The sequence below is a fragment of the Varibaculum cambriense genome, from assembly GCF_022133705.1.
GTDB lineage: Bacteria > Actinomycetota > Actinomycetes > Actinomycetales > Actinomycetaceae > Varibaculum > Varibaculum cambriense_A.
The window spans coordinates 1-43615 of sequence record NZ_JAKNHJ010000020.1; the positions used below are offsets into that span (position 1 = coordinate 1).

The following is a 43615-nucleotide window of genomic DNA, read 5'->3' on the forward strand; positions in this document are numbered from 1 at the left end:
CCCGGGCTTGCCTGCTGAGTTTCTTGCCAGTAACTTGCGTCAATTCCCGCTATTTCCTGCTCTCAGACAATTGACTGCCCACTCTGGCGGCGGAAACTATTCCGTCGCGACGTAGCTGTATATGCGGGTTGTCAGTGTTAGTTCTTGAAGGAATGTACCGGGGCGGGGATACGTCCTCCCCGAGCCGCAAACTTTTCTGAAGAGAGCGAGGCTACTTCCATAATCGGTGCCCAGCCCAACAGTCCTCCAAAATTCGCTTTGTCGCCTACCCCTTTACCCGGTACTGGAATCACCCGCACCGCGGTGGTTTTCCCATTCGCAACCCCAATAGCGGCTTCATCGGCAATCACACCGGTAATAGTAGCGGCAGGGGTGTCACCGGGAATCGCAATCATATCCAGTCCTACCGAACAAATAGCGGTCATGGCTTCTAGTTTCGCCAGGCTCAAGGAGCCGCGCTGGACTGCTTGAATCATATTTGCGTCCTCGGAAACCGGGATAAAGGAGCCGGAAAGTCCCCCTACCAGGGAACAAGCCATCAGGCCGCCCTTTTTAACCGCATCGTTGAGCAGAGCTAAAGCCGCAGTCGTACCGGGAGCTCCGACCGCTTCTACTCCCAGCTCTTCTATAATCGCGGCCACCGAATCGCCTACTGCCGGGGTGGGAGCTAGCGATAAATCCACGATTCCGAAACTGACGCCCAAACGCTTCGCTACGGTTTGCCCCACCAGCTGTCCCATGCGGGTAATCTTGAAAGCTGACTTTTTAATGGCCTCCGCGCATTCTTCAAAAGGACGCCCGCGCACCCCCTTAAGCGCCCGCTCGATTACTCCCGGGCCCGAAATGCCTACCGATACCACCGCATCGGGTTGGCTCACGCCATGGAAAGCACCCGCCATAAAGGGGTTATCTTCTACCGCGTTGGCAAACACTACCAGTTTTGCGGCTCCGATTCCGTCTTTATCGGCAGTTTTATGGGCGGCGGCGAGTATCTGCTGACCCATTTTTGCGGTCGCACTCATATTGATTCCGCTGCGGGTAGAACCGATATTTACCGAGGAACACACGATATCGGTAGAGGCTAAGGCCTCGGGAATGGACTCTATCAACGCTAAGTCACTGCGGGTGGCACCGGCTTGCACTAGCGCGGAATATCCACCTACAAAATCTACGCCCACGGCCTTACCGGCGCGATCGAGCACCTGAGCGAAGGGGAGGAGGTCGTCGGTACGACAAGCCGCTGCCACCAGAGAAATTGGGGTTACTGAGAGGCGTTTATTAATGATGGGTACCCCGAATTCACCCGCGACTTCCTCGGCGGTGGCAACCAGGCGGGAGGCGGCGCCCATAATCCGTTCTTCAATCCGTTCGCAGGCGCGCTCGATATCCGCATCGGCACAGTCCAGTAGGGAAAGCCCCAAAGTAACCGTGCGTACATCCAGGTTGTCCTCGGCAATCATCTGTATGGTTTCCAGGATTTCCCCGGTGGTATCCAGTCCCATTATTCTCCCTTGCGTTTAAGGCTCCCTGCGTAGTTTTACGGTAAGTAGTTTAGAGTTTGTGCATGGCGTTGAACAGGGATTCCGCCTGCACTTTAATAACCAGCCCTTGCGTTTTCTCTACTGTTGCCATCGCCTGCTGCACCTGCGCTAAGGCGATTTGAGTCTCCTCAAATTCTAGCTGCATAATCATGGTGAAATATTCATCCATCAAGGTCTGCGACACATTGATGATGTTCACCTGGTTTTGAGCGAGCGCTTGAGAAACCGCCGCGATAATCCCGGTGTGATCAATCCCGGTAACCGTCATAATTGCTTTCACGTGCTTCAGCTTACGTTCTTCTGCAGCTTTTTTGCGATTTCTCGCCCCGGTTTCTTCACTTCTGCACTCTTAGGTAATAATGGCGGAGTGACTTCTAGTTTGATTTTTTCGACCCTCGTGCAAGCGCTAGTGCTATTTGTAGCCACCAATATTGACCACTTGGCGTTACTGGCTTTGTGGTTTGTACACGGCCAGAATCGTCCGGGAACCACTGCGCGCATCTGTGCCGGTCAATATGTAGGTTTCGGGGTGATCCTGGCAGTAACCGTAGTCTTAAGCGCAATTTCTGGTTTGGTAATCCCGCAGGAGTACCTGCGTTTCTTGGGGCTGATACCCCTGGCACTGGGGATAAAAGCGGCGATCGGAGAAATCCGCGAGCGCTTGTCTGCAGAAGAGGATGACGACGAGGACGAGGGCGAGGCGCAACTAAAGGGGAAAAAGGTCAGTGTGGGTGCAGTTGCCCTGGTGACTATGGCTAATGGGGGCGATGAAGTAGCCGCCTATCTACCAGTTTTTGCCCTCTCTACCTGGTGGCAAATCGCCCTGTTTTGTGCAGTGTTCTTAGCGCTTGCTGGGGTGCTGCTTGCTCTTGCCCGTTTCATCACTGGACGTATGGGGCTGGCAGAGGTATTGGAACGTTTTGAAGCGATTATTTTCCCCAGCGTACTTATCCTGCTAGGAGTACTAATCCTCGTGGATCTGCTTTAGGTGGATTACCTAGCTGGGGGAGATAGCAAACACGAGCTGACGCTAAGAAAGAAGCGATTACCAATAGCGTGGGAGTAGGTTTTATCCGAGTAGGCGCGGTGGGCATAAGAATTTGGAAAATGTCGCTACGTTTTCCAAATTCTTGGGCAGGAGGAAAAACCTACTCCCGCGCGAACAGACGCCGCTTTCTTTTAGGCACGTCTCCGCAGGCGCGTGATTAGCATGGCGATGCCCCATAGCGCCAGCGTGAAAACTACCTGCACTCCGATATTTACCCAGAACTGTGAGGCGGCGGCGCCGCTAAAGCTGGTCATTTCGGCTAACGCATTGTTATTGTCGATGTAGTAAAAGCTGGGTAGCGCTCTCCCGATGGCTACCACCGCATCTGGCATTAGTTCCCGAGGAATAAACGCCCCGCACAGGAAAGCACTGGCTAGGGCCACCACGTTTACGATGGCGCTGAGGGCTTCCTTGTTATTGGTAATTTTTGTCATTAAGAAGCCTAAGGCTAGTACCGGCAGCCCAAAAGCCACAATGTTAAGCGCATAGAGTCCCTGTCGTCCGGTATCGGCGATGCCGGGCAGTAGCAGTCGCACTAAGAGCACATTGAGTGCCACGAGGAACGCTACGATTAGGGCGCAGCCGGCTATTAGGCTTAGGTCAATCCGGAAGGGATGGGCGGGGGAAACCAGGGTACGTTTACGTACGTTTATTACCGAAAAGGCCGCTAGCACCATAGTGATTACATAAGTGGCGCCGGCCATTAGGGTGTAGCTGCCAAAGTTATACAGGGCGGTCACGTTGTGGAGTGTTTTTTGATCTAAATGGGAAGTGAGACTGACTTTACTATCCAGTTTCAGGCTAGAGTTTACCGCTTTGACCAGCTCGTCCTCGTCCGTTAAATATTGCCCATATCCGGTAGCCAGCCGCAGGAAACGACTTACTAATACCTCGGCCGAGGCGCTCTCGGAGCTGGGGCGAGATTTTACGTCTACCACCGGTTTTTCGCCTTTGAGGATGGTGGTGGTGAAGTCGTGGGGCAGGTAAACGACGTAGGACAAAGTTTGGTAATAGAGGGCGTCGTCGATTTCGCGTTCGCTAGTGCCGGTGTCTGCTTTCTTGGTTTGTCCGGCCAAGTAGGAGTTAAAAGACCGGGTGAGGGCAGTATCGTTGCCGCGGTTGATAACTAAAACTGTAGGTTTGGAAGCGGTGAAATCACCGGAGGAGCCAGGGCTGGTGTGGAAAGCAGTCAGTCCCATAACCACCATGATGGTGGTAAAGAGAATAACGAAAGCAATATTGCGGAGCAGTACCTGCAGGAAACCTTTAAAGACTGTCATAGCGTTGCTTCCTTAGGACGAACAGGGAGGCACCCAGGAGCACTGCTGAAATAATCAGCAGCAAGGTGACGTCTTGCCAAAAACCATCGAATCCGGGGTGATAGTAGAGGTTATAGAAACCGTCCGTGATTAGGGCAGTGGGATTTAGTTTATTTACCAGGGGCGCTTTTTGGTCTACTACGTAGCGCATGGTTCCGCCCATCATGCCGGCCAGTACTGCCCCCAACATGGTGACTGAAATCAAGACTCCAATTTTCATGTTTTCCCCGCCGGGCACGAGCGCGGAAATCGCTACCCCGAAGGACAATCCGACCAGGGCTCCGAGGGAAGTTAGCAGGAAGGTTAATGCCCAATTGGGGCCAAAATCGATATTGAACAGGACGTGGCACACTGCCACCAGTAAAATCAGTCCCACCAATTGCAGTAGGTAACTGGAAATAATCCCGGAAATAATCAGTTTGGTTTTGCTGGTCGGTGCCACCGCTACTCGTCTGCCGATTACCCCCAGGGGTGGCTGGGCATTATTCATCACTGTCATGGAGAACATCCCCCCATACAGGGCAGCCATAGCTAGCAGCGAGAAGAACTCTGCCATCAGCAAGTCCATAGATTTGGGGCTGCGGTCACGCAAAGTAAAGTCGCTCTTAGCGAGTTTGTCTTGAACCGAGGCCGCTACCTGGGAAGGATCAAAGGCAGGAGGCTGGCCGGGCGGAATATTTTGAAAATCCGGCGGAGAGTGGGCGCGAACTTTTGCTGCCATCTCTCGCTGCGTCAGTTGGCTGATCATATCGGTGCGTTGGGTGATCTCGTCAAGAATCGCTTTCAAGATAGTTTGCTCCACCCCGTTGGAAGCCAGCGTCAAATGAGCTTTGGCATCCCTGCTGATACCTGCTTGCGAGGAGCCGGTAATCTCGACTACTCCGGAAACTTCCTCGTCCTCTAAAAGCCATTTTCCTTCCTCTAAGGTCTTGACCATACGCAGTTTCAACAGGGGTTGGGTTTCCGAGCTGACGGGGGAGGAGTCCTTCTTGCTTAAATCATCGAAAGCGATTTTGAAGGTGCTGTCTTGGTAGACCTGGGAGTTTACTACCGCTACCGGGACGGTATCGAAGGCTTCTTTATTGACAATGTCACTGAGTGCCCCTTTGAACAGCAAGCCCAGCAGGAGGGGAAAGGCGAGCGTCCAAAAAACCAAGGTGCGGTTGGAAAGCAGTAGCTTTAGGTTGTATCCGATTAGGTGCCCCATAGCTAGTCTCGCAATTCCTTGCCGGTTAGCTGCAAGAAAACGTCATTTAGGGTGGGACGCTCCGAGTAAATCGACTCATAAGCTATGCCGGCCTGGCTCAACTGGGCGATGAGAGTGGAAACGTGGTTTTGTCCGTGCCGGTAAACTAGCTGGACTGTGCGATTTCTGGTGGTAACTGACTCAATTTGGGGATCGGATTCCAGCTTTTCTTTAAGTTCTGGAGGCAGCTCCACCCCCTGCAAAGTAACTTTTTCTTCTATATCAGATAACTGTTTCAACTCATTAATGGTGCCTTGCGCAATGATTTCACCCTTGTCAAGAATGATGATGCGGTCGCAAATCTGCTCTACTTCTTCCATATAGTGAGTGGTGTAAACCACCGTGGCTCCGCGGTCACGCAAAGTGACGATACCGTCCAGGATATTGTTGCGGCTTTGGGGATCGACTGCCACGGTCGGCTCATCCAGGAAAATCAGCTCTGGTTGATGGGCGATACCGCACGCTAGGTTTAAGCGGCGCAACAGGCCTCCGGAGAGCTGCTTAGGGCGAAACTTTAGGTACTCCTGCAAGCCCACCAACTTTACTGCCGCTTCAATTTTTTTCGCGCGTTCGGATTTGTCGGAAATATAGAGCCCGCAAAAATAGTCCAGATTTTGCGCCACGGTTAGCTCATCGAATACTGCTACATCTTGGAAGACCACCCCTAGGCGCCGTTTAATGTCAAAAGCATCGGGACGCATTTCTTTCCCGAAAATCTTCACGCTCCCGCTGCCAAAACGCAGCAGGGACAGCATGCAGTTGATAGCGGTTGATTTACCGGAGCCATTGGGGCCGAGCAGCCCCAGAATTTCGCCTTGACGCACCTGGAAAGTTAACTTATTGAGGGCGCGCAACTGCTGGTAGTCCTTAGATAGACCCTCTACTTCGATTACGTTGGTCACGACGGTTCTCGCGTTCTTAAAGTGGCTATAGATGTAGCAATTTTAACAAGGCTAATCCCTTAGGTACCAGTAAACAGGGGTGTTAATCAAGAATTACCCTAACTTTACAGCAGCTTTTAGATAGATTTTCGAGATAGAGGAAAGAAGAATTTTTCCATCGTAAATTTATGGAGTCGGTTAAGCTGGCAGACAAAGCAGATATCAAAGGATGGGTGAGCTTATGGGGAAGAAACATGTGAAAACTAACGCCATGCGCGCCCTCGAAAATGCGGGTATTGCAGCGCAAATGACTCAGGTTTCTTCCAAGGGGGAGTTTTTAGATGCGCTCACGGTTGCCCAGGCGCTGGGGGTGGATCCGAATCTGGTGTATAAAACCCTAGTTTTAGAGGGCGGCCCCGGAGAACATTTCGTGGCGGTAGTACCGGCTACGCACGAGTTAGATTTGAAGGCTGCCGCCAGGTGCTTTGGGGTAAAGCATTTGACAATGTTGCCCTTAAAACAGTTAACCCCGCTTACCGGTTACCGGAAAGGGGCCTGTTCGCCCCTGGGAATGAAGAAAGATTTTCCAACGGTAATCGATGAATCTGCTTTTTCGCAAGAAAAAATCTATGTTTCTGCAGGTAAGCGCGGCTATCAGATTCTGGTGGCGGCAGCAGATTTACAGAGGGTGATTAGCGCAAAGCGAGGGGAGATTTCGCGCCCCCTAAATCATGGCACTCGAACGCCCTAACGGCATTGTTGCGTGGTTTTTATCTTCCGAAAAATCAAGGTAAAGTTTCGGGTATACGAAACTTATCTAAGGGATACCCGAAAAACGGCTAAGGGAAAGTATAAGTCTAGCTAGATGAAGTAGTTTCCCCGATACAGAAAGGTGAAGCTGCGCAGATGGAAAAGCATCCGACTCCAGATTCTCAGAATGCTCCCGACGCTAAATCAGCAGCCAAGAAAGGGCTGGTTCCGTTACTAGGACCAGCCTTCGTAGCGGCAGTAGCCTATGTTGATCCCGGGAACGTAGCCGCCAATATCACTGCTGGAGCCCGCTATGGCTACCTGCTGGTGTGGGTATTGGTGCTTGCCAACCTGATGGCGGTAATCATTCAATATCAAAGCGCCAAACTGGGGCTAGTAACCGGGAAATCTCTACCGGAGATTTTGGGGGATCGGCTTCCCAAAGGTAAACGCATCGCGTTTTGGATCCAAGCGGAGATTATCGCCGCCGCCACCGACCTCGCCGAAATCGTGGGGGGCGCAATCGCTCTGCAGCTACTGTTTGGGCTGCCGCTGTTGGCAGGGGGCTTTATCGTAGGCTGTGTGTCGTTAGCGCTGCTAGTTTTTCAGAATGAACGCCGGCAAAAACAGTTCGAAACTATCGTGGTCGGTTTGCTAGTAATCATTACCGTAGGCTTCTTGTCGGGGCTGGTGATTAGCCCGCCTGATCCTGCGGGAATGTTGGGGGGATTACTGCCCCGTTTTGCCGGCACCGACACCGTGCTGATCGCGGCCTCCATGCTGGGGGCAACGGTTATGCCGCACGCTATTTACCTGCATTCTTCGCTGGTAAATCACCGTTTCCCGGAGCGAGGCTCTCGCGATATTCCCCACCTGTTACGTGCCTCCAAACATGACGTGGCCTATGCGCTATTTGTCGCGGGAGCGGTCAATATTGCGCTGTTATTGCTGGCCGCCTCGGCGCTCGCTGGAAAGAGCGGCACCGATACTATCGAGGGCGCACATGCCGCTATCGAAAATGCTCTGGGCAGTGGAATCGGAGTAATTTTTGCGATTGGCCTGCTAGCTTCCGGTCTCGCTTCCACTTCGGTAGGTGCTTATGCGGGTTCGGAAATCATGGGCGGGCTACTGCATGTGCGGGTACCACTTTTCTTGCGCCGTCTAATCACCCTGATTCCCGCGCTGCTGATTCTGTGGCTCTACCCCAACCCCACCTGGGCATTAGTTGTTTCCCAGGTAGCGCTGTCTTTCGGGATTCCCCTGGCGGTAGTGCCGCTTGCTGTCTATACCCGTAAGAAAGAACTGATGGGCAGCTACACCGATAGCCAGGCAATGCGTTGGACGATGGGCGCCATCGCGGGCTTGATAATCGCCCTGAATCTGCTGCTGGTGGTGCTCACTTTCGTGGGAGTTGACGTATAAACCGGTGTCTGTAAAGAGCTAGGTTATCTCGGGAAAGCAGCCTGCGTCCTCGCGATTGGTTTTGGTATCCGGGAGAGTAGATCTAAAAGTATTAAGGGTGCGTCCTCGAGAACGAACCATTCTCGAGGACGCACCCTATTAAGCCATTAAAGTGGCTAAGCTAGTGATCTAGTCTTCTTTAGGACGCAACCAGAGGCACCCCAAGGGCGGTACCCTTAGCTCTACCGAATAGGGGCGGCCATTCCACTCCATATCTTCGGCAGATACCTGACCTAAGTTGGTGACCCCGGAGCCGCCATACTTGGCGTCATCGGTGTTAATAATTTCTTCCCACTCCCCGCCGTCGGGTAGTCCTACTCGGTAGCCTTCGTGGGGATTACCTGCGAAGTTACAGATACACACCATCTTGTGTTCGCGTCCGCGATCATCACGGGACTTGCGTACATAAGAGATCACGTTGTGTTCGGAATCGTTGGATTCGATCCATTCAAACCCGGTGTGTTCGTCATCCCACAATGCCGGATCGGTGGTGTAGATCTGGTTCAAGTCCCGTACCAGTGCTTGCACCCCTTGGTTGCGCTCGTCATCTAGCAAGAACCAATCTAGGGAACGATTCGCATCCCACTCGGCGCCTTGGGCGAACTCGCCGCCCATGAACAGCAGCTGCTTACCTGGGTGTGACCATTGATAGGCGTAAAGGGAACGTACCCCCGCCAGTTGCCGCCAGTAGTCACCTGGCTGCTTGGCCAGAATCGAACCCTTGCCGTAGACGACCTCGTCATGAGACAGCGGTAAAATATAGTGCTCCGAGAACGCATACACCAGGGAGAACGTGAGTTCGCCGTGGTGCCAAGACCGGTTTACTGGGTCTTCACGCAGGTAACGCAAAGTATCGTTCATCCAACCCATATTCCACTTCAAACCGAAGCCCAAGCCCCCGGCATCGGTAGGAGCAGTTACCCCTGGCCAAGCTGTAGACTCTTCTGCAATCATGCAGATGCCCGGATATAGGCGGTAGCAGGTGGCATTGGTTTCCTGGAGGAAAGAAATCGCTTCCAGGTTTTCGCGTCCGCCATACTGGTTTGGATGCCACTGGCCTTCTTCGCGGGAATAATCCAGGTAAAGCATGGAGGCCACCGCGTCGACCCGCAAACCATCGATATGGAATTCATCCAACCAGTAAAGAGCGTTGGCCACCAGGAAGTTTCGTACCTCGTTGCGACCAAAGTTGAAAATCAAGGTCCCCCAATCGGGTTGTTCCCCGCGGGTGGGATCCGGATGTTCATAGAGTTTGGTGCCATCAAAGTCGGCGAGCGCAAACTGGTCTTTGGGGAAATGGCCGGGAACCCAGTCCATGATCACCCCGATTCCCGCCTGGTGCAGTTTATCTACCAGGTAGCGGAAATCATCGGGAGTACCATAGCGGGACGAGGGCGCATAGTAGCCGCTCTGCTGGTAACCCCAGGAACCATAGAAGGGATGCTCGGAAACTGGCATCATTTCTACGTGAGTAAAGCCCATATCTTTGACGTAGGTAACCAGATCGTCAGCCAAATCCCGATAGTGGGTGTCATAAGACCAGGATCCGATATGCATCTCATAGACCGACATGGGGGAGTTATGGGGATTAGTTTTTGCCCGCTTGTCCATCCACTCTTGGTCTTCCCACTGGTGGTGTTTATCGGTAACTACCGAGGCCGTCAAGGGAGGAATCTCGCAGGCGCGCGCCATCGGGTCGGCTTTTTGTTGCCAGGTGCCATCCGGTCTTAAAATCTCGAACTTGTAGCGAGCCCCAATTTCTACGTCCGGGATAAACAATTCCCAGACCCCGGAAGAACCGAGGGAACGCATCGAGGAGGTCTCCCCGTCCCAATAGTTAAAGTCACCCACTACCCGCACCGCTTGGGCGTTCGGTGCCCAGACTGCGAAGGATGCCCCCTTGGTTTGCCCCATCTCGGTTTCATAGGTGCGCAGGTGAGCTCCCAGCACTTCCCAAAGTCGCTCGTGACGCCCCTCAGAAATCAGGTAAAGGTCGAATTCGCCAACGGTGGGCAGGTAACGGTAACCGTCATCTAGCTCTGTGGTTTCTTCCCCATAGGTGGTGCGCACCCGGTAATCAGGGATTTCGGTGCCGTCAAGGACTGTCACCCAAATGCCATCTTGCTCATGGGTGGCGGGGAATGTGCCCTTGGGAGTGATGATCTCTACCGCATCTGCCAGGTGGGCAACGGTGCGGATAGTTACGGAATCTTCCCCCACGTGGGTGCCGAGCACCGAATGGGGGTCAAAATAGCGTCCGTGGGCAACGTTAGCAAGGACGTCTGGATCTACAGGTACAGGTTTTGCGTTCATGCCTCTAGCGTGTCACGAATCGCCCAATAATTCTTTAGAATAACGCCCCGATTTCCAATTATTTTTTCACCCCGAGTTCCAGCAGCGTGCATAGCTTAATGTCATCTGGTTTTATTATTCGGGGCTGGCTCGGTAAAAGCACTCCGGCTAAAGCGCGGGGGAGAAGTTTTTCCTCCTGCCCAAAATCTAAAAAGCTGTGGCTTTTTAGATTTGCTTATTAAGCCCGGGAAAAGTTCTGATTTATAACCAGGTATCCGAAAATTAGTCTTGCGATTACTAAGCTGTCTAGCCTGCTCGGATAAAACTTCTCCCCCACGCAAGGGGCACAGCTTGTGCGGGATTTTCGCAAGGTACGTACTGAGCGTGCAGGGGCGGATTTATGCCGCAGGGTAGGCTCCGGGCACTAAATCCGTGAAAATGCCAGAGCATTTTCCGGATTTCGGGGCGAGAGGCAAAATCCGCCCCTGCGGTCGGAATCTAGTGGTGACGTAGGTGGGGAAAGGTTACCAATCGAGGCTGAAGTATTGCACCTCTTGGAACTCCCTAATCCCTTCGCGGGCGCCCTCGCGACCAATCCCGGATTGCTTTACTCCCCCAAAGGGGGCGGCGGGATCGGAAACCAGGCCGCGGTTTACTCCGATCATTCCGGCTTCGATTCTTTCCGCTAAATGCAGCGCCCAGTTCAGGTCGCCGTAAACGTAGGAGGCCAGTCCCATTTCGGTGCCATTTACCATTTTGAGGAGTTCATCCTCGTCTGCATATTCCTTAATGGGGGCGAGGGGCCCGAAGATTTCGTTTTGTAGTAGGGGAGAGTCGGCGCGGGGTACTTCGATCACTGTGGGTGCCACGAAGTATCCGGCTAGATCCTGGGGGAGGGGTGCTTGCGCCAGGACTTTTGCTCCTTGGTCTTGGGCGGACGAGAGTAGCTCGTTCATCCTTTGCTTTGCTTTTTCGTTAACTACCGTGCCGATTTCGGTTTCTGGATCTAGTCCCGCGCCTACTTTCAGAGCTTCTACCCGCTGGCATAGCTTTTTCGTGAACTCTTCTTTAATGTCTTTGTGCAGGTAGATCCGGTTAGCGGCGGTGCAGGCTTGACCGCCGTTGCGGAACTTGGCAACCATCAGCCCTTCGATAGCGGCGTCTACATCGGCGGTAGCGCCTACTACGAAGGCCGCGTTTCCGCCTAGTTCCATAGCGGTGTTCACTACCCGGGGAGCGGCCAGCCCCAGCAGGGTGCGTCCTACCGGGGTAGAGCCGGTGAAGGACACTAGGCGTACTCGAGGATCGGCTAGCCAGGTATTGGATATTTCGGCAGAGTGGCGCGAAGGCACCAGGTTTACTACCCCGTCTGGCACGCCGGCCTCTTTTAGGATGCGCATAATGGCCAGGGCGGTTAAGGGGGTTTCGGAGGCTGGTTTCAGCACTACCGCGTTGCCGGCGGCGAGGGCGGGCGCGATTTTCCGGGTCGCCATGGCGGCCGGGAAATTCCAGGGCGTGATCAGTGCGCATACCCCGACCGGGCGGGCAGTGACCAGGGTGCGCGAGCCGCCTGCGGGCGGAATCGCATAATCTCCGTCAGAGCGTACAGCTTCTTCGGAGAACCAGCGGAAGAATTCGGCGGCATAGGAGGCTTCGCCCAGAGAATCGGTGTAGGCTTTACCGTTTTCCCAGCTCATTAAGCTAGCGAGTTCCTTGGAGCAAGCAATCATTAGCTCCCAGGCGCGGCGCAGGATCTCGGCGCGTTCGCGGGGGGCGCGGGCAGCCCACCCGGGTTGAGCGCTGGCTGCAGCATCGAGAGCAGCACTGGCATCGGCGGCGGTACCCGAGCTTACTTCAGTAATCGCGCGAGTGGTGGCGGGATCTATTACCGGGAAGGTTTCCCCGCTCGCGGCTGGCCGGGTCGAGTTGTTAATCCAAATTGCTCTTTGCGGTTCCAAGTCTGCTACGTACTGCGTTAATTTCTTGCTATCCATAATCTCTTCTTCTCTTTTCGTTCAGATACCGCTTTTTCTGCGCCCTCGCGCATATTCTATATTCCTATTATCAGAGGTGGCAGGAAAAGTATCTCCCCCGAGCGGCCGGCCCGCTCGGGGGAGATATGGTTTCACCTCAACGGGCAGATTTTCTGCCTAAGCGTCGATCACGGGTAGAGACCGCGCCGTTTGTGCGCCTGCAAGACGCGCTCCACCGCCAATACGGTAGCTGCAACCCGCAAGGTCACGCCCTTTTCTTCGGCGTAGGCTTCAACGTCTTTCCAGGCGGCGGTGATCCGCTGTTCTTCTTCTTTTTGTACCCGCTCTAGCGGCCAGAAGAAGTTGTCGCGTCCTTGTACCCATTCGTAGTAGGACACGATTACACCACCGGAGTTCGCCAGAATGTCGGGAACTACCATGACGCCTTTTTCGTTTAGGATCTTGTCGGCGGCGGAATCAGTCGGGCCATTGGCGCCCTCGACAATAATCTTGGCTTTCACATCGGGAGCATTGTCCTTGGTGAGCACGCCCTCAATGGCGGCCGGTACCACTACGTCGACGTCCAGCAGTAGCAGCTGGGAGGCATCCATGGGTTCGGCACCGGGGAAGCCTACGACTTTGCCCTTTTCGTCAACGTATTCGCCCAGAGCCTTGGTGTCGATACCGTCGGCGTTGTAGATGGCGCCGAAGATATCGGAGATGGCGACTACTTTGCCGCCGCGACGCTGCGCGATTTCGGCAGCTCCGCGCCCAACTTTACCGAAGCCTTGGATCGCCAGGGAGGCGTCCGCGAATTTAATGCCCTTTTTCTTCAGAGCGGCTTCTACCATGATTACTACGCCCAGGGAGGTCGCTTCTGCGCGCCCCAAAGATCCGCCGAGAGAAACCGGTTTACCAGTACAAATCCCGGGGACGGTGTAGCCTTGGAACTGCGAATAGGTGTCCATGATCCAGGCCATGGTCTGTTCGTTAGTGCCTACGTCCGGGGCGGGAACGTCCTTTTCTGGGCCGATAATCGGCAGAATCTCGGAAATATAGCGGCGAGTTACCCGCTCTAGTTCGGCCTGGGAATACTTGCTGGGGTCAATAGTGACCCCGCCTTTAGCTCCGCCATAGGGCAAATTCACTAGGGCGCATTTCCAGGTCATCCACATGGATAGGGCGCGAACTTCGTCAATATCGACGTGTTCGTTGTAGCGGATGCCGCCTTTGGCTGGTCCGCGCGTCAAGTTGTGTTGTACCCGGTAGCCGTGCAGTACCTCATGGGTGCCGTCATCGCGACGAATCGGAATCGAAACGCTCATTTCACGGCGCGGCGAAGCAAGCATCTCGTAGTCGCCCTCGGAAAATCCCAGGATTTTCTGGGCTTCCCGCAGCTGATTCTTCGCGTCCTCATAGGGATTCGGTTTGTAATCCTCGGACATATGTTTTGATCTCCTTTAAGGTTTTCAATTGGGGACTGACCTTAGATTTTCCTGACTGACAGGAATCATATAGGACGATTGTCGTCATTGCTAAGGTAGTCAGCGCCCCATCACCTCCGTTTTGAGCGGCGGTAACTGCAGTCTATCTAGGACGAAAGTCAGGGGTAAATATGCAATATGCATAAATTGTGGAGGCATAATGTGCATAATGTATATATGATTACCGTGCAGGCGCTCTTGGGGCGGCCGCATTTACACATTCAATCCCTGTGGTGTCCGAATCCCTCGGCGAAGCTGCGCTGGGTGGCGACCTCGGAACAGATAAATCCCGCTACTTTCTTAGAGGGAAACGAGTTGTTGCTGACCACTTCCGCGGGGAATCCGAAAGGGGCATCGGGCTGGTTGGAGTATGCCCAGCGCCTGGTGACTGGGGGGATTACTACCCTAGGATTTGGCCTGGGGGTCAGCCACGATACCGTTCCTCCGCTACTGGTACAGGCAGCCCGAAAAACTGGTCTTAATCTGATTGAGGTTGCCCCCGATCAATCTTTTGTCGCACTTTCGCAAGAAGTCGCGCAGATGATCGAGGTCGAAGCCACCTCGGGGAAATATAAACTGACGGCTTTGCAGCAGCGCCTGATCCAAGCATCTGCGCAGCCGCGCAGTATAGACACGATTACCAGGGAGCTAGCGCGGGGGATTGGCGCGCGGGTAATTATCAGAGATAAGGTGGGCAGGGTAGTAGCCCAAGCGGCCGCACCCACGTTGCCTGCCGATTTAGGGGAGTTTTCAGAACAGTCTTGGGAGAGATTTTCCGCCAATACGGCGCAGCTTTCCTTTGAAACTGAGGAAGGCTACTGTCTTTTCACTCCGATAAATGCCCTCGGGCAGGAAACCGCTTGGCTACAAGCCTGTTGGAGCGTGTTTCCCCAGCCGTGGCAGCAGCAGGCCCTTTCGCAGGCGGGGCTGTTAGTCGCCTCGGCGTTAGCTAATTTCCGCTTTGTTGCCTCCTATCATGGGCGCCTATTGCAACGGGCATTTGAACTGTTACTTTCTGGGGAGCTGGGGGCGGCGCAGATTCTAACCGAGATGGCGTTTCCGCTCTCTCGCCCGCTGAGCGGACGCTATGTGCCGGTAGTAGTGGCCGGGGAGGAGGGAGCCCTGCGGGCTTTAGCTGCCAGAGTGGAGCGGGCAGTCACTAAAACTATGCCTCCGCCGCTGTGGCGTTTTGGCGCCGAAAATCTGGAAATGGCGATTCCGGTAGCGGCACTGCCGCTAACTTTGTCGAACTTCTCTCGCAAAGAATTTTCGGCTCTGCGGGCGGGGGTGGGGCAGGATTACCCGATCTCGCGGTTTAATGCCGGCCTAGCGGGGGCACGGCAAGCCTTGCGGCACACCGGAAATACCCAGCCGGTAGCCCGGTGGGAGGAGATTTCCCGTTCCGGACTATTGCAGGTAATGGGGAGAGAAACGGTAGCGGCGTTTTCTCAGCAGTTCCTGCTGCCCTTACGGGGAGAAGCAGACCTGCTGGCGCTGCTGGAACAGTATGTTGCCACTAAAGGTAACCGGCAGCAGATGGCCAAGACCCTGGGACTACACCGCAACACCGTGGCTAAGCGGCTAGAAAAACTGCAAAGCAAACTAGGCGTTAACCTGGCAGAAGCCGGTGCCCAAGCCTCCGCCTGGGTAGCCCTCCAAGGACGCAATTCCTAGCGGTCTTGGCGCAGTTTGCGAGCCGTGAGCACTCCGGCTCCAGCCAGTGCCAGGATCGCGGAGATCAAAGCCAAGGTGGCTCCGTTCGCACCGGTAATTCTCAGTGACGAGGGCGCCGGTCCCGCGCTAGTGCCAGAGGCATTCGAACCACCGGTCATATACGCACCGGCAGGTGCCTCGACAGCTCCACCGTTTTGGTCAGCTGACGGTGGCGTAGTGCTTGCTCCACCGTTGTCACCCGGATGGGGTTCAGAGGTAGGGTCAGTACTGGGCGCAGTCGGCTGGGAAGTAGGTTCGTCGCTAGGCTTGGTGCTCGGCTCATCCGTGGGATCGGGAGTCGGTTTATCTTCCGATCCCGCCAGGTTAACGAAGGGTTTCGCAGCGTTTTGTGACCATTTGCCATCCGTTCCCTTACTGAAAGAAAGCGTTTGCTCCGCTGCCAGTTCCAGACCCTTGGCAGTGGTTAGCTGCTTTAGCTGGTACTGCAAGCTTACGTCGTCAACCTTTACTTTATAGGCACCGGTCGCAGCATCTTGGTCAGTGCGTACCGCGAAGGTGGTGGTGCCACTGACAAAATCAGCGACTTCAAAGGCAGCCGCGGTATTGGGCTTACCATCTTTGCCCAGGGGAGTGACCTGGAAAGAAGTTCCGGCTACTGGCTGATCTTTACCATCAACCACCTTCCAGGTGAGTTCCCCGCTGACCGGTTTGGGATCAGGGGTCGGCTCGTCTGTGGGATCCGGTTTGGGATCCGGGGTGGGATCGGTGGCCTGCTTGTTATTGCTGATCACCAGCGTCCCCTCAGTAAGGTCAACCCCGGTGTCATCTACTGAAACCTGAACTTTTCCACCCTCAAAACTGATGGTGTAAATCTTGGTGTCTTTGTCGTAACCTTCCGGGGCAGCGGTCTGCTGCAACTTATAGGTCTTAGCTTGATTCAAAGTGGCCTGGAAAGAGGCATCCGCCTTATTCTCCGTGACCGGAACGGTTTCGCTACCATCTTTCAGGGCGAAACTGCCGCCCGCTAGGGGCTTAGAATCCTTATCTACCAGTTTCCAAGTAAACTGCGCGGTCTTAATCACTGGAGTGTTTTCAAACTTGAGTCCGCCCAGATCAACGATTTGGCTGTAGCGTCCATCAGTTTGCAGCTTGAAGGTGACCACCTGGGCGCCGGTCTTGGGAACGAAATCAGCGCCAGCGGTTAGCTGTTCCACCTGGTATTTAAGAGAACCATCTGGAACTTCTACCCGGTATTGCCCCAGATTTGGATTCAGATCCCGATCCCCGGCGATTGCGGTGGCATCAGATACGATGAAAGACTTCGTGGTATCCAAGTTCTGCCCATCAGCTTTAAAGGCAGTCACCTTAAAGGAAGTGCCGGGCACATACTGCTTAGCATCCGCGCTGGATACTACTTCCCAACGAATCTCTGCCTTGGTGGGAAGTTTAACGTTCTTAATAACCAGACCCTGATCTGCCAAAGGCTTACCATTTATCTGCGGCTGGTAGGTGTCACCCTTGGCAACGAAAGTGAGCGTATAGCTGGCGGTATCGGCTTTATAACCACTGGGAGCAGTAGTTTCGGTCAAAGTGTAGGTCTTGGCGGGATCCAGATTCGAAGCGCTATATACCCCGGGATCGGCTGCGTCCTGGGAGGTAACCGTCAACGGGGCTTCCCCACCGCTCAGGGTGAAGGTAGCTCCATTAAGGTTCTTGCCGGCAGTGTCCGTCAGCTTCCAAGAGAAGGAAGTAGTAGCCGGAGGCTTCGGTAGAGCCACGTTGGTGAAGGTAACTTCACTGGTTTCCTTACCGGCAACCACCGCAGCCCAAATCCCATTGGCGTTATCTTTTTCTACGAAACTTATTTGATAGGAGGTAGCGTCACCCAGCTTGTAGCCTTCGGGGGCGGCAGTCTGGGTGAGGGTGCAGGAGTCCTTAGTGGGATCCAAAGAAACGCTATAGGTACCGGAGGCGCTACCTGCAGCAGGAAGTGCTACCTCCTCAGAGCCGCAAACCAGTTTGAAGCTGCCACCAGGCAGCAGATTATTGGCGGTATCTTGTAGTTTCCAGTTGAAAACTACCGGCTGAGGAGGCAGCGGAGTCTTGGTGTTAGTAATTACAAACGCTTCCCCGCTTGCTGCCTTGCCGTCTACTTTTGCCTGGTAGCCCTGGGAGGTCTTTTCAAAAGTAACGGTATGACTGGTTTGCTGCGGCAAGTCGTAGCCTTTTGGAGCAGCGGTTTGGGTGAGCACATAGCTCTTTGCCGGATCTAAGTCACTGGCGGTGAAAGTACCGGAAGCAGAATCCGGGATGGTAACTGCCGCACCGTCTTTTTCAGTCAAAGTAAACTGTCCGCCAGTTAATGGCTGGCCCTTATCATCCTGCAGCTGCCAGGTGAATGCAGTTGTTTCCGGCTTCGGATCCGGGGGAGTAACCGTGTCCTCACACTTAGTTACCGCTTTCACCACCGTATCGGCACTCAGCTTCGTCTGCATTAACTGATCCTCCGCTACCGGGGCATCGTTGAGTTCCCAATGATCCACCGCGCAGGTCTTACCCGAAACCGAGGGTAAAGTTACTGCCGGTAGCGATCCGATAACAGTATTCGGGGGTAGATAACGCGCAGTGGTATACGCCTGGGGGAGGGAACCGCCCTCGCCAGCTACCTGGTACTTCAACGAGTAACCCTGCGCCCACAGCAACCCGTCCTGGGTGTAAATCTGGCCGTTAACTGGGAAGATAAAGGCATCCGCCGCGTTCTTATCGCCGTGATAGGCGAACAGTGAGGGGGTCACTCGCGATTGCAGGTAATAGTTACCGGCCTTGGGAACCGACAGTGCCAGATTATTGTAAAGAGTGCTGGTCAGAGCGGAGGAAAGCACAGTTTCGCCCTCGGCAGTGACCAGGGAGAAAGGTACTGACTGTTTCTTTTGGGTGAGCTTAGCTACCGCGGTACTCAAACCCAAAGTTTGCGGATTGCCGGCGCCGTCAGCTTTTCCATCAGCAAAACGCAAGTTTAGTACCTGCCCCTTGCCGGAGCTGGTGTCTAGGGGCATATTTTCCTTGTCGGCAAGCGGGTAGGTACGCTGCGCGCTGCCATCAGTACGGGGAGCACCCTCAGGCGAGGTGACCTGGAGCTTAGCGCCGGCGTCCAAGTTTGCGGTAACGGTGTTGCCGCCACCGGTACTTTGGTAGCCGAGTCCTACCCCAGAGCTGGCCTGTCCGCCAATCAAATCCAGATTGGGGCTGCCGGAAAGAGTGATTTTAGCGGGAACTTTAGTCTGATACCCGGAGCCAATTGCTGCTCCGAAACCGTAACCTAATTTTTGAGTTTGCTGCGATACTGGCTGCACGGAGGCTTGCACTGTGGGAGAGTCAGAAATAGTGACCTGGAAGGGGTCGGATACGTAGGTATCTATAAACCCGGCACTGCCGATTACTGCTCCATCGCGGCGTCCAAAGACTTTCGCAGTCACATTTGCCTGGTCAGTGAGGCTTACCCGCCCGGAACGGTTAGCGGCAGCGCCAATAGCTCCGTTAACCGCAGTGTACTTTTCGGCAGAATCCCGGGCAGTCTCCGCATTCACTCGCGCATTTCCCGAAATAACCACCTGGTTTTGCTCGGCCCCGCGAATCGTGTCTTCGTTCAAACGGGAGTTGCCCGCAAAGATTTGTTCTGGGGGGAGACCGCCAGCCCCAATAGCGGGGGATTCTCGAACTACCCCGAGGGCATCAACCTGGGCGCTATCAGTAATGGTGACCTTAGTAGCTCCCGAGGCGTAACCCCCACCAATCGCGGCGCCGCGACCGTTAGAATAGGCGGTTACCTGGGCATTACCAGAGATTTTTACGTCTAGGTTGGCGCTGTCAGGGCCAGACCCAATAGCCGCGATATCCCCGGCCTGATCGAGGTTAGAGTCCGCGGAGCCCACTGCGACTTCGCCGCCGCTAATAGCTACTTCACAGCCAGGAGCCTTTGGCCAGCCGAGATTAGCGAAGTTTTCGTTCCAGTTGCCCACCCCACGGCAACCAATATTCATCGCGCTATTGCCGGTGTCGCCACTAGCCGGGCTGACCTGGACAAGGCCACCGGAAATATTTACCCGTGGGTACGGCTGGGTGAAAGCATTCTTTATGTGTCCCTCAGAATCTTGCATGGGGGTAGTGAAACTACCTGCCCCCAGGGCGGTGTGGTTCCCGGTAGCGTTAATCTGTCCGCCGCTAACGTTGATAGTGACCGCCGCGTTTTTCTGTGCCCAATCGGCTTGTGCACCTGCCGGAAGTTTAACCGCGCCGCGACCAGTACCGATGAAAGCCCCTCCGTACGACCCGTTGCCTACTTTTGCCAGGTTGACAGACCCGCCTTTGACATTGATAGTGCCCCCAGCGCTCCAGGGGGTTTGATCGTAGTTGTTGAGCCAGCTGGGATTAGTATTCGGGTTCACCTCGTAGTAAGCACCACCGGAACCAATCAGGGCAGCACTTTCGGAAGACCCCTTGAGGTTTAAGGTGCCGCCAGCAATGTTAATGGTGCCGAAAGTTGAAAAGTATTGGGTTCCAATCAGGGCTGCTTGAGAGCGGGGAGAGCCGGGATTGTTCAGGTTCAAGACACCCGATCCCGCCTGGCCGACATTCAAAGTAGTATCTGCCTTTACCTGCACCAAGGGGAGTGGAACCGGGTATTCCTTGGTGGCATTTTCCGAGGAGGCGTCCTGGCGGGTGAAAGTGTTTGTCCCGCTAAAAGCCAGGCGGTTATGGGCATTGTTGTCCCCAGCGGTAACCATCGCCAAGTCTGGGTGGGAGGAGTTATCGATATTGAGGTTGTTTACCGTCAGGGTATGACCTGCGGTGACCAGGAAAGACAGTCCCTTAAAAGTCTTATTAGTCGCGCCGGTTACGGTGACGTTGCCCCCAACAGTGATGGTGCGCTTTGAGGCGTCGGCAGGCAAAGCAGAATCGCTGAGGTCGATGTCCTCGGTGAGGACGGTACCCAGCTGGTTCCAGGATTTGATGACCTTACCGTTGGCGGCGTTAGCGACACCTACCGCTAAAGCCGGACCGATCAGGGCGATCATGTATCCGATTAGGGAGAGGGTGAGGACTAGCGCCGTGGGGCGCTTAGCTAAGGGATTGCGCATCAGGACTCCTGCTGGTTTCCTCAAAGTTACAAAGATTACAATTCTGTAACAAGTCTACCAGAATTTGAGGTTGATCCGCTAGTGAGTTCGCCCTTAAAAACTTATTGTTTATGCTGGTTAGGCCGATTGTGGTAGAAGTAGCATCAACGCTTCTAAGGGGATGGTTACCCAGTCGGGACGTTGCTCGGCTTCGTAGCGCACTTCATAGAGAGCTTTTTCCACTTCAAAGGCTCTTAAAACCACTAGCGCGGGGCCGGGAAGTTGTTCTTCTCCAAAGTATCCGGACAGGAAGGCTAGGCGGGCACGGTTAAGCCAGTCTCCATCCGCCCCGCCCTCTACGCGGGCATAGTCGAATGAACGCAGCATCCCGGCAATATCCCGCTCTACCTGATCAGGAGCGGTACGTTCTTCTAGGGGGCGTAAAGGTTCGCCCTCGAAATCGATCGCATACCAACTCTTCGAGCTATACAGGCACTGACCTAGGTGATAGTCTCCGTGTACTCGCTGCGTAGGTGGCAATCCTCCCAGGCCAGTAAGTGCCTGAGCGAGGCGAGCGACTTCCTCCCCGATTAAATGGTCTCGCAGTTGCGGATAAGCGGCCTCCGCCTGCTGATACTGGTTGCGCAAACGGGTAGCGAGCATAGTTCCTGAGGCCGGATCCTCGCCCTGCCCAAAGGCCTCCAAAAGGTGGCGGTGCATATCGGCGGTAAACGCTCCTAGCTGGTGAGCTAGCTCCGTGGGGTCTTCGCCGCTCGCGGCCAGGGAACAAATCAGCTTGAAACCATCTTGAGCCTGATCTAGGCAGATCGCCGCACTTGCGGTAGTGACCTCTTGGGGTTGGCCCTCTTGATCCCAAAGACTAAGCTGCGAGTAACCGCGGGGCTGTGGCACTCCCTGCCAGCCGGTACGCGCCAACGCCAAGGGTACGGTCACCTCCGGGTTCGACCCGGTTACGAGCACCCGGAAAAACTTAATAATCGTGGGGTATTTTCCGCCCAACAGCACCGAAGTATTAGATTGTTCCCCAGATAAAACTTTGCTTTCCAAACTGGCAGCTAGCAGGTTAGACAACAGATCGTCAGCTTCTGGCAATAGGGGCAAAGTGCCCGCCTGGTGGGTAGAGCGGATCCAATGCTGTACGTATGCCGGGCAGTAGGGGCCGTCTACCAGGTATCCGGGATTTTCCTTGGGGTAGGAAGTACGTCCGGCTATCCCTGCTCCGTTCCAATCTGCCACCAACGCCAAGGGTAGGTGATACCAGATGCCCTGCGCTTCCAAAATCAAGAGCCGGAAATTCGGATCTTCAAGTTCCCGATAATCTAAAACCCGCACCTGGGAGCGCTCCAGGTTAGAGGGAAACCAACGCCGCTGGATCAGATACTCCCAGATAGTGTCGATAATAGCGTCTCTGCCAGGCCATTTAAGCTGGCTATTGGGGGACTCAGCGGTCATCTTGGTTCTCCTTTAACACCGAGAAATCTAGCGCCGGGTAAGGATAGGCGGTAGTTTCGGCATCTGTGTCGGGTTGTGGGGCAGCTGCCGAGGTGGCGCTATGGGCGATCACCGGAACAGAGGTAGTAGTGGTTGGGGGCTCATTTTCTTTATCTTGCAGGTCTTGTGCCTGGTCAGGAGCAAAAAGTTCTAGCCAATAAAAACCGTGGCGGTTCAGAGTTACGGTGACGGTTTCATCCGCGCCCACTGCTGGGAACCAGCCGCCATCGAAAGCTTCCCGCAAACACCAAGTGGCCATCCCGGGCAAGGTTAGCCGCGCCGCTACCGCGCCCTCGCCCAGATTGTAGATGCAAAGCACTGTGGAGTTTTGGTCCCGGCGAATAAAGGCCAATACCGAGTCCTGATCTGAGCCTACCTGTGACAATGACCCTTGCCCGAAGCAGGTCAGGCGGCGGCGCAAATGGATAGCATCGCGCAACCAGTGCAGCAACGACGTGGGACGCCCCAGAGATTCTTGCACGTTAATGGTGCGGTTATCCCAACCGGGAGAGTCAATCAGGGGAACCAGGAAAGACTCCGGGTCGGCGGAAGAAAAGCCAGCGGTCGCCGAAGTATCCCATTGCATGGGAGTGCGCACTCCGAACCGGTCAGGGAGCCAAATATTGTCGCCCATGCCGATTTCGTCCCCGTAATAGAGGAAGGGCGAACCAGGCATAGAAAGCAAGAGGGCGTGGGCGAGTTCTATTTTGCGGCGAGAACCCCCTAAAAGCGGCGCGAGGCGGCGGCGAATCCCCACGTTCGCCCGCATCCGCGATTCCGGTGCATACCAGGAATACATGTTTTCACGTTCCTGGTCAGTCACCATTTCCAGGGTGAGTTCATCGTGGTTACGCAAGAAAGTTCCCCATTGGGCACCCGCCGGCAGCTCCGGTAGCTCCGCTAGGATTTGCCGCAGCCCCTTGGAAGAGCCGGTGCGCAGCGCCGCAAACAGCCGAGGCATTAGGGGGAAGTGGAAACAAATATGGCATTCGGGTTCGGTTTCGCTGCCGAAATAGTCAATCACATCCAAGGGGGGCTGATTGGCTTCGGCCACCATTAACGTTCCCGGGAACTCTGCGTCCACCATTTTGCGCAGTTCGCTCACAAACCAGTGAGTTTTCGGGAGGTTTTCGCAGTTGGTGTCGTTTTCTTCAAATAGGTAGGGGATCGCGTCCAGGCGGAAACCATCCACCCCGGTGCGGCACCAGTAGCGCACCACGTTCATTACTGCCGCTTGCACCGCCGGATTTTCAAAGTTCAAATCCGGTTGGTGCGAAAAGAAACGATGCCAATAGTACTGTCCGCGTACCTCGTCATAGGTCCAGTTAGAGGTTTCGGTGTCGATAAAAATAATGCGGGCATCTTGGTAGTCCTGGTCGCTGTCTCGCCAAACGTAAAAATCCCCGTATTCGCCCTCGGGATCCTTCCGGGAAGCTTCGAACCAAGGATGCTGGTCAGAGGTGTGGTTGACTACAATATCGACCAGGATGCGGATGCCGCGCTCGTGAGCGGCCTCCACTAAGGCAGTGAAGTCTTCCATCGAACCGAAAGCCGGGTTCACATCGGTGTAGGCGCTAATGTCGTAGCCACCATCGCGCATCGGCGAAGGATAAAAGGGAGGCAGCCACAGGCAATCCACTCCCAGCCAGGCCAGGTAATCCAGACGGGAAATCAGCCCCTGGAAATCCCCCACGCCGTCCCCATTAGAATCCGAAAACGCCTGGATCAGTACTTCGTAGAAAACGGCGCTGCGATACCAGTTCGGGGTTTCCGCAGGGGAGGGAACCGCCTGGCAATCCCGGCGCGGCAGCAATAGTTTGCCCAGGTTGTCGTATTCCTCAGTTATGGCTTCGCTCAACAAATACTCCTCTTACATGATGCAGTCTAGGAAGCTTCGATAGACATAATATGGGCAGGACGATCGTAGGGGTTGAGCTCGAAATAGTTAGCCGAGCCCCAATCGTAGACTTTCCCATCTAGCTCGTCGCGTACTTTAAAGCAGGACGAGGAAGATCCACTGATCTTTAGCGCCGACAGATCCAGGTGAATGGCGCCAATCGCGGTATCGTGCGGATCCAGATTGACTACCACAATCACCGTGTCAGCCACCCCGGTAGGAGATTCCCAAGCATCTAGGTGTCGGGAGAAACAGACCACCCCCGGATGGGTAGTTTCATGAATCTTCAAATTCCGCAGACGCTGCAAAGCCGGGTGACGGCGGCGAATCCCATTCAAAGTAGTTAGCAAGCCCATCATTTCTTGCGCGGTTTCCCCGGAGTAATCACGTGGCTTGTACTCGTACTTTTCGTTATCGATTTGCTCCTCAAAGCCGGGACGCTGCACATTTTCAATCAGTTCATAGCCGGAATAAATACCCCAGTTAGGGGAACCAGTAGCTGCCAAAACTGCCCGCATTTTGAAAGCCTGGATCCCGCCATCTACCATGACCTGGGTCAAAATATCGTGGGTAGTCGGCCAGAAAGAAGGCCGCATATAGGGGCTGGATTCCCAAGCCACCTCGTCGAAGTATTCTTCAATCTCTTTACGGGTGTTGCGCCAAGTGAAATAGGTATAGGACTGGTGGAAACCTACCTGCGCCAAAGTGCGCATCATAGCGGGGCGAGTAAACGCCTCCGCCAGGAACAACACTTCGGGATGCTTGTTGCGGAACTCCGCTAAGATTTCTTGCCAGAACTGTACCGGCTTGGTGTGGGGATTATCCACCCGGAAAATCGTTACCCCATGATCAATCCATTTTTGAATCACGTCGCGTACCGCGTTATATAAGCCGCGATAGTCTTGATCAAAAACTAGGGGATAAATATCTTGATATTTCTTGGGAGGATTCTCCGCATAGGCAATCGTGCCATCCGGGCGGTGCTTAAACCACTCGGGATGATTCTTTACCCAGGGATGATCCGGGGAGCATTGCAGCGCCAAATCCAGCGCTACCTCTAGACCTAGACCTTTCGCTTTCTTAACGAAGTAATCAAAATCGTCAAAATCGCCCAGATCAGGGTGAATAGCGTCATGTCCCCCCTCGGGGCTGCCGATGCCGTAGGGTGAGCCGGGATCTTCCGGGGTAGCCTCCAAAGAATTATTACGTCCCTTACGGAAAGTAGTTCCGATGGGGTGAACCGGAGTTAAATAGGCGACGTCGAACCCCATAGCGGCAATGCGCGGCAAATCAGCGGCGGCAGTGCGCAAGGTTCCCGTATGCCAATGCCCTTCCTGATCTTTATAGGCGCCGATAGAACGGGGGAAGATCTCGTACCAGGAACCGTAAAGGGCGCGTTCGCGGTCAACCCGCAAAGGATAGGTGCGGGAAGACTCCAGCAGATCCCGGAGGGGATGAGTCCGGAAGATTCCTCGAATCGAAGAATGAAGCCCCACCGACAGACGCTCTTGCACCGGACGCGACTGATCCCGCATAGCTTTGGCGGCATCCAAGAGGCGAGCGGCGCTCTTGGCATCCGGTGCCTGCTGGGTGGGATTATTTACGGCTTCCCCGCCGGCGGCACGTTCAAAAAGCCTGGCGCCTAGCTCAAACTCCATCTCCACATCTTGATCTGCCTGCACCTTAATGGAGGCTTCCTTTGCCCAGGTCTGATAGGGGTCGCAGAAAGTGTCGACCCTAAAACTCCAGTCCCCAACGCCGGTGGGCTTAATCCAGGCTTCCAGACGATCCAAACCGGGAGCGACATCGTACATCCGGGAGCGCATAGTTTCTTTGCCTTGCGGATCGATCAATACCACTTCTGCCCCTAAAGCATCGTGGCCTTCCCGGAACACCGTGGCGCGCACGGGGAAAGATTCGTTCTCGACTGCTTTGGCGGGCCACAGCCCGTCCTCGAAAACCGGTTCAACTTCGGTGACCGGGATTCGTGCCAGGCGAGCCTCGGGAGAAATAAGGTTTAAAGGCTTTGCGGCAGCTGCTTTGGGGGAGGCTGCTTTCGCCCGGCTAGCGCGCCGGGGAGGAGCGCTGGTAGTAGTTTTAGCTTTACTAGCGGAGGCCGTCTTGGCTTTCGCGGTGGTACTCGCCGGGGGAGTAGTGGTGGCGGCCTTGGCGTGAACCGCGGTTTTACGGGAACTGGTGGCGCTCACCTTAGAAGATTTTGCCCCCTGACCAGCTGACCTAGTAGTTGAGCGAGTTTTGCGAGAACGAGGCGTATCGCCGGCCATGGTGTCTCCTTATTAGACGGACTGCTTCCCCTCCAGCCTAACAAGAGGTAGTGCGCCTCGCGTCCTTTCCGCTGTCAGCAAGCAATAAAAGTGAGCGTAAAGTACGGCTTCTTTGGAAAAAAACGGTTTTAACCATCGGTATCCGAGGCCGGGCCGTCTAAGGAAATCTTCGGACCGAGATAGGTGGGTTTTTGCTCGGTAAGCACCCAAGCAACATCCTTGGTGCGCGCCAAATATTCGCGGAGGTTACGTTCTACTTGCCCCCGATACGCATTACCGGCCGCACCTACTCCCCAAACCTCGATACCGCGGCTTTGACAATCGTAGAGGGCGCGGGGCAGATGATAGGGCTGAGTCACTACGATCGCGCGTTGTACCGAAAAAATCGCTTCCGCGCGATAAGCCGATTCATAGGTAGAAAAACCGGCATGATCAGCATAAATCACCTGGGGGCTAATCCCATGCTTAATCAGCCACTGGCGCATCGCCTTGATCTCGTCATAGTGAACCTGTCCGTGATCACCGCTAATCAAGATTGTCTTCGCCGCTCCGGCCTGATACAGATTCAAAGCAGTTTGCAGACGGTGGGTAAGCATCGGCGAGGGCGAGCCATTAGGCTTTACCCCCGCCCCCAAAACCAAGATCACCTGGGCATCCTGATCTTTAGCGTCAGATAACGAAACAATCTGATCTTTGGTTTTCTGCCAAACATAAATATTGGTTCCCGCCACCACAATAGCGGCAATCACCACCAGGGTAATCACTAGCCGGATCAGGCCACGTAAAGCACGCATGAGGCTAGTAAACCATGTTCATCGCCTGGCGAACCTCTGACAAGGTCTGGTCAGCTACCTCATTGGCGCGTTGATTTCCGCGCTCTAGTACCTGCCACAAATAACCAGGGTCAGCCAAGAGTTCCGCGCGCCGCGCCCTAATCGGGGACAGAGCGCCATCTAAAGCCTCGGTGAGCACCTGTTTTAGCTTTCCTGCCCCCTGATCTCCGATTTCCTCGGCCAACGCGTGCGGATCCTGTCCACTAGCCAGGCCGGCCAGCCGTAACAGGTTCGAAACCTCGGGGCGATTCTCCGGATCATAAGTAATCTGGCGCTGCGCATCCGTCTTCGCGCGTTTAATCAACTTCGCAGTTTCGTCACTGGTCATTCCCAGTTCCACCGTGTTACCGCGCGACTTCGACATTTTTTCGCCATCGAGTCCCAAAATCAGGGCGCCATCACCAGAAAGCAGTCCTTCCGGACGGGGGAACACCCGATGTTCCAAGGAAGACTTACGCCGGAAAACCCGCTCGAAACGATCCGAAATCACCCGCGCCTGCTCCAAGTGAGGAAGTTGATCTTTACCCACTGGCACCAGGTTCGCTTTACAGAACAAAATATCGGCCGCCTGATGTACCGGGTAAGTCAGCAATAATCCCGACATGGGACGCTGCGAAGCCTCCAACTCTGCCTTCACCGTGGGGTTGCGGTGTAGCTCCGCCTCAGTCACCAACGACAGGAACGGCAACATTAACTGGTTAGCTGCCGGCACCGATGAGTGCGTGAAAATCGTGGTGTTTTCCGGATCTAGGCCGCAAGCAATATAGTCTGCCAGCATATTCAGGACGCGCTCACGGATCGGGCCAGTGCCCTCCCGATCGGTAATCACCTGGTAGTCCGCGATCAGAATCCAGGTTTCCACCCCGCGCTGCTGGATCGTGACTCGGTTCTTAATTGTCCCGAAATAATGCCCCAAATGGAGGGCGCCCGTGGGGCGATCCCCGGTAAGTACCCGGAACTTGGACGGATCCTTATCAATCGCTGCCTCAATCTCTTGAGATTTCAGCTCTGCCCGCTTCAAAGAAGCCGCATCAGTGGAATTTTCTAGTTTCTCGCCGCTATCGCTCATGGTTCCCAGTCTACGGTGCCAAGGATATTCCCGGAAAACCGGGTGCAACTGATAAGTCTCTTTCTTGTTGTTAGGTGTGCGCGGGGTAAAAGTTTTTCCTCCTGCTAATCACCCGGGGGCGAGATTTTTCCTCCTGCCCAAGAATTTGGAAAACATAGCCACGTTTTCCAAATTCTTATGCCCACCGCACCTGCTCGGATAAAATCTCGCCCCCGGGTTTACTCGGAAAACTTTTTCCCCACGCTTAGCCAATACATGTAAGCTGCTAGGTCTGGTTGGACCCGGGTTTTCGGGAATGGAGGTAAGTAAGAGGAGCGTGTCCCTGTTAAGTTGCGCGTGCAGTTGATTATCAGGTGCCTTGAAAATTGGTGGTAGTTCCGCGCGTGTGGATTGTAATTATTGCTCTTGGTATTCTTCGACCGGTATTGCCGGAATCATTATTTGACATTTGAGTTATATGAAGGGGATCTTTTTCGTTTTCAGGTGGTCTGTTAACGCAGAGGTTGTCATTGACGAACCCAACAATAACGGCACCACGGCTGCAGACATCTGCTCCCTAATGCATGAGCTACCAGCCTGGACTAACTGTTTACCGATTGATGCTGTCGGATGCGAGTGCGGTTTTTATCAGCAGGATTGAGTGCATGGCTCGCGGTCTAGTAGCAGGTGGCGTAGTTGCCGAGGAATTTCGGGTAGAGGTCTTTCGTGGTGCTGCTTGCGGCGCGTATTTTGGAGTGTTCGCTCGTGATCCCACTGAGCCGGTTACCAAAATACTTGAGTGCCCACTTATATTCAGCAAAATCCGAATCATATTTGTATGCAGCAATACGGCCAAGGATTGCACATATCCAGTCCGCGCATTGAACCGTTTGATACAGATGACTCTCCACCTCCATCGGCGGCTCCACAAGTTTCGTAGCATCTTCACTGCTGAACATGAACGCTGCTGCGCCAGCGAAAATCTCCAGTCGTTCCTTCTCGCCCTGTTTGTCGAGCACCATCAACAGATTCTCAGCATCAGGCAAATCCCAATTCACTCGTTGAATCAGCTGCTTCATCGCATGGTCGTAACGCTCAGCGTTCGTCTCAGGGGCCTCACTCGGAGTACCGCGCAGTTTCTCCTGCCCATAAAACACCACGCGAGCATCCAATGATTCCAGCGTGTCTAAAACCCTGAAAATGAGGCGGCGAGTTTCCCGATACTTCTCGATATTCTTCGTGGTGAGCAACGCTGAGCCTTTCTTTTCCCAATGCTCCACGCGTTTACCTGCCGAGATTACTTTCGCCTCAATTTCTTCACGTAGCCCATGCTCCTTAACGAAACGGAAAATACCAGACAGCTTGCGAATGTTCTGGGCTGGGATCACAAAACCGCCGAGTCCGAATACCGGGTGAGTCTTGTAGGACGGGTCGAATCGGCTCACGTATGCGCCGTTATGCCCAAACTCATCGAAATACCCGACGTACACGTCACCTCCCGCTACGAACACGAAAGCCCGCGAAATCGCGGGCTTCGGAAGTGGAGCACCGAAATGCGTCCACAGGTAAATATACCAGAGCCCTACCGCAACCAGCAATAGCGGATACTAGGGTCAAGGGTTAATGGCTAAACCACCCCGACACGCCCGGGAAAAGACACACATTTGGGCATTAGCCCAAAATCTTCTGGTCTTTTGCCGTTGGCAGTGCTGTGTTTCGTCAATGTTTGCGCGAATCCTTGGGGTGAACGAAAGCCGCTGTCATCGGCACTCTCCTGATAAGTGGAGGGTCAACGGCAGGAGTCCTTTGCCATTAGATACTCCTATTTTCGTTATGACGCAGCAGTGCTGGACAGGTTTTACCGGCGCTAATTGCTGGGGGTGAAAATCAGAAGTCGGTCGCGGTAATACTCGTACTGTTTACGCCGAGCTTCGATTTCTGCCGGTAAACCAGAAGAAAGATCATTTACCAAAGCATCGAACTTATCCAGAATCGCAACAATCCGTTCCTGCTCCGACAAAGGCGGCACTTTAATAACCATCTTTTTTAGATCACCACCAGTTACCAAAGGTTGTCCCCCTCCTTTAGCTAGATTGCGTAAATTAATTGCAGTAAGTTGGTGAAAAGCATAACGCAGATTCCAACTGGGATTTGGATGCATTATCAACGCATTGTCGCTAACTCCGTAATCACCATCTACTACATAAACCTTCCCTGCATATGCGCCCACACGAGCGATTAGTATTGCCGACCCTGAATAAAGAGACCGATTCGTTGTAGCGATTTTTCCGGTTGACCCAAATAAAGGAAATAATCCATCCTCTGCCCAGTCTGATTTTTTACTTTTCCCAGATTTAACATCAATAATGAGATCCGCAATGGATTTTTCCTCCGAATTGCGAACGTTCTTCAAAAGCGAGTCGCGGTAGTACTCGTACTGCTTGCGACGAGCTTCTAGCCCCGCTTCTAGCTCCGCTTCTAGCTCCGTAAAAGAATCTAAAATCCGTACGATCTCATTTTGCACTTCCAGTGGCGGCACCGGAAATTTTATTTTTGCAAGAGCTTTTTTAGAAATATTGTATCTAGTTACACCATTCGCACATTTTATTATCTGTTTTCGCATGCCTGTAGAACGGAATAAATACTTAGCAAATTCCGGTTTAATGCTCTCTGGGAGATGCACAAAAAGCAGAAGCTATTTAGAAAAATGTCTTCCTTTAAATCTGTGGTCACAACCGAGGTCATCCCGGACTCATCTAAATTTTCTGAGGAGGATGTAAAAATTAAATCCCCTCTTCGTAGACTCGTCTGGCGTTCTCCAACATTGATTCTTACAGATTTAAGATCTGAAAAATCGACTTCGATATTATCGAAAACATTTTTATATGAAACGAATTTCGCATTACCATCTGCAAAGTCTGCTTTGGTCTTGCCCTTCAAACCTGAAATAAAGTCACCCAGGTCGGATATACGCAAGTAATCCACGCCGTTGGGGCAGTGGTGGGAGATTAGGTCTGCTATGCGGCTCATGCGGTTACCTCGTTTTTGGGGGTGCTGCTGGCGCTTTCGGGGATTGGTGTTTGCGCTGTTGCAGCTTGCAAGATGGACCTCCCGATAATCGCAGCCTCGCCCTCTATAGTACAAAGTTAGTAACCGCCTAGCGATAAACTTGCCGCCGGTGATCTACTTCAAGACAGATATTTATACGTTCGCGCGGGGGAGAGATTTTATCCGAGTGGGTGCGGTGGGCATAAGAATTTGGAAAACGCCGCGACGTTTTCCAAATTCTTGGGCAGGAGGAAAAATCTCGCCCCCGCGATATACACACCGGCAGAAATTTGCCTATTGTGCAGGGATTCTTCCGATTTGATCAGCAACTTATTCTCACAAGCAAAGGTGATCTTGTAGCTGGTCAATCGATATAGTGTCCAGTTGTCCTGCTCGGTACTCGTCAACTTTTTTGAGGAGCCCATACTGGTATTCGAGATTCGGTATTGATTCCTCGAGTGCTTTCGTGAAGTAATAGTTGCGGCTGTGTCCAGTATTCTTAGCCAGATCGTCATAACGCTTCACTAAATCTACCGGTAACCGAACCACTGTTGGCACAGAATTCACTGCTTTACCCATATTCATCCTCCCTGGTTCGGCACTTGTAAACCTTGCTAACAATGTACTACGAAAATACTTCTAGTTACGCGGGGGAGAGATTTTATCCGAGCAGGCGCGGTGGGCATAAGAAATAAGATATGAGAAGTATCAGCATCGGCTAGACAGTGGGTTTCCGATATTCTAAGTCAAGGATTGAAAAGCGTGCCTCGCCCCCGCGTTCCATATGCGAAAGCTACAAGATGTGGGCTAATCCCCGCTGGAGTCGGCTAGGAACAGTTTGATGGATAACGGCTCCAGGAAGACATCGTCACCGGCAAGGTTGAAGGGGGGAGCTTCCTCTTCCGGTTCAGAAACCGCAGAATCCCAGATTTCGTGATAGGCGGTTCCTCGTCCCGGAGCTAGGCGCACATGCTTAGGGTCGAGTGTTCCATTGAAAACCGCTAGCAAATCCTGATCCCCGTAGGGGCGTCCCGAACGCAGCATTTGGAAAACTCGGCTGGCCGGATCATGCCAGGCCCGATCGCCCATTAACAGTCCCACCTGGTTATACCAGGAAAGATCAGGGATGCTATCACCCGGATGACGCTGGCCGGTCAGGTAGTTCTTAGGCCGGAAAACTGGATGTTCGCGCCGCAGGGTAATCAGCTTTCGTACTGCCACATAAAAATCTTTTTGCCAATCCACCAGTTCCCAGTTCAGCCAGGTAGTTTCATTGTCTTGGCAATAGGCGTTATTGTTACCCCCTTGCGTGCGGGCAAACTCGTCACCAGCCAAAATCATCGGGGTACCCGCAGAAATAAATATGGTGGTAAACAGGTTAAGCGCAGACCGTACCCGGGCGTTTAGCAGTTCTGCCAGTGGAGAGTCACCATCTAAAGCCAGTTCCTTTTCAATACCAAGTTGGAAGGCGCGCCCTTCACTACCGTGATTCCAAGACAAGTTATTGGGGGATCCGTCCCGGTTATTCTCCAGGTTCTCCTCGTTATGTTTATGGTCGAAGCTAACCAAATCCCCCAAGGTGAAGCCGTCGTGAGCGGTTACGAAGTTAATCGAGCAGCGGGGAGGGCGCACAGCCGGGACATCCCCAACCCCATACATGTCTTGGGAACCAGAAAGCCGGGAAGCTAGTTCAAAGGGGGGAGCACCTCGAGATTCTCCCCGCGACTGGGCGCGCCCATCAGCAATCCAAAAACCGCGGACGCTGTCGCGATAGCGATCATTCCAAGTAGAGAACGGTAACGGAAAATCACTGGTACGCCAACCGTCAGGACCGACATCCCAAGGCTCGGCGATCATTTTCTTGGTTCGCAACACCGGATCATCTAGGCAGGCCTGGAAGAAAGGATGGAAACGAGTGAAATGTTCCTCGCCCCGCCCGCAGGTAACACCCAGGTCAAAACGGAAGCCGTCGACTCCCACATCGCCTGCCCAATACCGCAAAGAATCCATGATCATTTGGATCACTCGCGGATGCGAAGTATCTAAAGTATTGCCGCAACCAGAATAGTCGATACTGCCACCTTGGGAATCCAGGCGATAATACATAGCATTATCGAGGGCGCGCCAAGACAGTGCCTGACCGTCGCCTCCGCCCTCGCAAGTATGGTTATAAACCACGTCGAGCAGCAGTTCGATTCCGTTTTGGTGCAGGATCGAAACCATGCCTCGGAACTCATCTAATACTGCCGTTGGCCCGAGCATACGGGCATTCTTAGTAGCATAGGAAGGCTCGGGCGCGAAATAGGACAGGGTGGAGTACCCCCAATAGTTACTTAAGCCTCGCTCGTTTAGGAACGCTTCCGATAGTTTCGCGTGTACCGGCAATAGTTCGACTGCGGTGATCCCTAAATCTTTTAAGTAGGCGATAGTGGCCGGGTGTGCCAGTCCCGCATAGGTGCCTCGTAGCTCTTCGGGTACTCCCGGAAGTTGTTTGGTAAGCCCTTTGACATGCGCCTCATAAATAACGGTGTTTTCCCAAGGGGTGGCCGGGCCAGGCGCTACGTCAAACTCTTTACCGGTGACCACTCCGCGCACGGTATAGGGAGCCGAGTTGGTGGGGTCTAGCTCGAAAGGATGCAGCGGGTAGAGCTGATCATCGGTTTTATGGGCGTACGTTTGACTGCAAAGCTGTACGTTTCCACTGATAGCGCGAGCATAGGGGTCGAGGGCGAGTTTATAGGGATTAAAAACGTGTCCGCGTTCCGGATTCCAAGCGCCCCAGGTGCGAAGACCATAGTAGGTGCCGGCTAATACCCCGGAAACATGGCCATGCCAGATACCATCCACCGGACCTAAGAGACGATAACGAGTTTCGGGAGCGGTTGGTTCCGCAGAAGTAAAAAAACAGATCTCCACTGCCGAGGCATTCGGGGCTACCACCGCGATATCCACCCCGTTGCCTTCTAGGTGCACCCCCAGGCGGGTCGTATCAGCGGCACCGTCATGTACATAGGGGCTGGACGGCCTAAAAAAGTCGTCTATTACTCGTCTTGACACGTAGCCAATCCTATCGGCTGGGGTTCGATAGAGCTATTCCGCTAGTTAGCTGGGGCTTAGACAGATGGTTATTTTACTCCCTTAGCTAAGGGGTAGGGCTTCTCACTTTTTCACTGGGAAAGCTTGTGGCAAGGTAGAAGTATGAGGATTGTCGTAACTGTAAAACATGTACCCAACCCGCAATCTGAGCGGCGAATCGAAAACGGTCACGTGGTGCGCGGAGAAGAAGATACTCTGAACGACCTGGACGAAAACGCCATTGAGGCGGCGCTCAGCGCGAAAGTGGCAGTACCGGAAGCCGAGATTATTGCCCTTACTATGGGGCCGGAAGGGGCAAAGAAAGCCCTGCTGCGCGCCCTCCAAATGGGGGCAGACCGGGCATATCACCTGTGCGACCCGGCCTTAGCGGGCTCGGATGTAACGGTGACTGCCCGGGTGCTAGCGCGGGCAATCCAAAAAATCGGGGACGTGGATTTAGTGGTTTGCGGAACCTCCTCCCTCGATGGGATGACTTCTATGCTGCCGGGAGCGCTAGCAGCTACCCTGCAGTTACCGGTGATCACCGATGCTTCCGAAGTTAGCTTCAGCGCCGAGGCGGCGGCAGCCACCTGTTATCAGGTGAGCACGGCTTTGACCTTGCGTGCAGAATATCCCCTGGTGCTTTCGGTAAATGATGAAGCCAACCGGCCACACTATCCCGGGTTTAAAGAAATGTTGGCGGCAAAGAAGAAACCGGTAGAGCAATGGGACTTGGCGCAGCTAGAGCTTAGCCCTAAAGAAGTAGGGGCAGCTGATTCTGGCACCGAAGTGCTGGATGCCCAGCTCTATAGCCAAGAAAAGAACCAGGGAACGATTGTTACCGACTCGGCAAACGCTGGCGAAGCATTAGCGAACTACCTGGTTGAATCCGGTTTCGCACAGAAGAAGTAGGAGGAAATCGTGAGCGAAAAAATAGCAAAAGACGTCCTGGTTTTTGCCCACCCAGATGCGGCTCGGCCACAACATTTATCGGTAGCGGCCGCGCGCCTAATTACCCTGGCACGCGAAATTACGGACGGCAAGGTAGTCGCGCTCGCGCCCTCTTCTATTGCCCCGCACCATTTTTCCCAGGTCGGGGTGGCGCAAGTACGCTATTTTGATCCGGAAGAACCCGAAACCTGGCAGGTAGGAGCCATCTTGGCTGACCTGGTGGTTTCGGCGGTTCGTACCGGAGACTTCGGGGCGGTACTCTTGCCGTCCACCGCCTGGGGACGTGACGGAGCTGCCCAGAGCGCGATTGTTTTAGGTTCCGGAGCCAGCGTAGACGTGACCAGTCTGAAAGTAGCTGACGGGAAATTGGTTGCCGGTAAATCGGTACTCGATGGCACCTGGGAAACCAGCTATTACATTCGCCGCGGCATCCCCATAGTCGCCATGCGAACTACGGCGCTCTCTGCGGTACCGGTAGCTGAAGCCGGCGAAGTAGAGACCGAGAGTCTGCCGGTTCAGCTACGCGAATCCACAAAACGGATCCAAGTAGTCTCTAGGGAAGATACCGGATCTTCACACGCGGGACTAACCGAAGCGCCAGTAGTAGTATGTGCTGGTCGCGGCGTTAATGGCGATTTTGAGCCAGCCGAACAGTTAGCCGAGGTGCTGGGAGGCTCCGTCGGCGCCACCCGCGTGGCCTGCGAGCAAGGCTGGATTGACCGTGCCGCCCAAATCGGACAATCCGGGATTAGCGTTGCCCCCAACCTTTATATCGGGATGGGGATTTCCGGGGATCATCACCATGTGTGCGGGATTCGCGGCGCCAAGAAAATCGTGGCCATCTGTGATGATCCCGAGGCACGCATTTTTGAAATGGCAGACTTTGGGGTAGTTGGCGACCTGTTCACCGTGGTTCCAGATGCCCTATCTAGAATCAAACCGCTGGACGCATAGTGCAGCTAACCTACCTCGATAACGCGGCCTCCGAGCCGCTACGCCCCGAAGCGTTAGCGGCGATGAATGAGGCAGCGGCTACGCTTTCCGGGATCGGGGCTAACCCGTCTTCTGCGCATGCGGCGGGACGTAAAGCGGCCGCGCTCCTAGAAACTGCGCGCGCCCAGGTAGCGAGGGCGCTGGGAGCCGAACCAGCAGAAGTTATTTTCACCGGGGGCGGCACTGATTCTTGCGCCCTTGCCTTGCGCGGCCTGGCGAGGGCAGCGCGCCGCCAAGATCCCCGCCGCACCAAAATAGTAGTTAGCCAGGTAGAACATGATGCGGTTGGGCTTAATGCCCGTGATTTACAGGATGCCGGCTTCCAGGTGCAAGTGCTGCCGGTAGATGGCGGCGGGGTAGTCGAGCTAGCAGCCGTATCCGCCCTGGACACCACCCAAATAGCGGCGGTATCCGTGATGAGTGTGTGTAACGAAAACGGAGTAGTGCAGCCTCTTGCCGAGCTGTGCCACTTGCTGCGCGAAAAAGCAACAGATACGCGGGTGCGGCAAGGCGATAGTACGGCATCTGCTCAAGGTGCCGGAAGCGGTCAGACTAGCCAGTTTGCTATTCACACTGACGCGATTGCCGCTGCCGGGCGCCAAGAAATAAACTTTGCCGACTCTCCGGTAGATGCCATTTCGCTAGCCTGCCACAAAGTGGGCGGGCCAGCAGCACTGGGGGTATTGTTGGCGCGCCGGGAAGTAAATATCGCGAGTGACCGGCGCGGAGGCGGCCAAGAACGGGCGCTGCGGGCTGGCACTCAAGACGTGATCGCCGCCGTAGGGGCAGCAGCCGCCTTCACAGCCGCTCAGCAGGAACTAGCAGAAACTACCCGGCGCCACCAACACTTACGGGAAAAACTATTACAAGGAGCGCTAGCAATACCGGGAGTAAAACTGACCAGCGAAGCCCTGGCAGTACCCGGCATCGTCCAGTTTGCGCTTGAGGGCGCAGAAGCAGAAGGGCTGCTATTTGCCCTGGATCAGGCGGGAATCTGCGCTTCTGCCGGGTCGGCTTGTCACACCGGGGTAGCCCGCCCCTCCCCGGTACTCTTGGCGCAAGGCTACAGCGAAAAGGACGCCCTCGGATCTTTACGGATATCTTTCGGCTGGTCTACGCGCCGCGAGGACGTAGACCGGTTATTGCAGGCACTACCGGGCGCCCTAAGTGCCTCCCGGAAACTAGCAGAGCGGGAGAGGAAATAAATGAAAGTATTAGCAGCCCTGTCTGGAGGGGTAGACTCCGCGGTCGCCGCCGCCCTCGCTAAAGAGGCCGGACATGACGTAACTGCCGTACATATGGCGCTAAGCGCTAACCAAGCCCAAAACCGTTGCGGCTCGCGCGGATGCTGCACGGTAGAAGATGCCTCCGATGCCCGTCTCGCCGCCTCCATGCTGGACATACCCTTCTACGTGTGGGATATGGCGGAAACCTTCGAAGAAACCGTAGTAGAAGATTTCCTGAATGAATACCGCCAGGGACGCACCCCCAACCCGTGCGTGCGCTGTAACGAGTTCGTAAAGTTTAGGGAACTGGCTACCCGCGCCGATGCCCTGGGATTCGATGCGGTGTGTACCGGGCATTACGCTCGCGTATTGAACGGACCGGGCGGAGTGGAGCTACACCGCGCTAAATGCATCGAAAAAGACCAATCCTACGTATTGGCGGTAATGGGCCGGGAAGCTCTCGAGAAAGTGATATTCCCGCTAGGGGAGTATGAATCGAAAAGCCAAGTGCGCGCAGAAGCCGAACGGCGCGGCCTGCCCATGTCCGCCAAACCAGATTCCTACGATATTTGCTTTATCGCTGATGGGGACACTCGCGGATTTTTGAGTTCCCACCTGGGCAGCAAAGCCGGAAAAATCGTAGACACAGAGGGTAAGGAAGTGGGAACCCACTCCGGCGCCTACCAGTACACTATCGGGCAACGCAAAGGACTAAACCTGGGGCGGCCAGCTGCCGATGGACGTCCCCGCTACGTGCTCGGTACCGATATGAAAACCAATACGGTAGTCGTCGGTGCCAGCGAGCTACTGAGCGTAGATGCAATCACCGCGACCGACGCGGTGCTACTGACTGAGCCAGATGATCCGACACTATCCGGGCAGGCAGAAGTAACTTTGCAGTATCGCGCGCACGGACAACAAGTCCCGGCGAAAGTTTATTTAGAGGCAGACGGTACCTTGCGAGCGGAGCTGCTAGAGCCCACCCGCGCGGTCGCCTCCGGACAATCCCTGGTGGTCTATGCCGGAGATCGCGCAATCTGTGAGGCAACTATCGAAGAGGCGTTTCGGCAGGAAAAGGGGCAGTAGCCAATTCTGGGACTGGAAAGGGCGGTGCTCCTTAGGTTAATATATTCAAGCCAGCGCGAGTGGCGGAATTGGTAGACGCGCTAGATTTAGGTTCTAGTGTCTTACGACGTGCGGGTTCAAGTCCCGCCTCGCGTACCAGCTATATCGGCTCTGACCAGCTTAAATAAAATGGTAGAGTTTAAAACAAAACTGCGCTTCGGCGCTAGTATCTCTACGTTTAACTATTTAAGAGGGAGTGTCCATGTCAGAGTTAACCGCAGGTCAAAAGGCTCCAGATTTCACCTTGCCTACTGATCAAGGCTCGGAAGTCAGTTTGCAAGGACTCTTAGAAGAATCCGAAAAAGGGGTAGTTATTTATTTCTATCCCAAGGCTTCCACCCCGGGCTGTACCACTGAGGCTTGTGATTTCCGGGACTCATTAAACTCCTTAAAATCAGCCGGATACGCAGTCGTGGGGATCAGCCCCGATAAAATGCCAGCCCTAGAAAAGTTCCGGGACAAGCAAGAACTAAACTTTCCCTTAGCCTCCGATCCAGAACGCGAAGTAATGAGCGCCTGGGGAGCCTACGGGGAAAAGAACTCCTACGGGCGCCTGGTAAAAGGGGTAATCCGTACCACCGTAGTAGTAGGCAAAGACGGAAAAGTGGTGTTAGCGAAATATCGGGTACGCGCCAAAGGCCATGTGGCGCGGTTGCGCAAAGAACTGGGAATCGATTAGCTCTCGGTAGAAGGCGAGGGGGAACTTTAGGGTTAATACCTGATTGAGGCGCGGATCTCTACGAAGGTCTTGCTCCTCAGCGAGCAGGGTCAACCGTACGTAAAAAGACCGAATCAAACAGGGTGTTAACCCGCAAGCCTTCCATCACCGGGCTAACCGCCTGGAAGGAGGCGAGATTTCATGGCGAAAGACGGAACCAATCGTGGTGGGTGCCAGGTGCGGGCTGGTGCGAAACCAGGCTCGCTGAGTGAGAAACTCGCTAAGGGTTTGATTGCTACTCGCTTGGAAGATTGGCTAGCGAGCCCTTTCGATTTCGAGGGCGCAGATGTTGGCGCGGGCGCGGTGCTTGCTGGTGAGGTGATGCCCGAACCCTCTGAATACTTAAGCGATATTCAGCGCGATTCCAACTCCTGTGCCGATAGCTAACCCCAAGGCAATATTGTTCATAATGAACCTGAAGAACGCGCGCAGCGTTACCGCTATACCCGCTACCAAAAACCAGGCCACAACGTTACCGCCTGTAACCCATTGTTCAAACGGAAAGTCGCAGCTTACGCTCGGGTCTCTACAGACCTGGAAGAACAAGTCACCAGCTTGAGTTGAAAACCCAGTACTCGCATGGAGCGGTTAATATCCGTGATCGCGCGCTTAAACTCCCGCTCGCCCTCCAGGCCAATACGCAGGCCAAGCGAGCTATCAGACACGTGCTTTCACCTCCTTACAACGTGGGCTAAAATCCCTTGACGCAACTGCAGGTGTAAAAGTAAATTCTGAAATGAAAATGGGTTTGGTCACTTTTTGACCCATTACAACGACGTAAAAAGAGTAACACAGATGAACACGATGATTTCTTGCTCTGAGGTTTCGTTTAAGTTTCCAGGAGCTAGGGTTGATCGGGTCATTTTCGACGAGATGACTGCGTCTTTTGATACGGGAATGTTTCATGCGGTGATGGGACCGTCTGGCTCGGGTAAAACCACTCTGTTGAGTTTGCTAGATGGTTCCCTTGCTCCCGATTACGGAACGATTATGCTAGCTGGGCGTCCCGTCGAATCGTATTCACGACGCGAGCTACGTTCACGCTTGTTGGCTCGGATTTATCAAGATTATCGACTGGTGTCCTTTTTGAGTGCGGTGGATAACGTGCGCCTAGCACAGCAGGCAGCCGGTAGCTTACGTAGCCATCCGCTTTTAGCTTTGGAGTATTTAGAGCGTCTTGGGGTTAAAGACTTAGCGGAGTATCCGGTGGATAATCTATCGGGAGGCGAAGCACAGCGAGTAGCAATTGCGCGGGCTTTGATTAATTCTCCACAAGTCTTGCTCGCAGACGAACCTACCGGGGCTTTGGATGAGAAAAACTCTCATGAAATCGGTATTCTACTGCGTGAATTGTCGCATGAGTTAAACGTTTGTTTAGTCGTAGTCACGCATGATCCTGCTTTAGCCGCGCTTGCTGACCGGGTAGTGGAAGTGAACGATTATCGCTTGCGTGAAAAACAGCTCGCGCCTGCGACAGCCTACTGAGGTGAGATTATGGGATGGCGTCTAACCTGGGGCTGCGTAAAAGCGAACCTCAAGCTAGTGGGAGGCTTTTTTGTTTGTCTGCTTGCGCTGTCTTTCACCGCGATTTTTTTGAATAATATCGCCACTGTTTATCGTCAAACGGTAGCCGAGGATACGCGAGTCACATATGGAGGGTTTGCCTACCGTATCGGGGCTACCACCCAAAATGCCAAACAACTGTTACACTCCGCGACCTCTGCTCAAAATCTGGTGCCGGTTATCACCACCACCTGTAAGCTTGACTACGGTGAGAGTAGGGCAGATGCGGAGTGGAAGCGTTCCGGAGCCGGCTTTGATTATGGACGCTTACTGACAGGAAAACGCGCCACCACTAATAATGAAGTAGAAATTTCCCAGTCCCTTGCCGCGCGCAGCCATATTGGGCTGGGAGGTGAGATTAACTGTGATGGTAGGCGCTTTGAGGTAGTGGGCATTAGTGTTTTACCAGCGCGCCGGTCAGAAGTCTATTTATCAACCCGCCTGGATTCCTCAACCGACTCGGCTAACGTCACCAACTGGGTAACTAATACCGATATAGCTAATTCAAATTATCGTCCACTTTTTGATCGCGGAGAATTGCGTAAAGTCTCGCTAGATTACGCGATTCGCTATGCACAGGAATCAGCAGAGCAAGGATTTGTTGCTAACGCTCTGATTATCTCCCATCTATTGCTCGCAACTGTCGGGATTGTGCTACTGCTAGGATTTTTAGCATTTCGACGGTCTACTGCAAAATTGCGGCAGGCACTCCTGGCAGCCGGTTTTAGCAGCCTGAAAACAAGCTTGCATAGTCTCGTGCCTCTTTTCCTGTCCCTGTTTAGCGGGGTTCTTCTTGGAGCTTTAGGCGGTTATTTGGCGCTATTTACCTGGCGAGATCAGATTGCGCTTCGTTTTGAACAAGTTTGGGATGCGCTATCGCTAAGCGGCGATTATCGGGCTTTACTCGAACTAGTCACTTATTTCGTGAGCGCACTAGCGGTATATGTGCTTGCACTTTATTTAAGCGCTTATCGTTCAATTAAAACTAGGGCATCTAAATCTAGTAATCGCGAGTTAAAAGCCGAGCTTATCGCAGGTCTCGCCTTGCTAGGTGTGGGAGTTTTATGCAGCTTCTTAGCTAGTTCAAATGTCGCTGTCTTGTATTACATTGCGCTAGCCGCAATCGGGATTGGGGTTGCACTGCTCGGATGTGCGCTGCCCTTCTACGTTTATAAATCCCCTTTACGTCTAGCCGCCTACCGCGCTAGCGTACATAGTTTTATTCTCGGGCCCATCATCTGTCTGCTTTGCATCCTCGCCACTCTCGGGGCCACTAACGCTACCATGCAGCAAAGAGCCCTCACCGTCGGTAAACCTAACGCTGACAGCTACCTCACAGTTTCGTTTATTAACGATGCAGACGTAACCTATCTGAAAACTCGTTTCCCGCAGATTATGACCCATGCCATCATATTTGGGTTCCCGGAAAAATCAGAACACTCTTTGCGCGTAGCAGAAGGTGCCTACGCATCCTGCATCCATCAAAACTCCAATAGCGACAGGTGTAACCAGTGGATGACGCTGGTGGGCTTTGTCCTATCCGAAAACGGCAAAGAGCTAACCGGAAAAATCTCTCCAGAACTCGCCGACATCCAAGACTCCGCCGAATACGCCCTGGTTATTTTTGGTTCCAATCTGGATAAGCCAGAAGAAACCATTCCCGTTACACTGCCCAAAAAGGTAGATGAACGCCTCGACTATGCAGAATTACCTGGCTGGGTAGCTAACCCTCAAGACCCAATCTTTAGCAATAAAGGATTTACTATCGGGATAGAAAGACGCCTATACATCCCGGACTTTTCACACTACCCCGCAGACCAGCAACAACGATTCAAATCTGTGGCTCAACAGCTCTCATCCGATCTGGCCTTATCAGAACCTCTCGGCACCAACAGCCAAACCCTAGACATCATCAACTGGTTAATCCTGTCCATCGAAACTGCTCTCTGCCTACTACTTATCTATATCGGCACCACCATCACTACCCAAAACAGTCATGCCCTAGTTAGCACCCTGAGAGACTACGGTTACCCGCCTCATAAACTAGCCGCCATACGTTTAACTCAAATAGCCCCCTATCTAGCCGCAGTGGTGGCTGGTTCGCTTATCGGCCGAATAATGCTAAGACCAGTTGTTGCCGGCCGTGCAGTACCCGAAAACATTTCCCCAGATTGGACATGGATTCTACCAGCCATTATTATCGCGGCTGTCGTTGGCCTTACCCTCGTCCCTAAAACAGTAAAAAATCCGGGATAAGGAGATAAACCATAAAGCAATACAGACACCACTACGAGGCGGTAATCTAAAACTGTCCAAAAAACAATCCGCACCACCATAGTAGTAGGTAAAGACGGAAAAGTAGTGTTAGCGAAATATCGGGTACGCGCCAAAGGACATGTTGTTCGCCTGCGCAAAGAACTGGGAATCGATTAAAAACAGTTAGCGCCTTCGGATTAGGGGTAAAACCTAGAAGTGGCTGGTAACAAGGGAAACAAATCCGGTACGCCACCGGGGACTCGAACCCCGAACCCTCTGATTAAGAGTCAGATGCTCTA

At 53.8% G+C, this 43615-nt stretch carries 31 protein-coding genes, 1 tRNA gene and 2 pseudogenes; 14 read left to right on the forward strand and 20 right to left on the reverse strand.

Annotated features, from left to right (window positions below; all coding sequences use genetic code 11):
* Positions 1 to 137 precede the first annotated feature (137 nt).
* The gene (locus tag L0M99_RS08890) at positions 138 to 1502 is read right to left on the reverse strand and encodes a PFL family protein (RefSeq protein ID WP_238128388.1); all 1365 of its coding nucleotides are present in this window, start codon (positions 1500 to 1502) and stop codon (positions 138 to 140) included.
* 49 nt (positions 1503 to 1551) lie between these two features.
* Entirely contained in the window at positions 1552 to 1821 is a 270-nt protein-coding gene (locus L0M99_RS08895; protein ID WP_038108789.1) for an ACT domain-containing protein, read from the reverse strand.
* 87 nt (positions 1822 to 1908) lie between these two features.
* On the opposite strand from L0M99_RS08895, the gene L0M99_RS08900 reads away from it, so the two are divergent.
* On the forward strand, positions 1909 to 2529 hold the full coding sequence (locus tag L0M99_RS08900) for a cadmium resistance transporter (protein ID WP_238128389.1): 621 nt from the start codon (positions 1909 to 1911) through the stop codon (positions 2527 to 2529).
* A gap of 191 nt (positions 2530 to 2720) precedes the next feature.
* On the opposite strand, the gene L0M99_RS08905 is transcribed toward L0M99_RS08900, so the two are convergent.
* From L0M99_RS08905 to L0M99_RS08915, 3 genes are read right to left on the reverse strand one after another with little or no spacing between them, the layout of a single operon-like run.
* Positions 2721 to 3869, reverse strand: coding sequence for an ABC transporter permease (locus tag L0M99_RS08905; RefSeq protein WP_024058403.1), 1149 nt, complete (start codon positions 3867 to 3869; stop codon positions 2721 to 2723).
* Positions 3856 to 5115, reverse strand: a complete 1260-nt coding sequence (locus tag L0M99_RS08910; protein WP_238128390.1) for an ABC transporter permease — start codon at positions 5113 to 5115, stop codon at positions 3856 to 3858. Before L0M99_RS08910 ends, L0M99_RS08905 begins: the two co-directional genes overlap by 14 nt.
* Positions 5116 to 5117: 2 nt before the next feature.
* The gene (locus L0M99_RS08915) at positions 5118 to 6056 is read right to left on the reverse strand and encodes an ABC transporter ATP-binding protein (RefSeq protein ID WP_024058405.1); all 939 of its coding nucleotides are present in this window, start codon (positions 6054 to 6056) and stop codon (positions 5118 to 5120) included.
* Between the two features lie 220 nt (positions 6057 to 6276).
* Between L0M99_RS08915 and ybaK the strand changes: the two genes are divergently transcribed.
* Together ybaK and L0M99_RS08925 are read left to right on the forward strand one after the other, a co-directional pair.
* On the forward strand, positions 6277 to 6786 hold the full coding sequence (gene ybaK / locus L0M99_RS08920) for a Cys-tRNA(Pro) deacylase (protein WP_024058406.1): 510 nt from the start codon (positions 6277 to 6279) through the stop codon (positions 6784 to 6786).
* Positions 6787 to 6941: 155 nt separating this feature from the next.
* Positions 6942 to 8207: an Nramp family divalent metal transporter gene (locus L0M99_RS08925; protein WP_024058407.1), complete on the forward strand. Its 1266-nt coding sequence runs from the start codon at positions 6942 to 6944 to the stop codon at positions 8205 to 8207.
* 168 nt (positions 8208 to 8375) lie between these two features.
* Here L0M99_RS08925 and glgB read toward each other — a convergent pair whose 3' ends face one another.
* The 3 genes from glgB to L0M99_RS08940 all read right to left on the reverse strand — a co-directional run bounded on the left by glgB (position 8376) and on the right by L0M99_RS08940 (position 13956).
* Positions 8376 to 10559, reverse strand: a complete 2184-nt coding sequence (glgB, locus tag L0M99_RS08930; RefSeq protein ID WP_024058408.1) for a 1,4-alpha-glucan branching protein GlgB — start codon at positions 10557 to 10559, stop codon at positions 8376 to 8378.
* Positions 10560 to 11062: 503 nt separating this feature from the next.
* Positions 11063 to 12532, reverse strand: coding sequence for an NAD-dependent succinate-semialdehyde dehydrogenase (locus tag L0M99_RS08935; RefSeq protein WP_024058409.1), 1470 nt, complete (start codon positions 12530 to 12532; stop codon positions 11063 to 11065).
* A gap of 167 nt (positions 12533 to 12699) precedes the next feature.
* On the reverse strand, positions 12700 to 13956 hold the full coding sequence (locus L0M99_RS08940; RefSeq protein ID WP_024058410.1) for a Glu/Leu/Phe/Val family dehydrogenase: 1257 nt from the start codon (positions 13954 to 13956) through the stop codon (positions 12700 to 12702).
* A 201-nt stretch (positions 13957 to 14157) separates the two neighbouring features.
* On the opposite strand from L0M99_RS08940, the gene L0M99_RS08945 reads away from it, so the two are divergent.
* Positions 14158 to 15669 carry a helix-turn-helix domain-containing protein gene (locus tag L0M99_RS08945; protein ID WP_024058411.1) on the forward strand — a complete coding sequence of 504 codons (1512 nt, stop codon included), beginning with the start codon at positions 14158 to 14160 and terminating at the stop codon, positions 15667 to 15669.
* On the opposite strand, the gene L0M99_RS08950 is transcribed toward L0M99_RS08945, so the two are convergent.
* The 11 genes from L0M99_RS08950 to glgX all read right to left on the reverse strand — a co-directional run bounded on the left by L0M99_RS08950 (position 15666) and on the right by glgX (position 34466).
* A complete protein-coding gene (locus L0M99_RS08950) occupies positions 15666 to 20807 on the reverse strand; it encodes a SpaA isopeptide-forming pilin-related protein (protein WP_024058412.1) in 5142 nt (1713 codons plus the stop codon). The two genes, L0M99_RS08945 and L0M99_RS08950, sit on opposite strands and share 4 nt — an antisense overlap.
* Before the next feature lie 117 nt (positions 20808 to 20924).
* Complete coding sequence (locus tag L0M99_RS08955) at positions 20925 to 22259, reverse strand: phosphotransferase (protein ID WP_024058413.1); 1335 nt, start codon at positions 22257 to 22259, stop codon at positions 20925 to 20927.
* Positions 22249 to 24156 (reverse strand): maltose alpha-D-glucosyltransferase, encoded by a 1908-nt coding sequence (gene treS / locus L0M99_RS08960; protein ID WP_316689066.1) that lies wholly within the window; start codon positions 24154 to 24156, stop codon positions 22249 to 22251. Before treS ends, L0M99_RS08955 begins: the two co-directional genes overlap by 11 nt.
* Before the next feature lie 26 nt (positions 24157 to 24182).
* Entirely contained in the window at positions 24183 to 26480 is a 2298-nt protein-coding gene (locus L0M99_RS08965; protein WP_024058415.1) for an alpha-1,4-glucan--maltose-1-phosphate maltosyltransferase, read from the reverse strand.
* 128 nt (positions 26481 to 26608) lie between these two features.
* Entirely contained in the window at positions 26609 to 27274 is a 666-nt protein-coding gene (locus tag L0M99_RS08970) for a SanA/YdcF family protein (RefSeq protein ID WP_024058416.1), read from the reverse strand.
* 4 nt (positions 27275 to 27278) lie between these two features.
* Positions 27279 to 28382 (reverse strand): tryptophan--tRNA ligase, encoded by a 1104-nt coding sequence (trpS, locus tag L0M99_RS08975; protein WP_038108795.1) that lies wholly within the window; start codon positions 28380 to 28382, stop codon positions 27279 to 27281.
* 656 nt (positions 28383 to 29038) lie between these two features.
* On the reverse strand, positions 29039 to 29959 hold the full coding sequence (locus L0M99_RS08980; RefSeq protein WP_238128391.1) for a DUF3800 domain-containing protein: 921 nt from the start codon (positions 29957 to 29959) through the stop codon (positions 29039 to 29041).
* A gap of 269 nt (positions 29960 to 30228) precedes the next feature.
* Complete coding sequence (locus L0M99_RS08985; RefSeq protein WP_238128392.1) at positions 30229 to 30984, reverse strand: restriction endonuclease subunit S; 756 nt, start codon at positions 30982 to 30984, stop codon at positions 30229 to 30231.
* On the reverse strand, positions 30969 to 31391 hold the full coding sequence (locus L0M99_RS08990) for a hypothetical protein (protein ID WP_238128393.1): 423 nt from the start codon (positions 31389 to 31391) through the stop codon (positions 30969 to 30971). Before L0M99_RS08990 ends, L0M99_RS08985 begins: the two co-directional genes overlap by 16 nt.
* A gap of 354 nt (positions 31392 to 31745) precedes the next feature.
* Positions 31746 to 31988 carry a type II toxin-antitoxin system RelB family antitoxin gene (relB, locus tag L0M99_RS08995; protein ID WP_024058420.1) on the reverse strand — a complete coding sequence of 81 codons (243 nt, stop codon included), beginning with the start codon at positions 31986 to 31988 and terminating at the stop codon, positions 31746 to 31748.
* Between the two features lie 228 nt (positions 31989 to 32216).
* Positions 32217 to 34466, reverse strand: coding sequence for a glycogen debranching protein GlgX (gene glgX / locus L0M99_RS09000; RefSeq protein WP_238128394.1), 2250 nt, complete (start codon positions 34464 to 34466; stop codon positions 32217 to 32219).
* A gap of 141 nt (positions 34467 to 34607) precedes the next feature.
* Here glgX and L0M99_RS09005 point away from each other — a divergent pair, with 141 nt between their 5' ends.
* From L0M99_RS09005 to L0M99_RS09035, 7 genes and pseudogenes are all read left to right on the forward strand, one after another.
* Complete coding sequence (locus L0M99_RS09005) at positions 34608 to 35396, forward strand: electron transfer flavoprotein subunit beta/FixA family protein (RefSeq protein WP_024058422.1); 789 nt, start codon at positions 34608 to 34610, stop codon at positions 35394 to 35396.
* 9 nt (positions 35397 to 35405) lie between these two features.
* Positions 35406 to 36389, forward strand: coding sequence for an electron transfer flavoprotein subunit alpha/FixB family protein (locus tag L0M99_RS09010; protein WP_238128395.1), 984 nt, complete (start codon positions 35406 to 35408; stop codon positions 36387 to 36389).
* Complete coding sequence (locus tag L0M99_RS09015; RefSeq protein ID WP_238128396.1) at positions 36389 to 37633, forward strand: cysteine desulfurase family protein; 1245 nt, start codon at positions 36389 to 36391, stop codon at positions 37631 to 37633. Before L0M99_RS09010 ends, L0M99_RS09015 begins: the two co-directional genes overlap by 1 nt.
* Positions 37634 to 38740, forward strand: coding sequence for a tRNA 2-thiouridine(34) synthase MnmA (gene mnmA / locus L0M99_RS09020; protein WP_024058425.1), 1107 nt, complete (start codon positions 37634 to 37636; stop codon positions 38738 to 38740).
* Between the two features lie 53 nt (positions 38741 to 38793).
* Positions 38794 to 38878, forward strand: a tRNA-Leu gene (locus L0M99_RS09025).
* Positions 38879 to 38981: 103 nt separating this feature from the next.
* Entirely contained in the window at positions 38982 to 39458 is a 477-nt protein-coding gene (locus L0M99_RS09030) for a peroxiredoxin (RefSeq protein ID WP_024058426.1), read from the forward strand.
* 180 nt (positions 39459 to 39638) lie between these two features.
* Positions 39639 to 39860, forward strand: a pseudogene (locus L0M99_RS09035) (terminase); the annotation flags it as partial.
* Between the two features lie 149 nt (positions 39861 to 40009).
* On the opposite strand, the gene L0M99_RS09040 reads toward L0M99_RS09035, so the two are convergent.
* Positions 40010 to 40162 (reverse strand): hypothetical protein, encoded by a 153-nt coding sequence (locus tag L0M99_RS09040; protein WP_024058428.1) that lies wholly within the window; start codon positions 40160 to 40162, stop codon positions 40010 to 40012.
* A 130-nt stretch (positions 40163 to 40292) separates the two neighbouring features.
* Here L0M99_RS09040 and L0M99_RS09045 point away from each other — a divergent pair, with 130 nt between their 5' ends.
* The 3 genes and pseudogenes from L0M99_RS09045 to L0M99_RS09055 form a co-directional block, all read left to right on the forward strand.
* Positions 40293 to 40982, forward strand: a complete 690-nt coding sequence (locus tag L0M99_RS09045) for an ABC transporter ATP-binding protein (RefSeq protein ID WP_024058429.1) — start codon at positions 40293 to 40295, stop codon at positions 40980 to 40982.
* A 9-nt stretch (positions 40983 to 40991) separates the two neighbouring features.
* Positions 40992 to 43316 (forward strand): hypothetical protein, encoded by a 2325-nt coding sequence (locus tag L0M99_RS09050; protein WP_024058430.1) that lies wholly within the window; start codon positions 40992 to 40994, stop codon positions 43314 to 43316.
* 66 nt (positions 43317 to 43382) lie between these two features.
* Positions 43383 to 43493: pseudogene (locus L0M99_RS09055) on the forward strand (peroxiredoxin); the annotation flags it as partial.
* Positions 43494 to 43615 lie beyond the last annotated feature (122 nt).

What these genes read in the sequence shown, in the direction of transcription:
- relB (WP_024058420.1), bottom strand. Translation starts at nt 31,988, where the DNA reads ATGGGTAAAGCAGTGAATTCTGTGCCAACAGTGGTTCGGTTACCGGTA.
- L0M99_RS08965 (WP_024058415.1), bottom strand. Translation starts at nt 26,480, where the DNA reads ATGGCCGGCGATACGCCTCGTTCTCGCAAAACTCGCTCAACTACTAGG.
- L0M99_RS08890 (WP_238128388.1), bottom strand. Translation starts at nt 1,502, where the DNA reads ATGGGACTGGATACCACCGGGGAAATCCTGGAAACCATACAGATGATT.
- L0M99_RS08985 (WP_238128392.1), bottom strand. Translation starts at nt 30,984, where the DNA reads ATGCGAAAACAGATAATAAAATGTGCGAATGGTGTAACTAGATACAAT.
- L0M99_RS08935 (WP_024058409.1), bottom strand. Translation starts at nt 12,532, where the DNA reads ATGGATAGCAAGAAATTAACGCAGTACGTAGCAGACTTGGAACCGCAA.
- trpS (WP_038108795.1), bottom strand. Translation starts at nt 28,382, where the DNA reads ATGAGCGATAGCGGCGAGAAACTAGAAAATTCCACTGATGCGGCTTCT.
- glgB (WP_024058408.1), bottom strand. Translation starts at nt 10,559, where the DNA reads ATGAACGCAAAACCTGTACCTGTAGATCCAGACGTCCTTGCTAACGTT.
- L0M99_RS08970 (WP_024058416.1), bottom strand. Translation starts at nt 27,274, where the DNA reads ATGCGTGCTTTACGTGGCCTGATCCGGCTAGTGATTACCCTGGTGGTG.
- L0M99_RS09030 (WP_024058426.1), top strand. Translation starts at nt 38,982, where the DNA reads ATGTCAGAGTTAACCGCAGGTCAAAAGGCTCCAGATTTCACCTTGCCT.
- L0M99_RS08950 (WP_024058412.1), bottom strand. Translation starts at nt 20,807, where the DNA reads ATGCGCAATCCCTTAGCTAAGCGCCCCACGGCGCTAGTCCTCACCCTC.
- L0M99_RS08990 (WP_238128393.1), bottom strand. Translation starts at nt 31,391, where the DNA reads ATGAGCCGCATAGCAGACCTAATCTCCCACCACTGCCCCAACGGCGTG.
- L0M99_RS08910 (WP_238128390.1), bottom strand. Translation starts at nt 5,115, where the DNA reads ATGGGGCACCTAATCGGATACAACCTAAAGCTACTGCTTTCCAACCGC.
- L0M99_RS08905 (WP_024058403.1), bottom strand. Translation starts at nt 3,869, where the DNA reads ATGACAGTCTTTAAAGGTTTCCTGCAGGTACTGCTCCGCAATATTGCT.
- L0M99_RS08955 (WP_024058413.1), bottom strand. Translation starts at nt 22,259, where the DNA reads ATGACCGCTGAGTCCCCCAATAGCCAGCTTAAATGGCCTGGCAGAGAC.
- mnmA (WP_024058425.1), top strand. Translation starts at nt 37,634, where the DNA reads ATGAAAGTATTAGCAGCCCTGTCTGGAGGGGTAGACTCCGCGGTCGCC.
- L0M99_RS08940 (WP_024058410.1), bottom strand. Translation starts at nt 13,956, where the DNA reads ATGTCCGAGGATTACAAACCGAATCCCTATGAGGACGCGAAGAATCAG.
- L0M99_RS09050 (WP_024058430.1), top strand. Translation starts at nt 40,992, where the DNA reads ATGGGATGGCGTCTAACCTGGGGCTGCGTAAAAGCGAACCTCAAGCTA.
- L0M99_RS08925 (WP_024058407.1), top strand. Translation starts at nt 6,942, where the DNA reads ATGGAAAAGCATCCGACTCCAGATTCTCAGAATGCTCCCGACGCTAAA.
- ybaK (WP_024058406.1), top strand. Translation starts at nt 6,277, where the DNA reads ATGGGGAAGAAACATGTGAAAACTAACGCCATGCGCGCCCTCGAAAAT.
- L0M99_RS09005 (WP_024058422.1), top strand. Translation starts at nt 34,608, where the DNA reads ATGAGGATTGTCGTAACTGTAAAACATGTACCCAACCCGCAATCTGAG.
- L0M99_RS09045 (WP_024058429.1), top strand. Translation starts at nt 40,293, where the DNA reads ATGAACACGATGATTTCTTGCTCTGAGGTTTCGTTTAAGTTTCCAGGA.